Origin of the sequence: Marinilabilia rubra, assembly GCF_003121985.1 — a bacterium.
In the GTDB taxonomy this organism is placed as follows: Bacteria; Bacteroidota; Bacteroidia; order Bacteroidales; family Marinilabiliaceae; genus Marinilabilia; species Marinilabilia rubra.
Genome location: NZ_QEWP01000026.1, coordinates 1 through 45,830 on the forward strand (window position 1 = coordinate 1; position 45,830 = coordinate 45,830).

Genomic DNA, 45,830 nt, shown 5'->3' on the forward strand with positions numbered 1-45,830 from the left:
TTTTTGAAGTCCTCACTAAAATAACGACTTGATCTAAATTGAAATTGTGAACGTTTCTTTTTCATAATAACCGTCTTTTGAATGTTTAGTGAAAATGTTCAAAAGCGGTCAACCTATTTCAGGACGGAACAGGGCTGAAGGCCCGGATTAACCCAGCCCATGGCAACGCCTTGGGAAACTGTGGGTTTTATGAGATTGAGCGCCCCGGAGGGGCAGATAAGGAAAGTGGTCAGCAGGCAATTATCTGTAAACAGTGATCAGTAGTCCGTTGACAACCGCAGAGCGGCGGCAGATGGGTAGAATAATATTACAGAGCATTAGTGAAATAAAAAGTACAAACCGCGGATTTTGCGAATTGAACGAATGAAAATTCAAAAACCCCGGCTCTGCCGCATTGGTCACCAAAGAACCAGGCCTCCAATACAATCTAAACAACAGAAAACCACCCAAACTACAAGTCGGAATATCAAATCCTCACCGCTCATCTCCCCTTCACGTGTAAAAAATTGTTCACTCTTTTTTCTATCTCCACAGAAACTTCTCTATTTTTGCACCGTAGTAAAAAGATGATTTTTCGCAGGGGCCACAGGAAAATGATATCTCATATCATATATAAAACTGTGAGTCACCTTGCCGGAGGCGTGGAGGAAACGCAATGATCAGTATTCAGTTTTCAGTAGTCAGTGGTCAGTATTCAGAGGTCAGTAAACAGTAAGCAAAAGATTCTTCGTCGTTACTCCTCCCCGATTTAAATCGGGACCAGTTGAAGCTCAGCTCTGCTGTTTTGCCACACAAATTTCTGGCAGAATGACGGTAATCTATGTGTCATTCTGAACGAAGTGAAGAATCTCTCAATAAGACAATAAACAGTGAGCAATGATCAATGACCAGTAACCAATTATCAATAAATCTGCGCCCATCTGCAACATCTGCGGATAACAAAAGTTGCGAAGCAACATGCCGCACGCAGGGCAAATTAGAGTTAATTAGTGATAATTCGATGACCAAACGTTGCGAAGCAACCCCAGTCCGCTGGGCAAAAACAATTAGTTGACCATAAAGCAAATAACATAAACACCCCTTCCGCGTACCCCCTAACCCCCTGAAAGGGGAACCTCAAACCCGCAATGCACAACGATCAATAGACAATAACCAGTGATCAGTAGTCAGTGATCAGTATTCAGTTATCAGTTGTTAGATGCTGGAGAAGATAAATGAACATAAAGCACACTAAAAGGGCCAACGGCCCGGAAGCAATAGCCCGGGGTGAAGCCCCGGGATTAAATAAACCAACCATTATTCAAGCCCTGAAGGCGCAATAAATTATCAGTAACCATTGATCAGTAGTCAGTAGACAGTAATCAGTCAGGTTCGGGACAGTCAACGTTGCACAAACAATAATCCAGTAGAAAAAACCGCTTCATTATACAGACATCTATGAACAAAGATTTACGGTGGCAGCAAAGATTTTAAAATTTCCAAAAGGCATATAACCAATTAAAAAATGGGTTGGAAAGACTGGGAGAATTGGACGATCTGGCCAAAGAAGGAATTGTTCAGCGGTTCGAGTATACCCTGGAACTTGCCTGGAAAACACTAAAAGACTTTTTGGAAGCCAATGAGGTAATGGCTAACTTTCCTAAAGAAGTAATAAGACAGGCATTCAAAACTAAAATTATTGAGGACGCCGAAACATGGATGGAGATGCTACAAAGTAGAAATCTTCTTGCTGCTCACACCTATGATGAGAATATTTTCAATACTTCCATCGATAAAATATCAAACATCTATTTCAGTGAGATAGAAGCACTGTACGAGTTCTTTGCAGATAAAATCAGTGAAAACGATTAATAACTACACGACATTCGGACTTTCTGAAAAGTCATTCTCAGAAATTATAAGTTTACTCAAAAATTTTCCGGAAATTGAGCAGGCTAAAATCTTTGGGTCCCGGGCAACAGGCAACTACAAAACCGGGTCGGACATTGACATTGCCATTTTTGGCAAAAATGTTAATCAAAAATCGATATTAAACCTAATGGATGCCTTTGAAGATTCAATACTGCCCTACTTCGTTGATGTCCTTGACTACAAAACAATAAAAAACATCGAGCTAAAAAAACACATCGATGAAGCCGGAGTGGAATTTTACAGAAAAAAGACTAATTATCAGTGATTAGTGAGCAGTATTCAGTGATCAGTCGTTTTAGGCCCGTTAGGGCTGGAATATCGGTAGATAAATCAACCTCACATATATAAAAAAGTCCCGTTAGGGATGAGATAGAAGTCAGTTGTTAGAAGTTAGATGATAGATGTTAGATGCCAGAGAAGAGAAATGAGCAGAGAGCATAAACTACAGTAAAAGGGCCAACGGCCTGAAAGCATCAGCCAGGTGTGAAGCCCGGGATTAGATTAAACCAACTATTTTTCAAGCCCATAGAAAGGGCTCAATAAATTATCAGTGAACCAGTTAGCAATGATCAATAAACAAGTTTCAGCTAAGTGTCATTCTGAGCCTGCGAAGAATCTCTTAATAATATAATTAATCAGTAGGCAGTGGTCAGTGATCAGTAGGCAGTGGTCAGTAGGCAGTGGTCAGTAGTCAGTAAGCAAAAGATTCTTCGTCGTTCATCCTGACAATGACGTTCAGCTATGTGTCATTCTGAACGAAGTGAAGAATCTCTCAATAATACAATAACCAATTATCAATAAATCTGCGCCCATCTGCGCCATCTGCGGATAAACCCAACGTTGCGAAGCAACCCGCACGCTGGGCAAAAAACATTAGTGGAATAATAAGGAGTGACACAGTAATCAAAACCGAAAACCTCTCAAAAATCTACCGCCTGGGAAAAACAGGCACTGGCAGTTGATAAAACCATTCCATCCGATTAACTTTACCTAAAACCCATAAAAATTAAGATTTGGGCTAAATCAATTTAAGATAAAAAATACCATGCCAACGAAAACAAATAATATCAACCAAATATTATCCCAAATAGAAAGGCTTAGTTATGATGAAAAAGTTGAAGTCATGGACAAAATCATACATAGCTTCAAGAAACAAAAATTAACTTCCAGACAAGGACTAACCAGCCTTAAAGGCCTGGGTAAAGATCTTTGGAAAAACATTAACGTGGATGAATACATAGATTCTCAACGAAAAACATGGGATTAATTAAGAAATTTACAGGGAAAAAGTTTTTCTTGATACAGCGCCTGTCATTTACTATATCGAAGAAAATCCAACATACATTACTCGTTTGGAAAAACTATTTAATGCAAATACCGAAGGATCATTTATTTTCAGCACCTCTGTTATAACTCTTATTGAAGTCCTGATACACCCTTAAAAAAATGACCAGACCGAGCTATCTGAGCAGTACTCAAACATCCTTTGTTATTCACCATCAATAGAGATGCTTGACATCAATGCAGACATTGCCAAAAAGACTGCTGAAATCAGAGCTAAATATGGCTTTAAAACTCCCGATGCAATCCAGCTGGCATCTGCATTACATTCTGGTTCAGATTTTTTCATAACCAACGATAATCAGCTTAATAAATTCAAAGAATTAAAAGTTATCCTGGTTGATCAATTATCCTGAAGCTTTTATAGAAACAATATTTTTCAAACAACAATAACCAATTATCAGTGATCAGTAGTCAGTGGTCAGTAGTCAGTAATCAGTGGTCAGTAATCAGTAAGCAAAAGATTCTTCGTCGTTCCTCCTCAGAATGACGTTCAGCTATGTGTCATTCTGAACGAAGTGAAGAATCTCTCAATAATAAAATAAACAGTAACAAATTACCAATAATCTGTGCCCATCTGCGCCATCTGCGGACAAAAAAAGTTGCGTAGCAACAAGCAGCACGCAGTGCAAATTAGCGATAATTAGTGAAAATTCGATGACCATAAGTTGCGCAAGCAACGTCGCCGCACGCAGTGCAATAATTCGTTAAATTCGCGGTTCCTAAAAAGTTGCGCAGCAACCGCCGCCCGCAGAGCCAAAACATTAGTGGAATAAAATGAGCAACACTGTAATCAAAATAGAAAACCTCTCAAAAATCTATCGCCTGGTTAAGACCAGCTCCACAAAAAGTATTTGAATAAGTACAATTATACCTTAACTTTAATAAATCATACCTGATGGGACGCACATATCAATATTGTGATATTTTTGAAAAAAACAATTATGAGAACAGTTCAATTAAATATTCCTGATGATCTTGATTTAAAAGATTATGACTTTTCAATGATAGTCGCTTCAAAACTTTATGAGGAAGCCAAATTATCAGCAGGGCAGGCAGCAGAAATAGTTGGTTTATCCAAAAGAGCTTTTATTGAAATGCTTGGGAAATATGGAGTATCGGTTTTCAGCGATTCAATAACTGATTTACATTCAGATATAACAAATGCATAGAATTGTGATTTCTGATAAATGATAAATTCAGAAAAACAAATAGAATATTGGAAAGCAGGAGCCATTGATGACTTCCTATCTGCAGAAATTCTAATTGATCGACAACATTATCTGCATGGACAGTTTTTCTGCCATTTGGTTATCGAAAAAATCATTAAAGCTCACATAGTCAAATCAACAAAAGAATTTGCACCAAGATCCCACAACCTCTTTTACCTCTCCGATAAAGCCAATTTGCAATATTCTGAGGATGAAGAAATTTTCCTTGGTATTTTAAGACAATATCAATTACAGGGAAGATATCCGGATTACAACCCTGTAATCCCTGACAAAAACAAAATTGAGGACTATTTACTTAAACCCAAAAACTTACTGGAATGTCTAAATCGGAAACTATAGATATATTAAAAAAATACATTGCTCTTCTAAATACAGAAGGCTTTGATGTAAGTCAGGCTTTTTTGTTTGGAAGTTACTCTACCGGCGAAGCAAAAGAAGATAGTGATATTGATGTATTAATTGTTTCAGACAAAATGAGCAAACCGGATGAGCAAACCATTGGCAAAGCATGGATGCTGACAAGAAAAATAAATTCCCGGATAGAACCCCTTTTCATAAACTCTGACCGTTTCTATAGCAATGAGAATTCCCCTCTGATTGAGAATATCAAAGAAAAGGGTATTGAAATTGTTTAGCGCTCCCTATTTATGACCCTAAACAAAGACCTGAATTACATCAAATTGAAATTCCTTGCCGAAATAAATGTTTGCTCTTTTTTCTATCTCCACCGAAACTTCTCTATTTTTGCACCGTAGTAAAAAGATGATTTTTTGCAGGGGCCACAGGAAAATGATATCTCGTATCATATATAATACTGTGAGTCACCCCGCCGGAGGCGTGGAGGAAACGCAATGAGCAGTTATCAGTGGTCAGTATTCAGAGGTCAGTTATCAGTAATCAGTGGTCAGTTATCAGTGATCAGTAGTCAGTTATCAGTAAACAGTAAGCAAAAGATTCTTCGTCGTTACTCTTACCAATGACGTTCAGCTATGTGTCATTCTGAACGAAGTGAAGAATCTCTCAATAATACAGTGAGCAATAAACAATGATCAATAACCAATAATCTGTGAAATCTCCCGATGGAGCGGGACAGGCAGGGACAAGTTGCGGATAAACTATAAGTTGCGCAAGCACCCAATCGGCACATACCCCCTAACCCCCCTGTAGAAAATATCACAGGGTAAACCTGAAAGGGGAACCCCAGACCCGCAATGATCAGTAATCAGTAGTCAGTAAACAGTAAGCAAAAGATTCTTCGTCGTTCCTCCTAACAATGACGTTCAGCTATGTGTCATTCTGAACGAAGTGAAGAATCTCACACTAATACAGTTAATTAGTGGTTAGATGATAGAGGTTAGAGAAGGGTAAAAGGGCCAACGGCCCAAAAGCACCATCACGTCGCATACCCCCTAACCCCCTGAAGGGGGAACCCCAAACCCGCAACTCACAGTGATCAATAAACAAGTTTCAGCTAAGTGTCATTCTGAGCCTGCGAAGAATCTCTTAATAATATAATTAATCAGTGGTCAGTATTTAAAGAGTTATCAATAAATCTGTGCCATCTGCGGATAACCAAAGTTGCGCAAGCAACAAGCATCACGCAGTGCAAATTAGCGTCAATTAGTGAAAATTCGATGACCATAAGTTGCGCAAGCAACGTCGCCGCACGCAGTGCAATAATTCGTTAAATTCGCGGTTCCTAAAAAGTTGCGAAGCAACCCCAGCCCGCAGGGCACAAACAATGAGTGGAAAAACATGAGCAATACAGTAATCAAAATAGAAAACCTTTCAAAGATTTACAGATTAGGTGAAATAGCCCCAACTCCAAGGGCATAGGACAGAATTAATACAATTGACATTTTACCTGTTTCTAACGAACTTAACTTCATAAAAACTCGAAAAACGTTTAAAAAATTGGTAATTTGTCCAAATTTTGATACATGCAACCTAACAAAGATTACATATTAACCCAAATAAAAGAGATTATTAAACAGCGTGCCCCTGAGGCAAAAGTCTATTTGTATGGATCCCGATCAAGGGGGACTTCAAAAAAGCACTCGGACTGGGATCTATTGATACTCTTAAATAAAGATCACATTTCTCCTGATACTGAACAGCAAATTACATCTCCCCTGTATGATCTGGAATTTAACACAGGTGAAATAATAAGTCCAATGATATACAGCCAACAGGAATGGTATAACAAATACAGGCAAACACCATACTTCAAAAATGTAATGCGTGACGGGATATTATTATGACTCAATATAAGGAGGAAGATTATATCAATTACAGAATTGAGCGTGCCAGAGAAACCATTCTGGAAGTTCAAACTCATATTGAAAACGAATTTTGGAATACTGCCATAAACCGTATGTATTATGCATGCTTTTATGCTGTAAGTGCACTTCTATTCAAAAACAATATTGAAGTTGCAAGCCATTCAGGAATAAGAAACAAGTTTGGAGAAGTATTTGTTAAAACCGGGATTATCAATAGAGAAATAGCCAAACATTATACTGATCTTTTTGAAAAAAGACAAAAGGGTGATTATAACGATTTCTTCGACTATGATGAAGAAACTGTATTAAGATTATTCCCTAAATCTCAACAGTTCATCGATATTATTGAAAAGGCTCTACAGCAATAAATATTTGAAGATGACAATCTTTAATTCGCGGACAACCGAAAGTTTCGGGAGCAACCCCCGGAAAGCAATATCAGTGATCAGTAGTCAGTAAGCAGTGGTCAGTAGACAGTAAGCAAAAAATTCTTCATCCTTCATCCTTACAATGACGTTCAGCTTTGTGTCATTCTGAACGAAGTGAAGAATCTCTCAATAATACAGTTAATTAGTGGTTAGATGATAGAGGTTAGAGAAGGGTAAAAGGGCCAACGGCCCAAAAGCACCATCACGTCGCATACCCCCTAACCCCCTGAAGGGGGAACCCCAAACCCGCAACTCACAGTGATCAATAAACAAGTTTCAGCTAAGTGTCATTCTGAGCCTGCGAAGAATCTCTCAATAATACAATAACCAATTATCAATAAATCTGCGCCCATCTGTGCCATCTGTGGACAACAAAAGTTGCGTAGCAACAAGCAGCACGCAGTGCAAATTAGCGATAATTAGTGAAAATTCGATGACCATAAGTTGCGCAAGCAACGTCGCCGCACGCAGTGCAATAATTCGCTTAATTCGTTAAATTCGCGGTTCCTAAAAAGTTGCGAAGCAACCCCAGCCCGCAGGGCAAAACAATCAGTTGACCAATAATGAGCAATACTGTAATCAAAATAGAGAACCACCTCATACACCACCGATATAAAAGTATAATTAGATTCAATGCCTAACTTATATATCATAGCCGGTTGTAACGGTGCTGGAAAAACCACAGCATCTTTCACTGTTCTTCCGGAAATGCTGAATTGTGAAGATTTTGTTAACGCGGATGAGATAGCAAGAGGGCTTTCTCCTCTAAAACCTGAAAATGCTGCAATTGAAGCTGGCAGAATAATGCTTCAAAAAATTGATAACTTTATCGAACAAGGAAAGGATTTTGCATTTGAGACAACACTTGCTACCAGAAGTTATATCAATACAATCCGTAAAGCTCAGAAAAAAGGATATGGGGTAACTCTTTTATTTTTTTGGCTGGATTCAACCGACCTTGCCATTGAAAGGGTCAAAGCCAGAGTAAGTGAAGGAGGGCACAATATTCCATCAAATATCATTGTAAGAAGATATTTCAACGGATTGAAAAATTTATTCAACCTCTATATCCCTCAAACCGATTATTGGATGGTGTTTGATAACTCTAACATGGCAGCTGCACTAATCGCTGAAGGAAATACCGATCAGGAATTGTCCATTCAAAATATGATTATATTTGAAAGATTAAAAAAACTTGGCAATCATGAAAAATAACATCATAAAAGATAAAGTATTAAAAGGCCTGCAATTAACACATGAGCGACTAATCAAAACCAAAAAGGCAAGAAACTTTAACCTGGTCATTTCCCAAAATGGTCAAATCGTTAAAATCCACGGAAAAGATTTATCTAAATATGAAGCAAGTAAGAAGTAATTATTAGTGGGCAAGTGATCTGCTTTCAATAAAAAGGCCAACGGCCCGAAAACAACACAGCTACCGCATACCCCCTACCCCCGAAAGGGGAACCCAAACCCTCAGTAATCAGTAGGCAGTGGTCAGTGATCAGTAAGCAAAAGATTCTTCGTCGTTACTCTTACCAATGACGTTCAGCTTTGTGTCATTCTGAACGAAGTGAAGAATCTTCCAATAATACAGTAAACAATTATCAATAAATCTGCGCCCATCTGCGAACAACCAACGTTGCACGAGCAATAAGCCACACGCAATGCAAAACCAATCAGTGGAAAATATAGTTTGATAAATTGTGCGATTCACTTAAATCACCTATATTGTTTTAATAAAACAGATACCGATGATAATTGAAAGAGACAAGAACGAACTTAAAATCCGGATTCAAACAAGCAGAAATTCAAATCGTATTCAATCAATAATTGATTACCTAAAGTACGAAGAATTAACGGCCAATAGTAATGCATCTCACGAAGATGCAGACAAAATCATTGCATCTGCTAAAAAAGGGCGTTGGAGTAAAATCAGTAAAGAACTCAATTTAGACAAATAATTTGTGACCTTAACTTTTGTCTAAAAAAATGATTGTCATAGTCGACACAAATATCATTTTCAGTGCTATTCTTAATACAGACAGCAAAATTGCACAGATTCTAATAACCCGATTTCCTGTTTATGATTTTTATGCTCCCAAGTATGTCAGAGATGAATTGTTAGAGCATAAAAGCAAACTGAAAAAACTGGCAAACCTTAAAGAAAACATCTTCCTCGAAGTATATGAATTGGTGCTAAAACACGTTACGATACTGGATCATCATCTGGTTCCCGTTAGATTTTATCGAAAAGCGATGACCTTACGCCAGAATATCGATGAAGACGATGTCCTGTTCGTAGCCCTTACCCTCTTTCTGAAAGGGAAATTATGGACGGGAGACAAGAAACTGACTGCCGCATTAAAAGAAAAAGGCTTTAAACAATTTATAAAAACATCAGAATTATTTTAATGTGTTTCCCTTTAGGACTTCACCGGAACACTACCCCAATAAGTACATAAACACCCTGGCAATGCCAGTTAACAATTATCAGCTTTCAGCAAAGGGCCAACGGCCTGAAAGCACCAGCCCAACCGCATACCCCCTAACCCCCTGAAAGGGGAACCGCAAGCCCGCAATGATCAGTAGTCAGTGATCAGTGGTCAGTAAGCAAAAGATTCTTCGCCGTTCATCCTTACAATGACGGTCAACTATATGTCATTCTGAACGAAGTGAAGAATCTCTCAATAAGACAATAACCAATTACCAATAAATCTGTGCCCATCTGTGCCATCTGTGGACAACAAAAGTTGCGCAAGCAACGTCGCCGCACGCAGTGCAATAATTCGCTTAATTCGTTAAATTCGCGGTTCCTAAAAAGTTGCGAAGCAACCGCCGCCCGCAGGGCAATAATTCGTTAAATTGACAACATCACAATCGTCGTTTTAAGGTGTTATCGAACTCCTTGAAGTCGTTTCGTGTAATTGACAACATCATAATCGTCTTTTTAAGGTGTTATCGAACTCCTTTCAGTCGTTTCGTGGACAGAAAAACGTTGCGAAGCAACAGCCCGCAGGGCAAAATCAGTGATCAGTAATCAGTAGGCAGTGGTCAGTATTAACCAATTACCAATAAATCTGTGCCCATCTGTGCCATCTGTGGACAACAAAAGTTGCGTAGCAACGCCGCCGCCCGCAGGGCACAAATTCGCATCGCTCGGCTCTGCCGCTTGCTTGCAAGAAATCAGGAAAATTCGATGACCTAACGTTGCGCAAGCAACCCCACTCATAAAAACCAATGAACGAAAATTACGACCTAATCATCCGCCCCAAGAGGCACGCATTCGACATTAACTTTAAAGAAATCTGGCAGTACCGCGACCTGCTCTACATGTTCGTCAAGCGGGATGTCATTACCATTTACAAACAAACCGTTCTGGGTCCCATCTGGTTTGTGGTGCAGCCCATCCTCACCACCGCCATTTACCTCCTGGTGTTTGGCAACATCGCCAAGATCAGTACCGATGGCGTTCCCGGAACTTTGTTTTATCTGGCAGGTGTCACCCTCTGGAACTACTTTGCAGAGAGTTTCAACACCACCTCCAAAACGTTTAAGGAGAATGCGGATATCTTTGGGAAAGTCTATTTCCCCAGGCTCATCATGCCCTTTGCCAAGGTATCCTCAGGACTCATAAAATTCGGTATACAATTCGTCTTTTTCCTGGCGGTATATGCTTATTATCTCATTATTGGGGATGCCTCCGTACAGCCCAACATGCACATCCTGTTACTGCCGCTATTGGTAGTTCTCATGGCCATGTTTGGATTAGGCGCCGGACTCATATTCACCAGTATGACCACCAAATACCGCGACCTCACATTCCTGTTGCAATTTGGGGTACAACTGCTGATGTACGCCACCCCGGTGATCTACCCGCTCAGCACCATACCCGATGGCAAACTGAAAATGCTCATCCTGGCCAACCCCATCACCCCGCTCATGGAAACATTCAAATATGCCTTCCTGGGCGCCGGCCATTTCAGCTGGCTGAGTTTAGGGTACAGTGTTGCTTTTGCCACTATATTACTAACAGCAGGTATTGTGGTGTTTCATAAAACGGAGCGGAACTTTATTGATACTGTGTAGTCCACAGATTGACTCAGATTACTCAGATTAAATTTTTCTAAATAATGCCTAGCCCAACGGAAAATAAATTTCCCTTAAAAAAGGAAACATATGAAATAATAGGAGCGGCAATGGATGTTCACAGGACCCTTGGAAATGGGTTTCTGGAAGCTGTATACCAAGAAGCACTAGCCATTGAATTCAATGAGAAATTCATTGACCACATAAAAGAAGCACCATTAAACATCCAATATAAAAACCAGGTATTATCTAAAAAGTATATTGCAGACTTTATTTGTTACGATAAGATAATTGTAGAACTTAAGGCCTTAAATGAATTATGTGGAGATCATGAAGCACAGGTATTAAATTACCTGAAAGCCACAAATTTCAAAGTAGGTATTTTATTAAACTTTGGCTGTAAAAGCCTTCAATACAAAAGGATTGTATTATAGCCATTATATTTACTTTTTCACAATCCTTCATTCAAAAATAATCTGTGCCCATCTGTGTCATCTGTGGACAGAAAAAGTTGCGCAAGCAACAACCCAACCGCATACCCCCTAACCCCCTGAAAGGGGAACCGCAAACCCGCACCCCCTTTAGAAAAAGTTATTCACAGGATAAAACACAATAATCTGTGTAATCTGTGGACAACCCATGTTGCGAAGCAACAAGCCGCCCGCAGGGCAAATAACCATTAGTGAAAAAAAATGAGTGATACAGTAATAAAAATAGAAAACCTTTCGAAGATTTACAGGTTAGGCGAAATAGGCACCCTCGAATAAGTTCTACTAAGCTTTTAAAAAGCTAAGTATCCCTTGATCGGGACGGCAAAGAAAACCCCTACGTCACAATTGGCGGCGTCAACGACCGCACCGCCAAGGCCCGCAAAGGGGAGCACATCGACCGCCCTCAAAGACATTAGCTTAGAAGTAATGCACCAAAAAACTAACCAATGCTCGTTCCGTTCACAATACAACAATCATTATTTTTGCAACGATACGGTAACTCGCTTTGGGACTTACCGTGCCGTAGGCGTACCCTATAAAGCTGTCTTAAAAGAATTAAATAGCAGGAAAAGTTAAACAACCCGTAGAAGCCCAACCAACAACCTCATCAAATGAATTCCGAAAATATAAATAACCTCATTTTAGAAGGAGAAAATGAAACCGTCGAATTTAAAACCAGTTTTAACAACGAGGTTATTGAAACATTAGTTGCATTTGCTAATACAAAAGGAGGAAACATTCTAATTGGGGTCAATGCACGAAATCAGATTAAAGGAATTCAAATTAATGCGGAATCCTCTCAAAACTGGATAAATGAGATTAAAAACAAAACTCTACCATCTCTCTTACCAGATGTTGAAATTGTAAATATCGAAAACAAAAATATTGTTGTTCTGTCAATTCAGGAATATCCCGTTAAACCGGTTTCTACCAGAGGAAAATATTTCAAGAGATTAAACAATTCAAATCATATAATTGAAATTTCTGAGGTTGTAAACCTTCATTTACAATCGTTCAATACAAGTTGGGATTTTCATATAAACCATGAATTCAAAATTGAAGATATCTCCTTTGAGAAAGTACAAAAATCAATTGATATTCTTCATTCGTCAGGTTCAAAAATCATTGACGATCCTTATACTTTTCTTATTAAAAATGATCTGGTACGAAATGAAGCCCTGACAAATGCGGCATTCCTGCTTTTCTCTAAAAAAGACACAGTGCTAACAACCATTGAATTAGGACGTTTTCAAACAGATACCATATAAAGGACAGCCAACGAACCAAGTCTGATATACTAAATCAGATTGATGAAGTTATGGATTTTGTTAAAAAACATATTAATAAAGAGATAATTATTACAGAAGCACCGCGTAATACTCAAAAATGGCAATACCCTTTAGAAGCAATAAGGGAAATCATTATAAATATGGTGGTTCACAGAGATTACCGGTCATCGTCCGATTCAATTGTAAAAATATTTGACAATAAAATTGAATTCTATAACCCAGGGAAACTGCCCGATTCAATTACAATAGATGACCTGATAGCTAACAACTATAAATCAACTCCTCGAAACAAACTCATTGCTGATTTCTGCAAAAGCATTGGGATAATAGAAAAATACGGTTCCGGTATTCAAAGGGTTATCAGGTATTTTAATGATGAAGGACTTCCTTTGCCTCATTTTAAAAACATTTCGGAAGGATTTTTGGTCACAGTTTTCACAAATGAGAAGACCAATGTCACAGAAAATGTCACAGAAAAAAGAGAATTTCAAATTTTGAATATTTTGCGAGAAAATAACGTAATTACGACATCTGAATTGGCAAAACTTTTGAATGTAACCAGAAGAACCATAGCAAGGGATATAGAAAAACTTAAGATTGAAGGCATGATTAAACGCTTAGGACCTGATAAAGGTGGAAGATGGAGAGTCCTTTAACTACCAACTTCCGAAAAAAGAACATTTTTCAAACATCAGATCAATTTTAATGAACCTAAACGAAGACCCAACATACATAGAATTGAAATCCCTTACCGAAAAAATTGTTTACTCTGTTTTCTCTCTCCACCGAAACTTCTCTATTTTTGCACCGTAGTAAAAAACAATCTTTCTCCGGTGGGCTTACTGTGACTCACCTTGCCGTAGGCGTGCAAGAAACGCAATGACCAGTGATCAGTAATCAGTGGTCAGTAATCAGTGTCAGTAGACAGGAAGCAAATGATTCTTCGTCGTTCATCCTTACAATGACGTTCAGCTATGTGTCATTCTGAACAAAGTGAAGAATCTCTTAATAATATAATTAATCAGTCATCAGTAGGCAGTGGTCAGTTATCAGCAATCAGTAAGCAAAAGATTCTTCGTCGTCCCTCCTCAGAATGACGTTCAGCTAACTGTCATTCTGAACGAAGTGAAGAATCTCACCCTAACACAATAGAGGCATTAAAATATACAAAACCGAATATTAAATCTGTGCCCATCTGCGCCATCTGCGGATAACAAAAATTGTGCAGCAACCAACCCGGAGGGGCAAATAATAATTAATGGCAAAAAACCGTAAAACTGATTAACTTTACCATAAACCCACATTAAAGAAAGTAATTATGAGAACAGTTCAATTAAATATTCCGGATAGTCTTGATTTGAAAGATTATGACTTTTCAATGATAGTCGCTGCAAAGCTTTATGAGGAAGCCAAATTATCAGCAGGGCAGGCGGCAGAAATAGTTGGCTTATCCAAAAGAGCTTTTATTGAAATGCTTGGGAAATATGGAGTATCGGTTTTCAGCGATTCAATAACTGATTTACATTCAGATATAACAAATGCATAGAACTGTGATTTCTGATACAAGCTCGCTGATTCTTTTTCACAAAATTGATGAATTCTCTTTGTTAGAAAAAGTTTATGGAGAATTAATAACGACCCCCGAAATCGCTGAAGAGTTTGGAGAAAAACTCCCTGATTGGGTGAAAATACAATCCGTGAGTGATACAAAATACCAAAAGTTTCTTGAAACACAGGTAGACCATGGCGAAGCAAGTGCAATTGCATTAGCTGCTGAGTACGAAGATGTGACATTGCTACTGGATGACTTAAAAGCCAGAAAATTAGCAACAAAATTAAATTTTAAAGTTACCGGTGCTCTTGGTGTGATTCATAAAGCTAAACAATTGTCAGTCATCCCCAAAGTCAAACCGCTTATCAACAAATTATTGACAACTGACTTTAGAATTGCTGATAATATTATTGAGGAAATTTTGAAATTGAATAACGAATAACTCTGTGCCATCTGCGGATAACAATAGTTGCGCAAGCAACAAGCCGCACGCAGTGCAAAAGCAGTGATCAGTGATCAGTGGTCAGTAGACAGGAAGCAAATGATTCTTCGTCGTTCATCCTTAAAATGACGTTCAGCTTTGTGTCATTCTGAACGAAGTGAAGAATCTCACCCTAACACAATAGAGGTATTCAAACATATAAACCGAATTTTAAATCTGCACCCATCTCTATCATCTATGGAAAAAATGCTGCACAAGCAACAACCGGGGCATGCACCCCAATCCCTTAAGAAGGAATCCCCAACCCGCATTATTCAATAATATAATGGCTAAAACCAATCAAACCGATTAACTTTACCTAAAACCCCAAAAAAAAGAAGGCCATGGATAAATCATTAAAAAGAATTACGATCAACCCCGAAATCTGTAATGGTAAACCAATCATTCGGGGGATGCGCATTACTGTGAGCACTATTCTGGAATACCTTGCTGCGGGTGAGACAACTGAAAACATTCTGGAAGCTTATCCGACACTTGAAAAAGAAGACATTCTGGCTTGCCTGGAGTTTGCGAAAAAAATAGCTGACAAATCAATATTGGATTATGATCTCAAGGCAAGCTGAGAAAGCTTCGTACCTGGTAGATGTCAATCTTCCCAAAAAGTTCAGTTTCTTTAACTCTGTTGAATTCATCCATGTTGCAGATATTGATGCAACTCTTAGAGATAAAGATATTTGGGAATTTGCCATCGCTCATAATCTAATCATATTAACAAAAGACACTGATTTTTATGAAATGTTCCTAACTCAGGAACATCATCCAAAAGTGGTATCCTTTAAATTTGGCAATTTCAAAATTAATGACCTTCACAAATATTTCAAATCGAACTGGGAAATCATTCTAAACTTGCTTAGAAACAATGATTTTATTTTTGCCTATGAAAATAAAATTAAAGCTATCAGATCCTAATCAGTAGTTAGTCGTTAGTGGTTAGTGGTCAGTAAGCAAAAGATTCTTCGTCGTTCATCCTTACAATGACGTTCAGCTAACTGTCATTCTGAACGGAGTGAAGAATCTCACACTAATACAATAACCAATTATCAATAATCTGCGTCCATCTGCGACATCTGCGGATAAATCCAAAGTTGCGAAGCAACCGCCCGAAGGGCTATAATTCGCATAATTCGTTTAATTGACAACATCACAATCGTCTTTTTAAGGTGTTATCGAACTCCTTTCAGTCGTTTCGCGGTGCCCAAAGAAGTTGCGAAGCAACAGCCGCCCGCAGGGCAAATAACCATTAGTGGAAAAAAATGAGCAATACAGTAATAAAAATAGAAAACCTCTCCAAGATTTACCGCCTAGGCGAAATAGGAACCGGCACCTTAAGCCACGACCTCAACCGCTGGTGGCAAATGAATCCCGAATAAGTTCTACTAAGCTTTTAAAAAGCTAAGTATCCCTAAATCGGGACGGTAAAGACGACCCCTACGCCCTCGTGGGCGGCGTTAACGACCGCACCGCCAAGGCCCGCAAAGGAGAGCACGCCGCCGCCCTCAAAGACATCAACCTGGAAGTAAAACAGGGCGAAGTACTCGGATGAAAGTCCTCAGCCACGAAATATGGATTAATAAAAGTATGATTTTACATTGATAACATGATACACATAATCTTGAAAATGGCTTAAAAAATGCCTATATTTACAACACAAAACCAAAATTAAATCCCGTTGTGATGCACAAACATTTAACGTCAATAAATGAAATGAAAATAATTCCGATAGTGGCAAGAAAAGCAACATCAGAAAGCTTTAAAAATGCAATAAAGGAAAAATTATCAGTCATCTTCAAAGAAGGTAGAAACATTGTTGAAATGCGCCCTAATGGTGAAAAAATTGTTAAGCATCGATTAAATTACACGCATCGTAATCTCGAAAAAAAATTTAAGTTATTGTAATATAACCCATGGCCCAAAAACGTCTCAGGCTTTTCGCGGGCCCTAATGGGTCTGGTAAAACAACCATTATTAATAAAATTCCTGATAACATCAATCTCGGTTTCTTAATTAATGCCGATGATATTGAAGCAGAATTACGAAAAAATGGTTATTTCAACCTAAAAAATCATCAACTAAAACTTACCACCTCCGAATTACAAAATTTTATTTCAAATGAAGGTGCATCATCTGTAAAACTACCTGTCAACAAATTTATTGACCAATTTTACATCTCTAATCAAAAAGTATTTATTCCTGAAAATTTATTGAACTCTTACATTGCTGCTGACATTGCTGCTTTATTAAGAATTCAACATGCTAAAGCTGGTCATTCTTTCACTTTTGAAACGGTTTTAAGTCACCCTTCAAAAATTGATTTTATTACAACGGCCAAACAAAACGGATACCGTATTTATTTGTATTACATCGCTACTGAATCGGCTGATATAAATGTTAATCGTGTCAATATAAGAGTTACCCAAAAAGGACATTCGGTACCCGAAGCAACAATCCGGGCAAGATACAAGCGTTCTTTGGCACTTTTATATAAAACTATCAAAGTTTCAGACAGAGCTTTCCTTTTCGATAATTCAGGCAAAGAAAGTTTCTTCTTTGCTGAAATAACGGATGGCTCGGATGTGGAAATAAAATGCGACGATGAAAATATTCCGGAATGGTTCTTTTCTTATGTATTGAACAGATGATTCAAGCAGCTTTTTGTTCACTCTTTTTTCTATCTCCACCGAAACTTCCCTATTTTTGCACCGTAGTAAAATATGTTTTTGCAGGTGGGCCTTCTGTGACTCACCGTGCCGTAGGCGTGGAGGAAACGCAATGAGCAGTTAACAATGAGCAATGACCAGTTACCAATAAACCCAACATACAACAAATTAAAAACACTTGCTGAAAAGTTTCCGGAGGATGATTTTCTCCAATCCCTTCTGGAAACCTATCGTCCTTATCCCCCAACTGATATATCGGACGATGATTTGCTCTACGAAGCGCTCAAAGAGAAGTATAACCTTTAGTGGGTCTTAAATTGAGTCCACAAATAAAATATAAAACGGCTGCGCCGTTTTGTTTTTTGGGTCCACAGATGACGCAGATGAACACAGATTCTAAATTTTTTAAATTATGCCTAACTTAACTCAAAAAGAATTTCCTCTCAAAGAGGAAACATACGAAATTATTGGAGCTGCAATGGAAGCTCACAAAATTCTTGGATCTGGTTTTCTTGAAGGTGTGTACCAGGAAGCATTAAACATCGAATTTAAAACAAGAAACATTAAAAATGAAAGAGAAGTCCCTTTGCAAATTCAATATAAAGAACACGTCCTGTCAAAAAAATACATAGCTGACTTCATTTGCTATGATAAAATTATTGTTGAGCTAAAAGCTTTAAATGAATTATGTGGAGAGCATGAAGCACAGGTTTTGAATTATTTAAAAGCTACAAATTTCAAAGTAGGCATTTTATTAAACTTTGGTTGTAAAAGGCTACAATACAAAAGAATTGTATTATAGCAAATAGACCTTCTCTTTCACAAACCTAATTCAAAATAATCTGTGAAAATCTGTGGACTACCAATGTTGCGAAGCAACCATCCGAACCATACCCCCTATGAAGTTTAATCTTCACAGGGTAAACCTGAAAGAGGAACCCCTAACCCGCAAAACACAAGAATCTGTGTTAATCTGTGTAATCTGTGGACAACCTAAAGTTGCGAAGCAACCGCCGCCCGCAGGGCATAAAAACAATCAGTGGAAAAAAATGAGCAATACAGTAATAAAAATAGAAAACCTCTCAAAAATCTACCCCCGAATAAGTTCGGCTAAGCTTTAAAAAGCTATGCCTCCCTAAATCGGGGCAGGCTCCTGACATATTTGAAAATCATTAAATATAAAAGCATTAACAGTGAGTGATACTGTAATTAAAATAGAAAATCTTTCGAAGATTTACAGGTTAGGCGAAATTGGAACAGGCACATTAAGCCACGACCTAAACCGCTGGTGGCAAATGAACATCCGCGGTAAAGACGACCCATACGCCCTCGTAGGCGGTGTCAACGACCGCACCGCCAAAGCCCGCAAGGGCGAGCACATCGCCGCCCTCAAAGACATCAACTTAGAAGTAAAACAGGGCGAAGTACTAGGCATTATAGGCAAAAACGGTGCAGGAAAAAGTACCTTGCTAAAAGTATTAAGCCGCGTTACCTCCCCCACCACCGGAAGCATCAGCGTGAAGGGCCGCCTGGCCTCACTGCTCGAGGTAGGCACCGGCTTTCACCCCGAGATGACCGGCCGCGAAAACATCTACATGAACGGCACCATCATGGGCATGCGTAAGTGGGAGATCACCCGCAAGCTGGAGGAGATCGTGGAGTTTGCCGGCGTGGCCAAATACTTAGATACTCCCGTGAAGCGTTACTCCAGCGGCATGAAGGTACGCCTGGGCTTTGCCGTGGCTGCCCACCTGGAACCGGAAATTCTTGTGGTGGATGAAGTGCTGGCTGTAGGCGATGCGGAATTCCAGAAAAAGGCCATCGGAAAAATGCAGGATGTGAGTACCAATGATGGTCGAACGGTGCTGTTTGTGAGTCATAATATGGCGAGTGTAAAGAGTTTGTGTACAAACGGTATTATTCTTGAAGATGGTTTTAAAGTTCTTGAAACAGATATTGACGCATGTGTAACAAGATATTTAAAAGGTAATAGTGATATACTTAATCACAAGAAATGGGACCAGCCAGAAATTAAAAACAGTCATTTTCAACTAAAAGAAATTGGTATAAAAGCTGTTGAAAAAAAATACACAGAGCCCATTTCAATATCCGAAGCAATAGAATGTAATGTTGGTATTAATTTTACAAACACAAACCATTCAAACTTTCACGTTAATTTAAGATTTAAAAATGACCAGGGGAATTACCTGTTTGTGGTTTCTTCCAATGATGCCAAGCAAACAATAAAACCGGGTAGCAATAATATAAAAATGAAAATACCGGGGAATTTCTTTAATACAGGAAACTTTTATATGGATCTTATGGTAGTGAAAGACAAAAAAACAGTAATCTTTACCGAAAATGACATACTTAGTTTTACACTATTGAATGAAAGTAATGCCCTGGGTACGTGGATGGGAAAAACACGTGGAGATTTAAAACCAAAGTTTGATTGGGAAATTACATATTAGAATATGTTTGGAACAAAAAGGAATAAGATATTCTGCATTTCAATGCAACGTAGCGGAACAACTTCTGTTGGTGAATTTTTTAGGCATTTCAAGTATAACGTAGCAGGTTATGATATCTCGTTAAAAAACAAATGGACAAAAAGCTGGCTTGATGGAAATTACAAACAAATATTCAAGTCAAAAGATTTTCTCAAAAACCAAGTATTTGAAGATGATCCATGGTGGTGCCCTGAATTCTATAAAGTGCTTTATCATGAATTTAAAAATGCTAAATTCATCCTTCTTACGCGACCTCCTGAAGATTGGTTCAAATCTATGATCAATCATTCTGGGGGAAAAACATTAGGAAACACAGAAATACATTGTAAAATATATAGAAGAGAAAAAGATTTTGTTAATATTGCTCAAAAATTTGACCGCCACGATACAACTTACAATGACAACCTTTTAGATCTCAAGCAAAACAAAGAGCTTTACTTGGAACATTACACCCGGCATAACCATGAGGTCATTTCATTTTTTGAGCAACATGACAGCTCTAAATTGTTTTATGGGGATCTTTACGACAAAGATATTTGGCAAAAAATGGGAGCATATTTTAGCATAGATGTTCCAAAGCAATTTAACATTCATGCTAACAAATCAAACAAATGATACCAGTCACCAAACCTTTTTTACCACCAAAAAACGAATACAATGCGCTTATTGATCAGGTTTGGCAACGAAATTGGTTGACAAATAACGGGCCGTTGGTCAATGAACTGGAATTAAAACTCAAAGAAATACTGAATCTTGAGCACCTGCTTTTTACCTCAAACGGCACTATTGCCCTTCAAATGGCTATAAAAGCTCTTGAGCTAACAGGTGAAATTATTACTACACCATTTTCATATGTGGCTACTACAAGTTCTATTGTTTGGGAAAGTTGCACACCCGTATTTGCAGATATTGATCCACAACGCCTAACCATTGATCCCCACAAAATTGAAGCGCATATTAGTAAAAAAACCAGTGCTATCCTGGCTACTCATGTATATGGTATACCATGCCACATTGAAGAAATTGAAGCCATCGCTCAAAAGCATCAGTTAAAAGTGATTTACGATGCAGCCCATGCATTTGGTGTTAAGTACAAAGGTAAATCATTATTTTCATATGGAGATATTAGTGTTTTAAGCACTCATGCTACCAAAATTTTTCATACGGTTGAAGGTGGGGCAGTAGTAACAAAAAGGCCTGAACTACTAAAAAGATTAGCTTATCTTCGTAATTTTGGGCATGATGGGCCAGACCAATTCAATGGCGTTGGTATTAACGGGAAAAACTCCGAATTTCATGCGGCCATGGGCCTGGCAAATCTTTCATATATCAGTGCCATTATTGAAAAACGTAAGAAGGATAGTTTTTTATATGATGAGTGGCTATTGGACAAAGGGCTTTTGCGGCCAACTATACCGCCTGAAACCCAATACAATTACAGTTATTATCCAATAATCTTTAAAACAGAAGCCGATTGCCTTAACGTTTTTGAAGCCTTAACCAGGCACGAAATCTTTGCTCGGCGCTACTTTTATCCTTCTTTAACAGAGTTAGATTATGTATCCGGGGGAGAAACTCCTATATGCAAAGAAATGGCTCCGCGAGTATTGTGCTTACCACTTTATTACAGCCTTACAAATGCAGAGATTGATCTGATTTGCCGACTGATTATACGAACTCTAAAATATTAAGGATGCCATTTTTAAGTGAGGAAGAATTAAAAAAAATGTCCTTTAAAAGAATTGGATGCAACGTTTTGATTTCTGATAAAGCCTCAATATATAGCCCCGAAACCATTGAAATCGGGTCGAACGTGCGAATCGACGACTTTTGTATCCTTTCGGGGCATATTATGTTGGGTAGTTATATTCATATTTCAGCATATTCAGCTTTATATGGGAAATTTGGTATAGAAATGGAAGATTTCACTGGACTATCCCCGCGGTGCACAGTATTTAGTGCATCTGATGACTTTTCGGGAGAATACATGATTAGCCCCATGGTGCCGGGAAAACTAACTAACGTAACTGGAGGCAAAGTAAAAATTAAACGCTTTACACAAATTGGAGCAGGTACAGTCATATTACCCAATGTTACCCTTAATGAAGGTACAGCTATTGGTGCTATGTCTTTAATAAAAAATGACATCCCAGAGTGGGAAATACATGGTGGATGCCCTGCTAGATTTATTAAACAACGAAAAAAAGATATACTCCATTTATATGGAACAATTAAATAATACAGACTATCCTTTAGTAAGTGTTTGCATGATTACCTATAATCATGAACCCTTTATAGCCGAAGCAATAGAGGGTGTTTTAATGCAAAAAACTAATTTTCCGGTTAAATTAGTTATTGGTGAAGACTGCAGCACTGATAAAACCCGCAATATTTGTGAAAAATATAAACAACAACACCCTGACCTGATTGAACTTATCCCTGCAACCGCTAACTTAGGCATGATGTCTAACTTTATCCGTACACTTGAAACTTGTAAAGGGAAATACATCGCTTTATGCGAAGGCGACGACTACTGGACCGACCCCCATAAGCTGCAAAAGCAGGTGGATTTTTTGGAGGAGAATGAAGATTATAGCTTTTGTTTTCATAATGTGTATATAAATCAACATGATTATCAAAAAATATTCAAAGAATTCACAGATAAAGATGGAATATATGCACTAGAAGACGTATTAAAAGAAATATGGTTTATCCCTACATGCAGTATCTGCTTTAAAAATGTTATTGACGAGTATCCTAAATGGATGCAGAATGCTGAAAACGGTGATCTCTCGTTAATTTTCCTACTTGCACTTAAAGGAAAAATTAAACGCATTGATGGCATAATGGGGTTTTACAGGCAGCACCCCGGGGGTGCAAGCAAGCAGTTTACTCGTGAAAGTTTAATTCTAAATATAAGCTACACCTATATGAACTTTAATATCGCGACAGACAAAAAATTTCAGGCATTCATTGAAGAAGGTTTTGGAAAATATATAAAATCTCAGTACCAAGCTCACTATAAGCAAACAGCTCAAATAGAATTAAAAAATTCAAATAAAATGGCAATTACCTTCACGTTTAAAGAATTAATAACTGCGATTGGTATTAAAGTAAAAAATAAAATATTAAACAGATTTAAAACAAACCAATAAAAAATAATTCTTAGTCTTTTACAGGCGTTTAGTGTAAACAATCAAACACATGGACACAGCACTAAAGCTCTCTATAATAACTGTCAACCTCAACAATGCCAACGGCCTGCACAAGACCATTGATAGTGTAATCAACCAAACTTATACCAACTTTGAGCACATTATTATCGATGGTTACAGCACAGATGACTCGGTAAAGGTAATAAAGAAATATGAAGCCCTCTATAAAAACAAACAACGTCACCTCTATTGGATTAGCGAACCTGATAAAGGCATTTATAATGGAATGAATAAGGGCATTAAAGTTGCCAAAGGAGAATATTGTTTGTTTTTGAATAGTGGGGACTGGCTGTTAAATTCAGACATTTTGAAATTAGTGTTAAAAGATAATGCTATAGAGGATATTCTTTATGGTGATATTATGCTAGAAAATGGCGATTATACATATCCAGACAGTTTAAGTTTTTATGATTTTTATACAGCCTCGATTGGCCACCCGGCATCTTTTATAAAAACGGACTTATTATTTAAATTGGGACTATATAATGAAAGGTTTAAGATCGTATCTGATTGGGAGTTTTTTTTAAAAGCCTTGTTTATAAATAGATGTAGCTACCGTCATATACGTTTATTCACAACCTTCTTCGCCCCGGGAGGATTTAGCACTCAGAAAAAAATGACGGACCTGCATAAAAAAGAGAGAACACAGGTGCTTAATGAATATTTTTACTGGTTAATAAAAGATTATTCTTTTTTTTCTCATTCAATTGAAGAGCTAAATTATTACAAAAATTCAAGACTTATCCAACTATTTCGAAAAATTCAAGCATCAAAAATTTACAAACTTTTAAGAGCATCAAAATAGAACAAATGATTCCAAAAATAATTCACTACTGCTGGTTTGGTGGTAATCCGCACAACGATTTAATCAAGAGATGCATCAATAGTTGGAAAAAATTTCTGCCCGACTATAAAATCATTGAATGGAATGAATCAAATGTTGATATTTTCACTAATGAATTTATGAGCATTTGCTATGAAGAAAAAAAGTGGGCTTACGTAGCTGATTATGCCAGACTACTTGCTTTACGTGACTATGGCGGAATCTATTTAGATACGGATATGGAAGTAATTAAACCATTTCCTGAAAAATTTAGGGAATATGAATTCCTTGCCGGTGAAGAAGTTGATAAACAAGTGAGTTGTGGTATTATCGGCGTTATGCCAAACAATATAGTAATCAAAAATTTAATTGAATACTACGACAATATCTTTTTGTTAGAACCTATTCCTGTATTATTAAAGGAAATATTAATAGAAACGAATAAGGTAAATTCAAACAATTATTTCATTGCCAAACCGAATGTTTTCTACCCCAAAGATTATAAGGGCAAAATAACGAGTATTAAAGACAGCTATACGATTCATCATTGGGAAGCATCCTGGAAATCAGAAAAAAATTTTTTCTACATTAATTATATAAATAAAAAAATAGGACAACTTACAAAAAATCAAAAGTATTATTTAATTGATCTGCACACCAATGACACAGTTAATTTAAAAACCTTAAAACAGATAAACGATATTTTAGAAAGACCCAAAGATTATGCAATAAATAATTCATATACTTATCATAACATACAGAGCGTATTTAAGAAACAAATTGAAACTTATATACTTCAAAAATTTATAGATCCTCACAAATATACACTAAATACTTTTTTTGAAGCTATTAATAATCCTTTCTTAAAAAATAATTCATTCACTTTTTATTTAAAACTACTAATTAAATCTTTATTTTTTTATAAGGTCCGCAAATAAAAGAGTATTGAAAATCAAGCTTTTTGTCTTTATTCGAAATATAACATCTTTTTAAATGAATAATTACACCCTCTGCCTCTACACCGCTCAATTCCCTTACGGTCTAGGTGAACAATTTATTGAAACTGAAATTACATATTTAGCTCAAGCTTTTGAGCGGGTTGTGATTATTCCAGCAGCTGCAGAAGGGACCCCGCGTCCTTTACCTGCTAATGTGGAAGTTCGTATGATCGATTATAGTGGTTATAGCACAGTTAAAGGCCTGAGATATGTTGGCTTCTGGATCCGTCACTGCATAAATGATGTACGCCGCAGCACCAATAAAAGGCTAGCTATAAGCACGCTTCTTCGAGTTGGCTATCAAGCCAGTGTATTGCATTCCTTTTTAAAAAGCAATCAACTACTTGGCAAGGCCCTTCATTATACCTATTGGTTTAATGAACAAAGCACCCTCCTGGCTATCATTAAAGAAAAAAAAATGATTGATAGATTTATTTCACGGGCACATGGCTTCGATTTGTACGAAGAGCGAAATTTCTTTGGCTATATTCCATTCAGAAAACTTCAGTTGCATTACGTTTCCAAACTATACCTAATTGCCGCAGACGGACTGGATTACATGCAAGAAAAATATCCAGCCTACAAGAATAAATACGAGGTATCTCATTTAGGTGTGGAGCAAAAGCACCCATTTGAGGCTAAGGTAAACCATAGCGACACCTATACCCTCGTGAGTTGTTCGCGCATGGTAGATATTAAACGCGTATATCTAATTGTGGAAGCTCTTGCCCAAATAAAAAACATCCCCATCCATTGGGTGCACTTTGGCAATGGACCTTTATTCGCCGAAATAAAAAGATTATCCCAAAAGCTACTACCCCTTAGTATTGAGGCTGAGTTAAAAGGACATGTAGATAATATCGAAATTTTTAATTACTACAGGAATTGCCAGCCGGATTGTTTTATAAATGTTTCCTCAACGGAAGGCTTACCGGTTTCGATTATGGAAGCTTTAAGCTTCGGTATTCCTGTTGTTGCGACAAATGTTGGAGGTACTTCTGAAATTGTTAACAACTTAACAGGCAAACTAATTCCAAGCGATAGTTCTGGAACTTTTATAGCAAACGCTATAATAAATATATTTAAGACCCACTCGCGTTCGTCAAAACAAAGAAGTAAAATACGTGATTTTTGGCATCAAAATTTTAATGCAAGGAATAATTATAGCACATTTACATCAATTATAAGTAATGAAAAAACACTTTAAATTTATTTCATTCATCAAACCTACCATTATTAAGTGATGTGGAGGGGGTATATTGAAATTGTTTATCCCGAAAAATACCCGGACTGTCATATTCGTTCAATTCTTCCGGAATCCCTATTAAAAACTATTGGCATTTTTATTGAAAAGGGAGCCAGAATAAAGAATACCCGTATGAAAACATATATTGGTAAATAGCAACATTACTGACTCTTGTAGAGCTAATGGTGCATTTTGCTCAATTTCATAAGATGTAAAAATCGGCATACGCAATCATACTTCACAGTTTATTAGTACTGCCCCACTATTATACAGTAATCATAGAAAGTGGGTAATTAATCGTTATTTATTAATGAAGTCAGTCCAAAAAAAACATATAAATGAAGAACAGGTGCTTATTTGGGAAAATGAAATCATAATAAACGGAGTTTTTTTAGGAAGAGGAACTGTTATTGGTCCTCTTCTGTTATTACTAAAATCTCCCCCCTACGCCATTGCAACAGAAATACCAGGAAAAGCGATAGGCTATGGTTTTTCCGACGAAATGATCGAAAAAATTGAACAAGCGAGGTGATGAGAAAAGGACAATAAAATTTTAAAATCAGCAATACAATTCGCCAACAATCTCAAATTATTTATTTCGAAAATATGACATGCTCTTCTCTTTGATAATTCCCAATTACAACTTTCAGCAAGTATATAAAGATGAACAAATAGCTTTAATGTACCCTAAATTCTTTATCAATTTTTTTCATCTTTACCCAAAGCAATAGCAGCGATGCGATATGAAAAAGTTAAAGTATCCTAAACAACACCCCTTTCAAGTTGTTTTCGATCCACAACTCAAAGAGGGTTACATACAGCTCTCCAAAAAGCTCAAAATTACTAAGAAGAATTGTAGATGTCTTAGTTTCTGAGAACCTAATATCTCTAAAAAGATAGGACATTAATTAAGTACGGCTTAAGTAAAAACCGAAAATTGTTTTATCGCCCAAACCACTCATATTATAGAATAGTTTATAACTAAAATCCCTTCTCGTCATTAAACAAACTCAAATTAACATATCAAAAACATGAAGGCATTAAAGAAAAAGATTGAAACATTTGGAATCAAGATTCTTAACGAGAAGAAATACAATGCATTAGTTTCCAATATTATTGATTTCAACAAACAATTCATACCGTACATAAAAGCATTAAAATGTTTAGGTGCAACGCATCAAAAGTTTTTGATCTTTGGCCAAGGAAGAAGTGGAAGTACATTATTAGTTAGTCTACTAAATAGTCATCCTAATATTAAGTGTGAAGGAGAAATACTTAATAATGCAACTAATTTTAGAAAAGGTAATATATTATTCCCTAAACTTTTTCTGCGTGGCAAGTTGGCAATGTATGGTAATAAGTTTAGCTATGGTTATAAAGTAAAGGTGTATCAATTGGAAGAACAAAAAAAAATACATAACATTAGCCAGTTTCTTAATAAACAACAAAATAATGGTTGGAAAATAATTTTTCTACAACGCAAAAATGTTTTTGATCACGCAATGTCGAATATAATGGCAGAAACCACCAAAAGGTATCATAGTTATAATAATCTCAATGATTATCAAGCACCAAAAATAAAGGTTAATATTAATGACTTAGATGAAAAGATACATTTCAGACATCATTATCATAAACTTGAGAACGAAATACTGGCTAATTTAAAGGGAGATTATATCACTGTCACTTATGAAGACGATTTACTTATACCAGAAAAACATCAAAAAACTGCCAGTAAAATTTTTAATTATTTAAATTTAGAAGATGCAGATGTAGCCACTCATTTAAAAAAAATTAACTCGAAAAAGTGGGATGAATTAATCGAAAATTATCAAGAAGTAAAAATACATATGGCTGCCTCTTACAATATTGACATCAATAAGAAGTAACTAATGCTCATCTCCATCGTCATTCCCTGCTACAACGTACAGGACTATATAGAAGAATGCGTACATTCCTCGTATGCCCAAACCTACCCTCATATTGAGGTCATCTGCATCGACAACAACAGCAGCGATAGTACTTGGAAAAACCTAAAGCAACTAAAACAGCAATACCCTAAACTAATTATTGACAAAGAAACCAAATCGGGTTCTCCTGCCGCACGCAACAAAGGGCTCTCTTTATCTAAAGGTGAATTGATTCAGTTCTTAGATGCGGATGATTTGCTAATGCCCGAAAAAATTGAACACCAAGTGAGCATATTTAAAGAGAACCCTGATTGCAGTTTTATCGCCGGGAGCTACCTAAAGCAAGACTTGTCGGGCAAAGACACCCCCCAACAACCAGTTGAACAAAACCCTTTTAAGAGTTTGTTTACAACCCAACTAGGCATTACTTCTAGCAACTTATGGAAAAAAAGTAGCATTAAATCAATAGGTGGATGGAACGAAAGCTTAAAAAGCAGCCAGGAGGCCGATCTCATGTTTCGACTGTTGCAACAAAACGACAAAGTGGCCCACGACAGGGAACCGCTCACCATTGTGCGCGAACGCGAAAGCGGACAAATAAGTCAACGCAACCCTCATAAAAAATGGCTGGTTTATCTGGACTGTAGAATTCAAATTGTTGACTGGCTAAAAACCAATCAGCCCGCTTATTTCAAAAAGGAGTCATTTTTTTTTCTTAGTGGGTTATTTCAGCTCATTCGTCTTTTAGCCAAATACGACTTAGAGTTAGCCAACCAAAAAAGAAAACAAATTTTCAAACAGACTTTTCCTCCTATTAAACGTCGTGGCTTTTATTATTGGGCATACCGCATAGGGGGATTTAAAAATGCAGAACGAATTGCCAGAATTTATAGTTAAAAACAAAAAACATCATTTGTGATATCCATTGTAATCCCCTATTATAATAACGCAAAACACATCGATCGAACCATTAAAAGCGTGTCAGCACAGAGTCTGCAAGATTTTGAAGTACTCATCATCAACGATGCATCGCCCGACTGGCACAAAGCACTGCCTGTTATTGAGGCTTATAATGATGAGCGCATTAAAATTATTTCTCACGAAGAAAACAAAAATGGTGCAGCCGCCCGAAATACCGGCATCAAAGCTGCCAAAGGTGATTACATTGCCTTCTTAGACGCGGATGATGAGTGGTTGCCCAATCATCTGGAAAGCGCTTTAACCACCTTAAAAGCCAAAAAAAGCAACCTCTGCTATTGCCAGGCTATAGTGTTGAGCAAAAAGGGAACATCGGTAATGCCAACTAACGGAATCAAACCTAATCAACGAATTTCAGATTACTTATTTGTTGAGGGCTCCGTGATGTTTACCCCGACTTTAGTTGTTAAATCCTCGCTAGTCAGACAAGTTTTATTTAACGATAAACTTCGACGGCACCAAGACTATGACTTTTTACTACGCTGTGAAGCGCAAGGCATAAAAACAAGTTTTGTTGATAAACCCAATGTGGTAGTTCATTGGGAAAACAATAATCCAAAATCAAAAGGAGGCACCTGGGATTTTAGTTTAGAATTTGCCAAAGATTACAAACCTTTTTTTAGCCCGCGGGCATACAGTCGCTTTATATTAACAAGCTGCGTATTACCCTTGCTCAAAGAAAGAAAACATTCAAAAGCTTTCTCTGTCTTCTTGAAATACATATTTCCCCTCCACCTGAATAAGTTAAACTACTACTTTATTCTTTCTTATTTACTATTCGGTAGTTTTAAGCACCCTTACAAATGGAAAAAATAATTAACAACAATCTTAATGGTTACCCTGAAATCAGAAATATTTTATGCGATAAGTCAAACATGTATATTGAGAAAAAAGACCTGTTTAACTATGGCTTGAAATTGGCACATATCCTTTCCGGTAAAGGCTACCATCCATTTTGGAAAGGCTTCTTCTTTAACCCCTTTACTAATAAAACCCCATGCCATTTTTTCAATACCATCAACCTGGGAAATAATCCTTTTAAAGTCCATTTCGAAACTACCATACCGCGCCTGGGAAATATGCCCAGATGGCTTTACACCCTTGGTGTTAAAAAATTAGCAGCCGCCAATTGCAAAGAGATTATTGCCATTTCTCAATGTGCTTACGATTTGCAAATTGATTACTTGCAAAAGGAATACCCTCAATACATCAAAGCCATTCAAAAAAAAATGAAAGTACAACTCCCCCCTCAACTCACGTTAATTGATGATTACTCAGAAAAAAAACTTCCAAAAGATAAAATTGCATTCACTCTTGTTGGAGGTGATTTCTTTAGAAAAGGAGGTGCTGAAATACTCACTGTTTTCAATCGGCTCATTCCTAAACACCCCGAACTGTTTTTAAATATTGTAAGCAGCCTCAATTATGGCGATTATGCTACCCATACCACTATTGAGGATAAGAAAAAAGCCATAAAGCTAATCAATAAATACCCCGACAATATTAAACATTACTCATCGCTACCCAATTATAAGGTATTGGAGCTTGTAAAAGATTCGCATGTAGGTCTCTTACCCACATGGGCCGATTCCTTCGGCTATTCCGTACTGGAAGCACAAGCCGCCGGTTGCCCTGTGATAACCACCGACATCAGAGCCCTGCCTGAAGTAAATAATAATGAGTTGGGTTGGATAATACCGTTATACGGTGCCGGGCACAATAAACAGACCAGCAATAGTTTAACGGAACAGTTAAAGAAAATAATCCAAGAAATCATACAGGCAGGTGTAAACGAAATAAAAAGAAAGGGCGAAAAAGCCCTGGAGAATATTAAGCTAAAACACAGTTATTGATGGCGAAAATCCAATTCATCACCACCATGGCCGGTCACCCCTGGGGGGGCAGTGAGGAACTCTGGGTTAAAATGGCTCATGACGACCTAAAAAAGGGGAATAAGGTACATTGTTCCATTTTCAACTGGAGAGGCGTAATCCCACAAAAAATAGAGCAATTAGGGCATGCCGGAGCCAAAATTCATAAAAGAAACCGGTTTCAGTATCCCGAACTTTTAAAAAAGCCATGGGGTAAATTTGTGGAAAAAACCATTGCTTTCAGGCAGCTAAAAAAACACACCAAACAGGCACAACCCGACAAAATAATCATCAGCATGGGTGGTTTTTGTGATCTGGAGGTTAATCCTTATAGGCAATATTTATTACAACTGGATAAGCCTTTTGAATTAATTATTCATGCAAACCCTGAGAATTATTATTTACAATATTCTAATATTGAAGAGATCATTAAAGTCTGCAATAAAGCTCGTAAAGTTTGGTTTGTTTCTAATCGACTCATGGAAATCTCTATCCGCCAGACAGGCTATTCATTCCCCAATGGAGACATCACTCGTAACCCTGTAAACATGACCGAGACGGGGATTCTTCCCTGGCCTGAACATCAAACCATGCAAATGGCTTGTGTAGGACGTTTACAGTCTTCAGTAAAAGGTCATCCACTACTATTCCAGGTTCTTTCGCAACTCCAATGGAAAGACCGCGCCTGGCACCTTAACATATACGGTTCCGGACCTGATGAAAGTTTTTATAAGCATCTGGTCAAATCCTTTCACATAGAGGACAAAGTTACATTTCAAGGCTTCACCAACGATGTCCGCAAAGATATTTGGGCAAAAAATCACATTCTTGTAATGCCCTCATATTATGAAGGTATGCCCATAGCTCTTGTGGAAGCCATGCTGTGCGGTCGTACCTCTGTTGTGACAAATGTAGGTGGCAATGCTGAAGTACTCAAAGACAACGATACGGGTTTTATTGCCGAAGGGGTACATCTTTCTTCCTTTAGTAATGCTATGGAGCGAGCATGGGAAAGAAAAGAAGAGTGGAAAGAGATGGGAGAAAAATGTTTTACTGAAGCATCCAAATATATTAGTAAAGAAGTATGAATCAATCTTTAGTTTCAATCATTGTTCCCGTTAAAAACAGAAGCGAACTATTTGTAAAGGCTTACAGTTCATTAATCGCACAAACTCATCGCCCGGTGGAAATAATTGTTGTTGATGACGGCTCTTCAAAAGAAGAATTTTTGAAAATAAATAATGCTGTAAAACACTCAGAAAAAGAACCGGAAGTATTTACACAAATAATCCGCAATACTTCAAAAGGAGCCGCTTCGGCCAGAAATTTGGGATTTAAAAATAGCAATGGCGTCTTTATTCAGTTTTTCGATTCCGATGATATACTACTTCCCCAAAAATTGGAAAATGAAATCAATATTTTAAAAAAAGATTCAACTCTTGATTTTGTCTATTCAAGGGCGCAATATATTGATGAAAATGATGCATTATTGAATGAATTCTGGGGCACAGAGCTTACAGGCACTTCTACAGACTATTTTAATTTGTCTTACCAGACAATGTGTCCGCTTTACCGTCGCTCTGCCATTGAAAAATATGGTCTTTGGGATGAAGATCTTTTAATCAATCAGGATTGGGAATTTAATATACGATACCTTTTAAGAGGAGCCAAATGTCAGTCTTTAGATAAAGTTCATTCCTACTTCAGGGTTCATAAAGCTGGAAACATAGGAAAAACCGATAGAAAACCGGATATTATTTACAGCAAGTTTCTTGGGCACAAAAGAATATATACCGAAATAATAGAAAAGAAAAAAGATGACAGTATAATAAATAAGCTTTATTTAAAGCGATTCATATACATTTTTTTGGTTACTGCTACAGTTGGAACCCCACAACAAATTAAAGAGCAAGAGCACTTTATTGCTTCCAATTTCGACGGGAAAATCAGTTTCTTTTTAAGCCTCTTCAGAAATAAGGGGATAGCCGACATGGTTTTGAGATTGTATAAACTGTCTGGTAGAAGTCAAGTACCCAAATAAAAACTTTCAGCAATGCTCTTCAATTCTCTTGAATTTGCCATATTTCTTGCCATTGTTTTTATTCTTTATTGGTTTGTTCTAAAAAACAATACAAAAGGCCAAAACTTTTTGTTGCTTATTGCAAGTTATGTTTTTTATGGCTGGTGGGACTGGCGGTTTCTGGCACTTATTTTATTTAGTTCAATTGTAGATTATGCAGTAGGTTCAAAACTGGCAAAAACCCAAAATTATCATAAGCGTAAGGTTCTGCTATTAACAAGTATTCTTACGAACCTTGGACTTTTAGGCTTTTTCAAGTACTACAATTTCTTTATCGACAGTTTTGTTGATGTGGTTTCTGTTTTTGGCTTTCATCCTACTACCAATACACTTAACATCATCCTTCCGGTTGGTATTAGTTTCTATACTTTCCAGACACTTAGCTACACCATTGATATTTACAGGAAACAGTTAGAACCCACCAAAGATACGCTTTCATTTTTTGCCTTTGTCAGTTTCTTTCCTCAATTGGTAGCTGGGCCAATTTGCCTGCCTATATGCCCAAACACTATGGGCCCATAGGCCCAAACCCTTTGGGCTTACTTACCCATATTATATGGGCCCATTGACCCGGGGATCATGGGCCTGCTTACCCAGACCCTATGGGCTATTAGCCCATGTTTGGCTGAATTTTAGAAAAATCTGAAGATATTATTTAGCAATAAAAAACCCGGCAGAGATAAACTGCCGGGCATACAAAAAAACAAAGATTAACCTGTCACCACAATGTCCTGTCCCAGGCGTCCTGTTGAAAGGCTTTTACGCTTATAGAGCACAGTCCTGATTTCAACCTGGTAAGTGCCGGGAGTCAGATCATCAGGAACAAAAAAGAGCAACTCGGAAGGCTTGTTCTTTACAATCCGAGAGGCTTTATGAGCATTACCATCCGGATCGATAAAGAAAATGCCGGCTTCAGCAGATTCGGTATCAATTTTTAATAAGCCGCCTTTAATTGAAACAATCTGCCCCACGGTCACTGATTCATTTACAGCACCCGTCTTAAGGTCAGTAACCGTTTTAAGGGTAGGTTTTGATTCACTAATTTCCACCCTTTCCACATTAAGGTCGCGGGATGATTCAATCAGCCGCTTACCTGCCCGCAGGTTTAGGTTAATCCCGTGTTTGCTGGCATTGAAGGCTTCACTTTTGCTTTCAAACACACCAGCAACTGTGGGATAGATTACAAAGAGTTCTGTGTTAACATTGTTTCCGTCTTTTACAATATCACAGACGGCCGATTTGAACTCTTCCAAAGTACCAAGTGCCTCGGCTTTGGTTACAGTTGAACCACGACTGATCATGCGTTCAACTATTTCATCAATCCCCATTGTAGGATTGTCAACAGTGACGGCCATGAGGTCGTCCGGATCATCGGTCAGTAAGTTTTCGACCAAACCATAACGTAATGGCATAATAAAAATATTTAAATAAAACATGCAGGGCCCGCCGGCCTCCTCTTCCGATAGTCGCCTAAAACCTTTGGTTGATGACCAGCCGGCGGGTTACCTGTATTTCTTTAAGCCAATAAAAAAACCCATTCCCTAACCCCAAATCAAACAGGTCACAGAATGAGTCAAACATTCCGAGTCAGGGGGTGTTTTTTGTTAACAATCCGCAATTTATAAAAATTATTTTAACATGACAAAACTCAGGTGATATTAGGTTATTAGGCCAGTAGGCTAGTAGGGAAATAGGCTAGTAGGCTAGTAGGCAAGTAGACGAGTAGATGTTTTGGACGCGGGGAGGTTCCCCCTTTAGGGGGTCAGGGGGTGTGCGAGAGGAGATTAGGTTATTAGGCTAGTAGGTCTGTAGGCAATTAGACGAGTAGATGTTTTGGACGCGGGGAGCGTTCCCCCTTCAGGGGGTCAGGGGGTGTGCGAGAGGAGATTAGGTCAGTAGGGAATTAGGCAAGTAGGTTATTAGGCAAGTAGGTCTGTAGGTAATTAGACGAGTAGATGTTTTGGATGCGCGGGGCGTTCCCCTTTCAGGGGTCAGGGGGTTTGCGATAGGAGATTAGGCAAGTAGGTTATTAGGCAAGTAGGCTAGTAGATCTTTTGAAATCATGGAATGTTGAAGGCTTTAAAAGAGACTGTTCAAAAAAGTGTGTCAAAGTTAGAAAAAAAGAAGTTGAATTTTAACTTTGATATTTATGGGACAAAGAAAGAAAAAAAGACCGCGTTTAGAGGATTTAATCCCAGACAAAGACCGCCGCGAAGAAGTATTACGGCGCATGTATAACAGAGACGCCATTGTGGGTGAAGATGGCATCTTTACCGATTTATTGCAAGCACTGGTTAATGCTTCCCTCGAAGGAGAAATGGATTACCACCTGCAAAATGAAGAGCCGGAAGGAGACACACCGAAAAACCGGCGCAATGGCCATAATAATAAAAAGGTTGACAGTCGTGTAGGGCCCATTAATGTTTCAACGCCCCGAGATCGTTATGGTACATATGATCCTGAAATGGTTAAGAAATGGGAGCGAGAATTGAGTACAGGTATGGATGAGGTCATTTTAAGTCTTTATGCTCGAGGCCAATCAGTTCAGGATGTTCAAAACCAACTTCGCGAGCTTTATGGCATAGAAGTAAGCAGTGGTGTTATTAGTTCTGTAACGGATCGGATTATGCCAGAGATTACCCAATGGCAACAAAGATCTTTAAATTCCTGTTATCCGGTTGTATTTCTGGACGCTATTCATTACAAAGTCAGGGAAGAAGGGAAAGTTCAGACAAAAGCCATATATACTGTCTATGGCGTTGATGTTGAAGGTAGTCGTGATGTATTGGGACTTTACCTCATGGAATCAGAGGGAGCCCGTCAATGGGGTTTAATTTTGGAAGACCTTCAAAAAAGAGGAGTTGAAGATGTTTTTATTTTTTGTATTGACGGATTGACAGGGTTTAAAGATATTATTGAAACAGTATTTCCTCATGCACAGGTTCAACGATGTATTGTCCATATGGTTAGAAGCTCCACTCGCTTGGTGAGCTATAAGGATATAAAAGCTGTAACAAGCAGTTTAAGGGCCATATATAGCTCATCAGATATCCAACAGGCAGAAATGGTTCTGGAAAGCTTTAAAGCCAAATGGGACAAAAAATACCCTGAAATAAGCAAAAAATGGGAAGAATCCTGGGATGAACTGATGAGTTTTATGGACTTTGGAGGAAATATCCGACGACTCATTTATACAACGAATCCAGTGGAGGCTCTTCATCGTAACATGCGAAAAGTGACAAAAACGAAAGGAGCCTGGAGCAATGAAAAAGGACTCCTAAAACAGTTATACTTAGCTTTAAAAGTCAACAGAAAATCATGGAATAAGAAGGTATTTAACTGGAATGCAATTCAACGAGAATTGGTAATGCATTATGGTGAGCGTTATGAAAAATATGTTTAAATATTTAACTTTAATGCTTTCCGCCCTCCAGCCTAAGGCTTCCGGGCGGAAAGCATTAAAAAAGGAAATGACACACTTTTTTGAACACTCCCCTTTAAAAGTCAAAAAATGGTGCTTTATTGTCATTGGTAACGTAGTGAAGAATCTCTTTATTGATGAGAAAGATTCTTCGTCGTGCCTCCTCAGAATGACATTTTGCTTTTTGTCATTCTGAGTCTGCGAAGAATCTCCAGTAAAAACAAACTTTTTTTCTACGTCGGAAAACAATTAATTCTATTTTTATTCCATCAACTAATCCAATAAATTCAAATAGCCACCCATAAATGATTAACCAGATATTATACGAAAAAAACAACTACCTCACCCTTCTGTTCTGGGTGTTGGTCGGGGCCTTTGCGGGCCCTTTGGTCTATGTGGTAGTTCCCATACACATGCTCATTTTGAAACAAAAGGGAGCCTGGCTATGGATATTACTGGGATTATGGTTAGTATTGACTTTGAGTGACAGCCGGCAGCCTGTCTTCCGTTTTGCGGTCAATCTCAAAACCGCCATGATGCTGGTGATGGGTTATCTGTTTTTGGTGATGCCAAAGGACAATGAAGACCCCATCAGGTTTATTAAACCCTTCATCCCGTTTTTTGTAGTAGCATTTGTTTCACTCATTGGCAGTCCGGTCGCTTTCGAAGGCTTTCAGAAAGCCGTTTCGTATGTATTACTGTTAACCGTTATTCCGCCTATGGTCAATCTCTTACTCACCTACGAGCGTGAACGATTCTTGTATCATCTGGTGATGGTAGGCGTAATTGTTCTTGTAACCGGAATTGTTTTAAGGTTTGTGGCTCCGGGTTTTGTCATTTTTGGAGGTGAAAGGTATTCCGGCTTGTTGGGCAATCCCAATGGAATGGGTATTTACGGGTTTATGTTTACCGCTCTTTTTACCATAGTTATCCATTTTCACCGGTATCTATTTACCCGCAATCAGATCATCTTCATTTACGCCATCATTTTTGCCTCCCTCATCATGGGCGGATCCAGGGGCGGCCTGTTTTCCACAGCCCTGTTTATAGGTGCCTGGTTTTTATTGCGTCGGGATGTGATTATTGGTTTCATCATTATGTCCGCCATCTTCATATCATACCAATACGTTGTTGCCAATTTCGAGGCCATTGTCACTTCTCTTGGGCTGGCCGACTATTTCCGGTTGGAAACACTGGAAACAGGATCGGGACGATTGATTGTGGCCAAAATAGCGTGGAAACACATTCAGGAAAACTATTGGTTCAGTCACGGTTTTGCATTCAACGAGCACATCTTGGCCCAATACAAAGATTATTTTGAACAGGAAGGTCACCAGGGAAATGTACATAACAGCTGGCTTACCATGTGGATGGATGCCGGTCTGGTGGGTCTTGTTTTGTTTGCTATTGGCTGGCTCACCAATTTCATCCGTGCCGCCAAATTTTCTCCACTGGTTTGGGCCGTATTCTTTGGTTTGCTGCTTTCCATCAGTGTAGAGTCTTGGTTGGTGGCTTCGCTTAACCCTTTCACCATTGTACTGGTGATTATATTGAGTATGATGGGTAATCCGGCCTTTTATAATAGGCGAGTAGGGGATTAGGTCAGTAGGTGAATAGATGATTAGGCCATTATAGACTGAGGCTGAGATTGAGGTTGAGGTTGAGGTTGAGGTAAAGAGCATTCTCTAATTCAATAATTTTCTCATTAGCTCAACAGATTGTTAGGTCAATAGGTCGTTAGGCAATTAGGCTAGTAGAAGAATAGATCAATAGGAAGGTAGGAAGCCGCAGAGCGGCGGCAGATCGGTAGCAATAATACAGGAAGTCCATAAACCCCGAACCGCGGAGCGGTGGCAGAATAGGCTAGTAGACGATTAGGCATATAGGCTAGTAGAAAATTAGGTCAGTAGGTCGTTAGGCCAGTAGGTTAATAGGGGATTAGGGAATTAGGCCAGTAGGGGATTAGGTAAATAGGGGATTAGGTAAGTAGGCCAGTAGGTTAAATAAGTCAATAGGTCGTTAGGCAATTAGGCTAGTAGAAGAATAGATCAATAGGAAGGTAGGAAGCCGCAGAGCGGCGGCAGATCGGTAGCAATAATACAGGAAGTCCATAAACCCCGAACCGCGGAGCGGTGGCAGAATAGGCTAGTAGGCCAGTAGGCAATTAGAAAAGGAACTGCGGAGCGATGCCAGAAGAGGGAATATAGGCGAATAGGCTAATAGAATAACCCCGCAATTAATTCCGAGAGAATAAAACCAGCCTTGGGCCTGAATAAAAATTTGAGAGATTTTCTGAGGTTAAGGTTATTCAACAAATAACTAATCAACCAATCAGTTCAACTAAGAAAATGAATAGAATTTTCTGAATTATTTTTATTTTTGCATTATGTGTAAAGAAAAATTAATAACAGGGATAAAGGTTACTCAACAAATGAGTAAGGCCAGAATTATACTGAACAATCAGGTAATACCCAAAGAAGAACTTTTCCAGATTCGAAAAAAAGAAGGAAAATTAAGTTCTGCACTTAGAAATGCCTTAAAACATAATGCCTGATTTAATTGTCATTGCAGGATGTAATGGTGCAGTTAAATCCACATTTGCATCTTCATTTCTACCCGAAGGATTAACCTCCTTTGATTATGACAGGTTGTTTTTAGAATATTACAACAGTCTTCCTGACAGCGAATTTAGAGAGACATTTGCTAAAAAGCAAACAACAGAGGCCTTTGAGAAATCTATTCAAAAAGCCCTTTTCAATATTGTGGATTTCTGCTACGAAACAAATTTTGATTCCCATCCTTTATATTGGCCCCAGAAATTTAAAGATAACGGGTATCAAATAAACTTAATTTTCTTTTGCCTGGATAATCAGGAAATTTCAAGACACCGAATTCAGGTACGCACTGAATTCAAAGGTCTTTTTGTAGATAATAACACTATTGACTTAAAATGGAAGGCCGGATATAAAAATGTAAATCTATATTTTGGTTTGTTTGATAATATTTTGTTCGTTGATAACTCAAAACAGAATGATGTCTACACCAATTTATTACAAATTGAAAAAAAAGAAGTTGTAATGATGACAGAAAAAGTCCCTGACTATTTCAAACATCGATTGTCTCAGGTTTTTCAATTAATTTCACATGAGTAACTTTTTTCATTCCAATCCCCTATTGTCCACCCCCCTAAGCTGGCTTTATCAGAGATTCTTGGCAAGCTCAGAATGACATCTCTAAAAACCTACTGGCCTACCAGCCTCACGCACACCCCCTAACCCCCTTAAAGGGGAACCACCACCGCGCAATTCTACTGCCCTAATAACCTATTGACCTAATTTCCTAATCACCTACTGGCCTACTAGCCTAATCGCCTATTTGCCTAAATTTCTAATATCATGACAATACTATTTCTATACACCGAACTCGCCTCCTACTTTCTGGCAGGCGTAAAAGAACTCACGAAAAAGGGGCATTTAGTGCACATCGTGCGCTGGCCTGTAAATAAAGAAGCCCCGTTTCAGTTTGATTTCCCGGATGGCGTAACCATTTATGAACGGAATGATTACACCCATAAAGAACTGGTGAATCTTGCCAAAGATATAAACCCGGATGTTATCATCTCCAGTGGTTGGGTGGATAAGGGTTATCTGAAAGTTTGCAGGTATTTTAAAGGCAAAATACCAACTGTTATGAGCATGGACAATCATTGGCTGGGCACACCCAAACAAAAGCTCATGCGCCTGGCAGCCCCTTTCACGCTTCTTCGCTCCTACTCCCATGCATGGGTACCGGGTATACCCCAAAAGGAATATGCACTCAAACTGGGATTCAAAGAAAAAAACATTGAGGAAGGCTTCTACTCTGCCGATGTTAAGTTGTTCTCCTCTTCTGCAAAGGACAGAACAGAGGCATCAACCTATCCTCGCAAACTGGTTTATGTAGGCCGGTATGTGCAACAGAAAGGACTCGATCTCCTCTTCCCTGCCTTTATGGAACTTCAGGAAGAATCACCCGGCGAATGGGAACTCTGGTGTGCCGGAACAGGCGAATTGTTTGATCAGCGCCCGGAGCATCCTAAAATCAAACATCTCGGTTTTCTGCAACCCGAAGAACTGAAACAAACCTTAAAAGAAGCAGGGGTATTTGTCCTCCCCAGCCGCTTTGAACCCTGGGGAGTGGTCGTTCATGAAATGGCAGCCGCCGGCTTTCCAATGATATGCTCAACCGCCATTGGAGGGGCCACCCGGTTTCTGGAAGAAGGCAAAAACGGCTTTCTTTTTGAAAATGAAGACAAAGAAAGTCTGAAGCAAGCCCTGAAAAAAATCATGAGCCGGACCGACGAGGAACTGAAAACGATGGCAAAGCACAGTCATCAGTTGGGGGTGGGTTATGATCCGGAAATGTGGGCAAATCAGGTTATTAGGTTTTAGGCTAGTAGGCTAGTAGAAGTTAGGATAGTAGAAGTTAGGCGATTAGAGTTTAGAAAAAATACTAAATTAATTAATCCAAATCTAATATCTATTTGCCTACTAGCCTAATGACCTACTCGCCTACTTGCCTATTTTCTAATCGCCTAATTAATTTGTTTTCTTTTTTGAGAGATTAATGCAGAAATCATTTTTGTTATTTCTATTGCAATACTTTCTTGTTCATCCAGAGTTTGCTTAGAAATGAGACTTTTATAATACAACAAGTTAAGTACTGTAATGGACTCATACAAAGATCCCCTAGAGATATATAAGTAATTAATGTTGTCCTTAATACTAAAGCGCCCTTCTCCCTCAGCGATGTTTTGCGGTACCGATGCAGCTGCCGCTTCCAATTGCTCAATAAGTCTGTAATGCCCTTTAATTGTTTCTGTTATATCAAGGCATTTTTCAGCAAAAGTCATGGCTTTCTGCCATACAAGCAATTTCTTAAAGCTAAAATTTTCCATAATATAAAAGTTAGGTTTGTATATAAAATCTCTATTTGCTTTATGACCTAATCACCTACTAGCCTACTTGACCTAATAACCTAATCCCCTACTTGCCTAATACCCTATTAACCTACTGGCCTACTTGCCTACTTGCCTATTGGCCTAATAACCTACTCGCCTAACCCACTAACCCATTCCTCCAGCACCACCAACGGCCAAACCCTTGAAAAAGTGACCGAAGCATCCCCCTTCAGAAAGCGACTCCAGATATCCAGAACTCCCTTTTCATTAAACATGTCCCTTTGAGCAATTGAGCGAATACGCTCGTCTGCATAGTTGTGCATCTCCCCTTTCAACCAGTCGCGCCAGGGAAAGACAAAGCCCATCTTAGGACGGTTAACGATGTAATCAGGCAGCAAGTCGGGCATACTGTCTACAAGAAGTTTCTTAGGAGTAACAGGCCGTTTTATATCATCCGGTAGCGATAAGACATACTCCACCAACTCATGATCCAGAAAGGGTACCCGTACTTCCAGAGCCTGGGCCATACTCATCTGGTCACTGTCGCGAAGCAATACATTCTGCATGTAAGTGGTCAGCTCTGCCACCGACACCCGTGATAACACATCTCCCTCCTTTTGAAGATGTTGCTTCTTAAGCCACTCCACGGGATTATGTACAGGCAGTTCCTTGCGATTCAACATTCCTTCAAGTTGTGGATCCATCAACGCCTGGCGGGAAATAGCAAATGCCTCTTCAAAACTGTAGTCTTTCATTTCCAGAAGACGCTTCACCTTTGTGGAGGCTACTCCCGGCTTTAAGGCTGTAAGACTTCTCCCGGCCATTTGCCGTAAAAAAAGCGGTAACTTCCACAAAGCTTTACGTTTTTCAAGAGCCGCCATCCGGTTAAATATGGCATATCCACCAAATACCTCATCGCCGCCCAATCCGGAAAGCGCCATGGTGATTCCGGCCTCTTTGGTCATTTTGGAAACCACCCAGGTATTGGGGCCGTCCCCACTTGGGTGATCCATGGCGGATAAGGCGTCCGGTAACAAATGCAGAAAATCATCCGGTTTTAGATGAATCTCATGATGGTTGGTTTTGTGCATTTCAGCAATATACCGTGCATAAGGAGCTTCCGAGAACTCATCTTCCGAGAAAGTGATATTAAAGGTATCAATCCGGTTGTTGGATACTTTGGCCATGGCTCCAACGACTGCACTGGAGTCAATCCCTCCGGACAGAAAAGCCCCGAACGGAACATCTGCGACCAGACGGCGTTCGACGGATTCAAAAAAAAGATTTCGTACCTTTTGTTTCACCTCCTCGTAGCTTCCGGGATTATGTGTTTTAACCTTATCAAATGAACTCCAGAAGGTATCAAAAGAGACCTGATTGTTTTTCAGGTTGTAATTGAGTATGGTTCCCGGCAAAAGCATCTGAACCTCTTTCAAAATGGTTTTGGGCGTCTGAACCGTTTGGTATCGTAAAAAATCTACCACAGAATCCTCATCCAGATTTTTTGAAACAGAGCCCGACGCCAAAAGCGCCCTTACCTCCGATGAGAAAAACAAACCATTGTCATTCAAACTCCAGTAAAGTGGCTTTATGCCCATGCGATCTCTCACAATTGCGAGATTCTGTTCCTCTCTGTCCCAAATAGCAAAGGCAAACATTCCATTGAATTGTTTCACACATTCCGGGCCCATTTTTTCCCAGGCGGCCAGTATCACTTCACTATCGGTATGCGATTGCCAGGGGTAATCAAACTTATGCCTCAGCTCCCTGAAATTGTACACCTCACCGTTAAAAACCAGCACATAGCGCCCACAAGCAGAAACCATTGGCTGATGCCCGGCAGCTGAAAGATCAATAATGGAAAGTCTTTTTTGACCCAGAGCAACAGCTTCCTCCTGCCATATACCCTCATCATCCGGTCCCCGGTGGGAGAGTCGGTGATTCATGGATTTAACCATGGATTCTTTATCCTCTATCTTTTTTGAAACAATTCCGTTGATTCCGCACATATTTTTTAGTATTGAGCTTTTTAACCTAATGAACTGATGAGTGAAATATTGAATGAGTGGGTGAGAGAATGAGCAATTGAGAGAATGAATTGGAAAATTATTGCTTGCTATTAATTTACCTCAACCTTAGCCTTAACCTCCAAGCCTAATCACCTATTTGCCTATTAGCCTACTAAAACAATTCTCCATAACGCTCCTCAAGCCCCGCTTCCAACAAATACACTTCTGCTAACTTCTTTGCATTCTCTCCCCTATTTTTAAGGTCATCAGAAGAACAATTCAGTAGTTCCTCCAGCACCCTCACAAAATCCCCTTCCTCATTCAAATCAAAAACCCACCCCGCCCCTTTTTCTTCCAAATTCTGCCAGGGCGTTTTATCACTGATCATCACCGGCAATCCAGCTGCTAAAGCCTCATAAATGGAATGCCCGAAATTCTCTCCAAAGGTCGGTAATACATAACAATGATAACCGGCGAGTATTTCTACTACCTTTACCGGTTCCACAGCCCCTTTGTAATTCACTTCAACATTCTCAGGCATTTTCTTAATAATCTTCTCACATTCCTGCCAGTAATCCGCATCCTTTACCGGGCCGTAGATGTCATAGATAATTTTTCGTTCTCCTTCATAGTCCTTTAATAGCTTTAACAATGCCAGGTGGTTTTTCTTACGCGCCACCAGGGCAATTGTCACCAGTTTTAACGCCTCTCCTTCAAAATCAGGCATCACACTTTCCTGTGTTACCGCAGGCACATTCCCCGCAACTGTAATTTCAGCCTTCTCCCCAATTTCCCTTTTTATGTCTTTTTTTTCCTGTTCATCCGTTGCATGCCAGACCACATTTCCAGCATTCATAAAAGGCTTCACCACCATCAAAAAGTATTTTTTCTTGGCAGCTTTTAACGCCAAAGCCCCTTCCTGAAACATACCACGCGGTGCAATAATCATTTTTCGCCTTTTTTTTGAATGCCATGCATTAAAAATCAGTGGCGAAACAGTGGCGAAAAGAGAGAACAATCCGTTGATATAAGCAATATCCGGACGTACCTCCTTCAACAATCGGGAAACACCAGCATAACCAGTATTTTCATCAGAAGCATAAAACACTTCTGCCTTACCCTCAAAATCAACCCATTTATCTTTTTCAACATCAAGCAAAGTGCCATCCAAATCCACATTTCGGGCCAGCACAAAAAATTCATGGCGCTCACCTAACAACCGCACCATGTTGGTAATGGATTGTATGGGCCCTCCCGCTTTGAAGGCAGGGGTGAAATAGTCGTATATGATTAGTATTCTTTTCTTCTCCTTTGTCATAGCCCCACAAAGATAACAATGAGCAATGAACAATTATCAATAAACAATGAGCAATTATCAGCGATCACTGATCGTAGATATGAGATTAATAGATTTAAGATGGTTAGATATGAGAAGTTCTCTTTGCTCCATGCAGTAATTAAATGATTGAATGAAGGAATGAGAAAAGGATCGAATATCAAAAACACCATTCTACCGTTCAACCCTACGCCCCCCCAAAGACATTAGATTTAAGATTTTTAGATATATGAACTTCCCTTTGCTCTATGCTCAATACCCCATGCCCATCTCACCTCTCTTTTTCTCTGCGTCCCCTGTGTCCTCCTTTTTCTATGCGATGAAAACCATATCTCGTCACAGACGAGAATCAAACGCCCCCCTCGTTGCAAACAAGAGGGAGAGTGGCATACGACCCACGTCGGGGTCGGGATTAACATTTAATGGTATCTCTACAAATATGCCGCCCATTCAGGGCTCAAAAAATCGTAGGTTCCCATATTCCCGGGGCTTCACCCCGGGCTTTTTGATTTCGGGCCGTTGGCCCTTTCCCCCATGCTCTCTGCTCCTTGCACCTCGCTCCATGCTCTATGCTCAACTCTCATCTCTCATCTTGTCCCGTCCTGAAATAGGTTGACCGCTTTTGAACATTTTCACTAAACATTCAAAAGACGGTTATTATGAAAAAGAAACGTTCACAATTTCAATTTAGATCAAGTCGTTATTTTAGTGAGGACTTCA

The 45,830-nt window shown here is 38.7% G+C and carries 47 protein-coding genes and 1 pseudogene; 44 read left to right on the forward strand and 4 right to left on the reverse strand.

All coding sequences use genetic code 11. The features are described from left to right. Positions 1 to 1,485: 1,485 nt before the first annotated feature. From DDZ16_RS18985 to DDZ16_RS19190, 40 genes and pseudogenes are all read left to right on the forward strand, one after another. A pseudogene (locus DDZ16_RS18985) lies at positions 1,486 to 1,851 on the forward strand (HI0074 family nucleotidyltransferase substrate-binding subunit); the annotation flags it as partial. Further along, on the forward strand, positions 1,838 to 2,176 hold the full coding sequence (locus DDZ16_RS18990) for a nucleotidyltransferase domain-containing protein (protein ID WP_109266067.1): 339 nt from the start codon (positions 1,838 to 1,840) through the stop codon (positions 2,174 to 2,176). The pseudogene DDZ16_RS18985 and the gene DDZ16_RS18990, both read left to right, overlap by 14 nt. A gap of 780 nt (positions 2,177 to 2,956) precedes the next feature. Beyond that, positions 2,957 to 3,178, forward strand: coding sequence for a hypothetical protein (locus DDZ16_RS18995; RefSeq protein WP_109266068.1), 222 nt, complete (start codon positions 2,957 to 2,959; stop codon positions 3,176 to 3,178). 214 nt (positions 3,179 to 3,392) lie between these two features. After that, positions 3,393 to 3,608, forward strand: coding sequence for a type II toxin-antitoxin system VapC family toxin (locus tag DDZ16_RS19000; protein ID WP_394340330.1), 216 nt, complete (start codon positions 3,393 to 3,395; stop codon positions 3,606 to 3,608). 588 nt (positions 3,609 to 4,196) lie between these two features. Then, a complete protein-coding gene (locus DDZ16_RS19005; protein ID WP_109266070.1) occupies positions 4,197 to 4,424 on the forward strand; it encodes a UPF0175 family protein in 228 nt (75 codons plus the stop codon). Between the two features lie 18 nt (positions 4,425 to 4,442). Beyond that, positions 4,443 to 4,823 carry a HEPN domain-containing protein gene (locus DDZ16_RS19010; RefSeq protein WP_109266071.1) on the forward strand — a complete coding sequence of 127 codons (381 nt, stop codon included), beginning with the start codon at positions 4,443 to 4,445 and terminating at the stop codon, positions 4,821 to 4,823. Next, entirely contained in the window at positions 4,802 to 5,119 is a 318-nt protein-coding gene (locus tag DDZ16_RS19015; protein WP_109266072.1) for a nucleotidyltransferase domain-containing protein, read from the forward strand. Before DDZ16_RS19010 ends, DDZ16_RS19015 begins: the two co-directional genes overlap by 22 nt. Before the next feature lie 1,305 nt (positions 5,120 to 6,424). Further along, on the forward strand, positions 6,425 to 6,745 hold the full coding sequence (locus DDZ16_RS19020) for a nucleotidyltransferase domain-containing protein (protein WP_109266073.1): 321 nt from the start codon (positions 6,425 to 6,427) through the stop codon (positions 6,743 to 6,745). After that, a complete protein-coding gene (locus DDZ16_RS19025; RefSeq protein ID WP_109266074.1) occupies positions 6,742 to 7,134 on the forward strand; it encodes a HEPN domain-containing protein in 393 nt (130 codons plus the stop codon). Before DDZ16_RS19020 ends, DDZ16_RS19025 begins: the two co-directional genes overlap by 4 nt. A 693-nt stretch (positions 7,135 to 7,827) precedes the next feature. Beyond that, on the forward strand, positions 7,828 to 8,409 hold the full coding sequence (locus DDZ16_RS19030; protein ID WP_109266075.1) for a zeta toxin family protein: 582 nt from the start codon (positions 7,828 to 7,830) through the stop codon (positions 8,407 to 8,409). Next, a complete protein-coding gene (locus DDZ16_RS20805) occupies positions 8,399 to 8,569 on the forward strand; it encodes a hypothetical protein (protein WP_158275714.1) in 171 nt (56 codons plus the stop codon). The genes DDZ16_RS19030 and DDZ16_RS20805 overlap by 11 nt, the downstream gene beginning before the upstream one ends. A gap of 379 nt (positions 8,570 to 8,948) precedes the next feature. Further along, positions 8,949 to 9,158 (forward strand): hypothetical protein, encoded by a 210-nt coding sequence (locus tag DDZ16_RS19035; protein WP_109266076.1) that lies wholly within the window; start codon positions 8,949 to 8,951, stop codon positions 9,156 to 9,158. Between the two features lie 28 nt (positions 9,159 to 9,186). Continuing rightward, positions 9,187 to 9,609 (forward strand): PIN domain-containing protein, encoded by a 423-nt coding sequence (locus DDZ16_RS19040; protein WP_109266077.1) that lies wholly within the window; start codon positions 9,187 to 9,189, stop codon positions 9,607 to 9,609. A gap of 918 nt (positions 9,610 to 10,527) precedes the next feature. Next, positions 10,528 to 11,283 (forward strand): ABC transporter permease, encoded by a 756-nt coding sequence (locus DDZ16_RS19045; protein ID WP_232526822.1) that lies wholly within the window; start codon positions 10,528 to 10,530, stop codon positions 11,281 to 11,283. A 44-nt stretch (positions 11,284 to 11,327) separates the two neighbouring features. Further along, complete coding sequence (locus tag DDZ16_RS19050; RefSeq protein ID WP_109266079.1) at positions 11,328 to 11,717, forward strand: GxxExxY protein; 390 nt, start codon at positions 11,328 to 11,330, stop codon at positions 11,715 to 11,717. Between the two features lie 668 nt (positions 11,718 to 12,385). Next, positions 12,386 to 13,042 (forward strand): AlbA family DNA-binding domain-containing protein, encoded by a 657-nt coding sequence (locus DDZ16_RS19055; protein ID WP_109266080.1) that lies wholly within the window; start codon positions 12,386 to 12,388, stop codon positions 13,040 to 13,042. A 50-nt stretch (positions 13,043 to 13,092) separates the two neighbouring features. Continuing rightward, the gene (locus tag DDZ16_RS19060) at positions 13,093 to 13,719 is read left to right on the forward strand and encodes an ATP-binding protein (protein WP_109266081.1); all 627 of its coding nucleotides are present in this window, start codon (positions 13,093 to 13,095) and stop codon (positions 13,717 to 13,719) included. Between the two features lie 662 nt (positions 13,720 to 14,381). Further along, the gene (locus tag DDZ16_RS19065) at positions 14,382 to 14,609 is read left to right on the forward strand and encodes a UPF0175 family protein (RefSeq protein ID WP_109266082.1); all 228 of its coding nucleotides are present in this window, start codon (positions 14,382 to 14,384) and stop codon (positions 14,607 to 14,609) included. Then, complete coding sequence (locus DDZ16_RS19070; RefSeq protein ID WP_109266083.1) at positions 14,602 to 15,057, forward strand: DUF3368 domain-containing protein; 456 nt, start codon at positions 14,602 to 14,604, stop codon at positions 15,055 to 15,057. The genes DDZ16_RS19065 and DDZ16_RS19070 overlap by 8 nt, the downstream gene beginning before the upstream one ends. Before the next feature lie 383 nt (positions 15,058 to 15,440). Next, entirely contained in the window at positions 15,441 to 15,680 is a 240-nt protein-coding gene (locus DDZ16_RS19075; protein ID WP_109266084.1) for a DUF433 domain-containing protein, read from the forward strand. Next, complete coding sequence (locus DDZ16_RS19080; protein ID WP_109266085.1) at positions 15,661 to 16,026, forward strand: DUF5615 family PIN-like protein; 366 nt, start codon at positions 15,661 to 15,663, stop codon at positions 16,024 to 16,026. The genes DDZ16_RS19075 and DDZ16_RS19080 overlap by 20 nt, the downstream gene beginning before the upstream one ends. 995 nt (positions 16,027 to 17,021) lie before the next feature. After that, positions 17,022 to 17,756 carry a zeta toxin family protein gene (locus tag DDZ16_RS19095; RefSeq protein ID WP_109266086.1) on the forward strand — a complete coding sequence of 245 codons (735 nt, stop codon included), beginning with the start codon at positions 17,022 to 17,024 and terminating at the stop codon, positions 17,754 to 17,756. Between the two features lie 144 nt (positions 17,757 to 17,900). Then, positions 17,901 to 18,080: a hypothetical protein gene (locus tag DDZ16_RS19100; protein ID WP_109266087.1), complete on the forward strand. Its 180-nt coding sequence runs from the start codon at positions 17,901 to 17,903 to the stop codon at positions 18,078 to 18,080. A 106-nt stretch (positions 18,081 to 18,186) separates the two neighbouring features. Further along, a complete protein-coding gene (locus DDZ16_RS19105; protein ID WP_109266088.1) occupies positions 18,187 to 18,576 on the forward strand; it encodes a GxxExxY protein in 390 nt (129 codons plus the stop codon). Between the two features lie 391 nt (positions 18,577 to 18,967). Continuing rightward, positions 18,968 to 20,245 (forward strand): ABC transporter ATP-binding protein, encoded by a 1,278-nt coding sequence (locus DDZ16_RS21025; protein ID WP_109266090.1) that lies wholly within the window; start codon positions 18,968 to 18,970, stop codon positions 20,243 to 20,245. Between the two features lie 3 nt (positions 20,246 to 20,248). Beyond that, a complete protein-coding gene (locus tag DDZ16_RS19120; RefSeq protein WP_109266091.1) occupies positions 20,249 to 20,899 on the forward strand; it encodes a sulfotransferase in 651 nt (216 codons plus the stop codon). Further along, positions 20,896 to 21,975, forward strand: coding sequence for a DegT/DnrJ/EryC1/StrS family aminotransferase (locus DDZ16_RS19125; RefSeq protein ID WP_109266092.1), 1,080 nt, complete (start codon positions 20,896 to 20,898; stop codon positions 21,973 to 21,975). Before DDZ16_RS19120 ends, DDZ16_RS19125 begins: the two co-directional genes overlap by 4 nt. A 2-nt stretch (positions 21,976 to 21,977) precedes the next feature. Then, entirely contained in the window at positions 21,978 to 22,523 is a 546-nt protein-coding gene (locus tag DDZ16_RS19130; RefSeq protein ID WP_109266093.1) for an acyltransferase, read from the forward strand. Continuing rightward, positions 22,507 to 23,439 carry a glycosyltransferase gene (locus DDZ16_RS19135; RefSeq protein WP_158275716.1) on the forward strand — a complete coding sequence of 311 codons (933 nt, stop codon included), beginning with the start codon at positions 22,507 to 22,509 and terminating at the stop codon, positions 23,437 to 23,439. Before DDZ16_RS19130 ends, DDZ16_RS19135 begins: the two co-directional genes overlap by 17 nt. Before the next feature lie 49 nt (positions 23,440 to 23,488). Continuing rightward, positions 23,489 to 24,304 (forward strand): glycosyltransferase family 2 protein, encoded by an 816-nt coding sequence (locus tag DDZ16_RS19140; protein WP_109266095.1) that lies wholly within the window; start codon positions 23,489 to 23,491, stop codon positions 24,302 to 24,304. After that, positions 24,295 to 25,260 (forward strand): glycosyltransferase family 32 protein, encoded by a 966-nt coding sequence (locus DDZ16_RS19145; protein ID WP_232526823.1) that lies wholly within the window; start codon positions 24,295 to 24,297, stop codon positions 25,258 to 25,260. Before DDZ16_RS19140 ends, DDZ16_RS19145 begins: the two co-directional genes overlap by 10 nt. A 55-nt stretch (positions 25,261 to 25,315) precedes the next feature. Further along, on the forward strand, positions 25,316 to 26,527 hold the full coding sequence (locus DDZ16_RS19150; protein ID WP_109266097.1) for a glycosyltransferase: 1,212 nt from the start codon (positions 25,316 to 25,318) through the stop codon (positions 26,525 to 26,527). Between the two features lie 349 nt (positions 26,528 to 26,876). Further along, complete coding sequence (locus DDZ16_RS19155; RefSeq protein ID WP_109266098.1) at positions 26,877 to 27,098, forward strand: LbetaH domain-containing protein; 222 nt, start codon at positions 26,877 to 26,879, stop codon at positions 27,096 to 27,098. A 499-nt stretch (positions 27,099 to 27,597) separates the two neighbouring features. Then, positions 27,598 to 28,455, forward strand: a complete 858-nt coding sequence (locus DDZ16_RS19160) for a sulfotransferase family protein (RefSeq protein ID WP_109266099.1) — start codon at positions 27,598 to 27,600, stop codon at positions 28,453 to 28,455. Between the two features lie 3 nt (positions 28,456 to 28,458). After that, complete coding sequence (locus DDZ16_RS19165; RefSeq protein ID WP_109266100.1) at positions 28,459 to 29,373, forward strand: glycosyltransferase family 2 protein; 915 nt, start codon at positions 28,459 to 28,461, stop codon at positions 29,371 to 29,373. Between the two features lie 18 nt (positions 29,374 to 29,391). Next, positions 29,392 to 30,270, forward strand: a complete 879-nt coding sequence (locus DDZ16_RS19170; RefSeq protein ID WP_109266101.1) for a glycosyltransferase family 2 protein — start codon at positions 29,392 to 29,394, stop codon at positions 30,268 to 30,270. Beyond that, positions 30,258 to 31,307, forward strand: coding sequence for a glycosyltransferase family 4 protein (locus DDZ16_RS19175; RefSeq protein WP_109266102.1), 1,050 nt, complete (start codon positions 30,258 to 30,260; stop codon positions 31,305 to 31,307). Before DDZ16_RS19170 ends, DDZ16_RS19175 begins: the two co-directional genes overlap by 13 nt. Continuing rightward, positions 31,307 to 32,413, forward strand: coding sequence for a glycosyltransferase family 4 protein (locus DDZ16_RS19180; RefSeq protein WP_109266103.1), 1,107 nt, complete (start codon positions 31,307 to 31,309; stop codon positions 32,411 to 32,413). The genes DDZ16_RS19175 and DDZ16_RS19180 overlap by 1 nt, the downstream gene beginning before the upstream one ends. Next, a complete protein-coding gene (locus DDZ16_RS19185; RefSeq protein WP_109266104.1) occupies positions 32,410 to 33,366 on the forward strand; it encodes a glycosyltransferase family 2 protein in 957 nt (318 codons plus the stop codon). Before DDZ16_RS19180 ends, DDZ16_RS19185 begins: the two co-directional genes overlap by 4 nt. A 12-nt stretch (positions 33,367 to 33,378) precedes the next feature. Continuing rightward, on the forward strand, positions 33,379 to 33,927 hold the full coding sequence (locus DDZ16_RS19190) for an MBOAT family O-acyltransferase (protein WP_198416768.1): 549 nt from the start codon (positions 33,379 to 33,381) through the stop codon (positions 33,925 to 33,927). A 188-nt stretch (positions 33,928 to 34,115) separates the two neighbouring features. Here DDZ16_RS19190 and DDZ16_RS19195 read toward each other — a convergent pair whose 3' ends face one another. Further along, on the reverse strand, positions 34,116 to 34,817 hold the full coding sequence (locus tag DDZ16_RS19195) for an HU family DNA-binding protein (RefSeq protein WP_158275717.1): 702 nt from the start codon (positions 34,815 to 34,817) through the stop codon (positions 34,116 to 34,118). A 737-nt stretch (positions 34,818 to 35,554) separates the two neighbouring features. On the opposite strand from DDZ16_RS19195, the gene DDZ16_RS19200 reads away from it, so the two are divergent. The 4 genes from DDZ16_RS19200 to DDZ16_RS19220 all read left to right on the forward strand — a co-directional run bounded on the left by DDZ16_RS19200 (position 35,555) and on the right by DDZ16_RS19220 (position 41,256). Beyond that, a complete protein-coding gene (locus DDZ16_RS19200; protein ID WP_109266106.1) occupies positions 35,555 to 36,808 on the forward strand; it encodes an IS256 family transposase in 1,254 nt (417 codons plus the stop codon). A gap of 323 nt (positions 36,809 to 37,131) precedes the next feature. Beyond that, entirely contained in the window at positions 37,132 to 38,427 is a 1,296-nt protein-coding gene (locus DDZ16_RS19210) for an O-antigen ligase family protein (protein ID WP_109266108.1), read from the forward strand. A 945-nt stretch (positions 38,428 to 39,372) separates the two neighbouring features. Further along, a complete protein-coding gene (locus DDZ16_RS19215) occupies positions 39,373 to 39,978 on the forward strand; it encodes a zeta toxin family protein (RefSeq protein ID WP_109266109.1) in 606 nt (201 codons plus the stop codon). 243 nt (positions 39,979 to 40,221) lie between these two features. Then, the gene (locus DDZ16_RS19220) at positions 40,222 to 41,256 is read left to right on the forward strand and encodes a glycosyltransferase family 4 protein (RefSeq protein ID WP_109266110.1); all 1,035 of its coding nucleotides are present in this window, start codon (positions 40,222 to 40,224) and stop codon (positions 41,254 to 41,256) included. Between the two features lie 143 nt (positions 41,257 to 41,399). On the opposite strand, the gene DDZ16_RS19225 is transcribed toward DDZ16_RS19220, so the two are convergent. From DDZ16_RS19225 to DDZ16_RS19235, 3 genes are all read right to left on the reverse strand, one after another. Next, entirely contained in the window at positions 41,400 to 41,762 is a 363-nt protein-coding gene (locus DDZ16_RS19225; RefSeq protein WP_109266111.1) for a four helix bundle protein, read from the reverse strand. A 152-nt stretch (positions 41,763 to 41,914) separates the two neighbouring features. Continuing rightward, complete coding sequence (asnB, locus tag DDZ16_RS19230; RefSeq protein ID WP_109266112.1) at positions 41,915 to 43,774, reverse strand: asparagine synthase (glutamine-hydrolyzing); 1,860 nt, start codon at positions 43,772 to 43,774, stop codon at positions 41,915 to 41,917. A gap of 172 nt (positions 43,775 to 43,946) precedes the next feature. Then, the gene (locus DDZ16_RS19235; RefSeq protein ID WP_109266113.1) at positions 43,947 to 45,092 is read right to left on the reverse strand and encodes a glycosyltransferase; all 1,146 of its coding nucleotides are present in this window, start codon (positions 45,090 to 45,092) and stop codon (positions 43,947 to 43,949) included. Positions 45,093 to 45,830 lie beyond the last annotated feature (738 nt).

Bases quoted from the DNA above. Each gene is read 5' to 3' on its own strand.
- DDZ16_RS18995 (WP_109266068.1), top strand. From the start codon at position 2,957: ATGCCAACGAAAACAAATAATATCAACCAAATATTATCCCAAATAGAA.
- DDZ16_RS19005 (WP_109266070.1), top strand. From the start codon at position 4,197: ATGAGAACAGTTCAATTAAATATTCCTGATGATCTTGATTTAAAAGAT.
- DDZ16_RS19010 (WP_109266071.1), top strand. From the start codon at position 4,443: ATGATAAATTCAGAAAAACAAATAGAATATTGGAAAGCAGGAGCCATT.
- DDZ16_RS19015 (WP_109266072.1), top strand. From the start codon at position 4,802: ATGTCTAAATCGGAAACTATAGATATATTAAAAAAATACATTGCTCTT.
- DDZ16_RS19020 (WP_109266073.1), top strand. From the start codon at position 6,425: ATGCAACCTAACAAAGATTACATATTAACCCAAATAAAAGAGATTATT.
- DDZ16_RS19025 (WP_109266074.1), top strand. From the start codon at position 6,742: ATGACTCAATATAAGGAGGAAGATTATATCAATTACAGAATTGAGCGT.
- DDZ16_RS19030 (WP_109266075.1), top strand. From the start codon at position 7,828: ATGCCTAACTTATATATCATAGCCGGTTGTAACGGTGCTGGAAAAACC.
- DDZ16_RS20805 (WP_158275714.1), top strand. From the start codon at position 8,399: ATGAAAAATAACATCATAAAAGATAAAGTATTAAAAGGCCTGCAATTA.
- DDZ16_RS19035 (WP_109266076.1), top strand. From the start codon at position 8,949: ATGATAATTGAAAGAGACAAGAACGAACTTAAAATCCGGATTCAAACA.
- DDZ16_RS19040 (WP_109266077.1), top strand. From the start codon at position 9,187: ATGATTGTCATAGTCGACACAAATATCATTTTCAGTGCTATTCTTAAT.
- DDZ16_RS19045 (WP_232526822.1), top strand. From the start codon at position 10,528: ATGTTCGTCAAGCGGGATGTCATTACCATTTACAAACAAACCGTTCTG.
- DDZ16_RS19050 (WP_109266079.1), top strand. From the start codon at position 11,328: ATGCCTAGCCCAACGGAAAATAAATTTCCCTTAAAAAAGGAAACATAT.
- DDZ16_RS19055 (WP_109266080.1), top strand. From the start codon at position 12,386: ATGAATTCCGAAAATATAAATAACCTCATTTTAGAAGGAGAAAATGAA.
- DDZ16_RS19060 (WP_109266081.1), top strand. From the start codon at position 13,093: ATGGATTTTGTTAAAAAACATATTAATAAAGAGATAATTATTACAGAA.
- DDZ16_RS19065 (WP_109266082.1), top strand. From the start codon at position 14,382: ATGAGAACAGTTCAATTAAATATTCCGGATAGTCTTGATTTGAAAGAT.
- DDZ16_RS19070 (WP_109266083.1), top strand. From the start codon at position 14,602: ATGCATAGAACTGTGATTTCTGATACAAGCTCGCTGATTCTTTTTCAC.
- DDZ16_RS19075 (WP_109266084.1), top strand. From the start codon at position 15,441: ATGGATAAATCATTAAAAAGAATTACGATCAACCCCGAAATCTGTAAT.
- DDZ16_RS19080 (WP_109266085.1), top strand. From the start codon at position 15,661: ATGATCTCAAGGCAAGCTGAGAAAGCTTCGTACCTGGTAGATGTCAAT.
- DDZ16_RS19095 (WP_109266086.1), top strand. From the start codon at position 17,022: ATGGCCCAAAAACGTCTCAGGCTTTTCGCGGGCCCTAATGGGTCTGGT.
- DDZ16_RS19100 (WP_109266087.1), top strand. From the start codon at position 17,901: ATGAGCAATGACCAGTTACCAATAAACCCAACATACAACAAATTAAAA.
- DDZ16_RS19105 (WP_109266088.1), top strand. From the start codon at position 18,187: ATGCCTAACTTAACTCAAAAAGAATTTCCTCTCAAAGAGGAAACATAC.
- DDZ16_RS19120 (WP_109266091.1), top strand. From the start codon at position 20,249: ATGTTTGGAACAAAAAGGAATAAGATATTCTGCATTTCAATGCAACGT.
- DDZ16_RS19125 (WP_109266092.1), top strand. From the start codon at position 20,896: ATGATACCAGTCACCAAACCTTTTTTACCACCAAAAAACGAATACAAT.
- DDZ16_RS19130 (WP_109266093.1), top strand. From the start codon at position 21,978: ATGCCATTTTTAAGTGAGGAAGAATTAAAAAAAATGTCCTTTAAAAGA.
- DDZ16_RS19135 (WP_158275716.1), top strand. From the start codon at position 22,507: ATGGAACAATTAAATAATACAGACTATCCTTTAGTAAGTGTTTGCATG.
- DDZ16_RS19140 (WP_109266095.1), top strand. From the start codon at position 23,489: ATGGACACAGCACTAAAGCTCTCTATAATAACTGTCAACCTCAACAAT.
- DDZ16_RS19150 (WP_109266097.1), top strand. From the start codon at position 25,316: ATGAATAATTACACCCTCTGCCTCTACACCGCTCAATTCCCTTACGGT.
- DDZ16_RS19155 (WP_109266098.1), top strand. From the start codon at position 26,877: ATGAAGTCAGTCCAAAAAAAACATATAAATGAAGAACAGGTGCTTATT.
- DDZ16_RS19160 (WP_109266099.1), top strand. From the start codon at position 27,598: ATGAAGGCATTAAAGAAAAAGATTGAAACATTTGGAATCAAGATTCTT.
- DDZ16_RS19165 (WP_109266100.1), top strand. From the start codon at position 28,459: ATGCTCATCTCCATCGTCATTCCCTGCTACAACGTACAGGACTATATA.
- DDZ16_RS19175 (WP_109266102.1), top strand. From the start codon at position 30,258: ATGGAAAAAATAATTAACAACAATCTTAATGGTTACCCTGAAATCAGA.
- DDZ16_RS19180 (WP_109266103.1), top strand. From the start codon at position 31,307: ATGGCGAAAATCCAATTCATCACCACCATGGCCGGTCACCCCTGGGGG.
- DDZ16_RS19185 (WP_109266104.1), top strand. From the start codon at position 32,410: ATGAATCAATCTTTAGTTTCAATCATTGTTCCCGTTAAAAACAGAAGC.
- DDZ16_RS19190 (WP_198416768.1), top strand. From the start codon at position 33,379: ATGCTCTTCAATTCTCTTGAATTTGCCATATTTCTTGCCATTGTTTTT.
- DDZ16_RS19195 (WP_158275717.1), bottom strand. From the start codon at position 34,817: ATGCCATTACGTTATGGTTTGGTCGAAAACTTACTGACCGATGATCCG.
- DDZ16_RS19200 (WP_109266106.1), top strand. From the start codon at position 35,555: ATGGGACAAAGAAAGAAAAAAAGACCGCGTTTAGAGGATTTAATCCCA.
- DDZ16_RS19210 (WP_109266108.1), top strand. From the start codon at position 37,132: ATGATTAACCAGATATTATACGAAAAAAACAACTACCTCACCCTTCTG.
- DDZ16_RS19215 (WP_109266109.1), top strand. From the start codon at position 39,373: ATGCCTGATTTAATTGTCATTGCAGGATGTAATGGTGCAGTTAAATCC.
- DDZ16_RS19220 (WP_109266110.1), top strand. From the start codon at position 40,222: ATGACAATACTATTTCTATACACCGAACTCGCCTCCTACTTTCTGGCA.
- DDZ16_RS19225 (WP_109266111.1), bottom strand. From the start codon at position 41,762: ATGGAAAATTTTAGCTTTAAGAAATTGCTTGTATGGCAGAAAGCCATG.
- asnB (WP_109266112.1), bottom strand. From the start codon at position 43,774: ATGTGCGGAATCAACGGAATTGTTTCAAAAAAGATAGAGGATAAAGAA.
- DDZ16_RS19235 (WP_109266113.1), bottom strand. From the start codon at position 45,092: ATGACAAAGGAGAAGAAAAGAATACTAATCATATACGACTATTTCACC.